The organism is candidate division WOR-3 bacterium, from assembly GCA_016926475.1.
Taxonomy (GTDB): Bacteria; SDB-A; SDB-A; order SDB-A; family SDB-A; genus JAFGIG01.
Genome location: JAFGON010000023.1, coordinates 1 through 57,671, shown reverse-complemented (window position 1 = coordinate 57,671; position 57,671 = coordinate 1). Strand labels below are relative to the sequence as shown.

Annotated in this window: 50 protein-coding genes (1 of these 50 running past the window's edge); 39 read left to right on the top strand and 11 right to left on the bottom strand. The window is 44.7% G+C overall.

The window, feature by feature from the left end:
- The 4 genes from JXA84_02375 to JXA84_02360 all read left to right on the top strand — a co-directional run.
- Positions 1–1,164 carry the 3' portion of an ABC transporter ATP-binding protein gene (locus JXA84_02375; GenBank protein ID MBN1150048.1) on the top strand. 630 nt of this gene lie to the left of the window's left edge, so the window shows 1,164 of its 1,794 coding nt (coding positions 631–1,794); the start codon falls outside the window, past its left edge; it ends in the stop codon at positions 1,162–1,164.
- 22 nt (positions 1,165–1,186) lie between these two features.
- Entirely contained in the window at positions 1,187–2,383 is a 1,197-nt protein-coding gene (locus tag JXA84_02370) for a nucleotidyltransferase family protein (GenBank protein MBN1150047.1), read from the top strand.
- A gap of 69 nt (positions 2,384–2,452) precedes the next feature.
- Positions 2,453–2,893 (top strand): translesion error-prone DNA polymerase V autoproteolytic subunit, encoded by a 441-nt coding sequence (gene umuD, locus JXA84_02365; protein ID MBN1150046.1) that lies wholly within the window; start codon positions 2,453–2,455, stop codon positions 2,891–2,893.
- Positions 2,894–4,174: a Y-family DNA polymerase gene (locus tag JXA84_02360; protein MBN1150045.1), complete on the top strand. Its 1,281-nt coding sequence runs from the start codon at positions 2,894–2,896 to the stop codon at positions 4,172–4,174. It abuts the gene before it with no gap.
- 13 nt (positions 4,175–4,187) lie between these two features.
- Here the strand turns inward: JXA84_02360 and JXA84_02355 are convergent, their stop codons facing one another.
- Positions 4,188–5,528 carry an 8-oxoguanine deaminase gene (locus tag JXA84_02355; protein ID MBN1150044.1) on the bottom strand — a complete coding sequence of 447 codons (1,341 nt, stop codon included), beginning with the start codon at positions 5,526–5,528 and terminating at the stop codon, positions 4,188–4,190.
- A 447-nt stretch (positions 5,529–5,975) separates the two neighbouring features.
- Between JXA84_02355 and JXA84_02350 the strand changes: the two genes are divergently transcribed.
- Positions 5,976–6,593 (top strand): TetR/AcrR family transcriptional regulator, encoded by a 618-nt coding sequence (locus JXA84_02350; GenBank protein ID MBN1150043.1) that lies wholly within the window; start codon positions 5,976–5,978, stop codon positions 6,591–6,593.
- 65 nt (positions 6,594–6,658) lie between these two features.
- Complete coding sequence (locus JXA84_02345; protein ID MBN1150042.1) at positions 6,659–7,408, top strand: hypothetical protein; 750 nt, start codon at positions 6,659–6,661, stop codon at positions 7,406–7,408.
- 8 nt (positions 7,409–7,416) lie between these two features.
- On the opposite strand, the gene JXA84_02340 is transcribed toward JXA84_02345, so the two are convergent.
- Positions 7,417–8,808 (bottom strand): DEAD/DEAH box helicase, encoded by a 1,392-nt coding sequence (locus tag JXA84_02340; GenBank protein MBN1150041.1) that lies wholly within the window; start codon positions 8,806–8,808, stop codon positions 7,417–7,419.
- Positions 8,809–8,884: 76 nt separating this feature from the next.
- Between JXA84_02340 and JXA84_02335 the strand changes: the two genes are divergently transcribed.
- Positions 8,885–9,127, top strand: a complete 243-nt coding sequence (locus JXA84_02335; protein ID MBN1150040.1) for a hypothetical protein — start codon at positions 8,885–8,887, stop codon at positions 9,125–9,127.
- Between the two features lie 35 nt (positions 9,128–9,162).
- Entirely contained in the window at positions 9,163–12,285 is a 3,123-nt protein-coding gene (locus JXA84_02330; protein ID MBN1150039.1) for a PAS domain S-box protein, read from the top strand.
- A gap of 71 nt (positions 12,286–12,356) precedes the next feature.
- Here the strand turns inward: JXA84_02330 and JXA84_02325 are convergent, their stop codons facing one another.
- Positions 12,357–14,867, bottom strand: a complete 2,511-nt coding sequence (locus JXA84_02325) for a hypothetical protein (GenBank protein ID MBN1150038.1) — start codon at positions 14,865–14,867, stop codon at positions 12,357–12,359.
- 163 nt (positions 14,868–15,030) lie between these two features.
- Positions 15,031–15,495 (bottom strand): hypothetical protein, encoded by a 465-nt coding sequence (locus tag JXA84_02320; protein MBN1150037.1) that lies wholly within the window; start codon positions 15,493–15,495, stop codon positions 15,031–15,033.
- A gap of 116 nt (positions 15,496–15,611) precedes the next feature.
- Between JXA84_02320 and JXA84_02315 the strand changes: the two genes are divergently transcribed.
- On the top strand, positions 15,612–16,730 hold the full coding sequence (locus JXA84_02315; protein ID MBN1150036.1) for an ROK family protein: 1,119 nt from the start codon (positions 15,612–15,614) through the stop codon (positions 16,728–16,730).
- On the opposite strand, the gene JXA84_02310 is transcribed toward JXA84_02315, so the two are convergent.
- The 3 genes from JXA84_02310 to JXA84_02300 form a co-directional block, all read right to left on the bottom strand.
- The gene (locus JXA84_02310) at positions 16,686–17,051 is read right to left on the bottom strand and encodes an iron-sulfur cluster assembly scaffold protein (GenBank protein ID MBN1150035.1); all 366 of its coding nucleotides are present in this window, start codon (positions 17,049–17,051) and stop codon (positions 16,686–16,688) included. The genes JXA84_02315 and JXA84_02310 overlap by 45 nt on opposite strands.
- A gap of 73 nt (positions 17,052–17,124) precedes the next feature.
- A complete protein-coding gene (locus tag JXA84_02305) occupies positions 17,125–18,279 on the bottom strand; it encodes a cysteine desulfurase (protein MBN1150034.1) in 1,155 nt (384 codons plus the stop codon).
- 48 nt (positions 18,280–18,327) lie between these two features.
- Entirely contained in the window at positions 18,328–18,975 is a 648-nt protein-coding gene (locus JXA84_02300; GenBank protein MBN1150033.1) for a class I SAM-dependent methyltransferase, read from the bottom strand.
- Between the two features lie 126 nt (positions 18,976–19,101).
- Between JXA84_02300 and JXA84_02295 the strand changes: the two genes are divergently transcribed.
- The 23 genes from JXA84_02295 (at position 19,102) to JXA84_02185 (ending at position 46,232) form a co-directional block, all read left to right on the top strand.
- Positions 19,102–19,704, top strand: coding sequence for a TetR/AcrR family transcriptional regulator (locus JXA84_02295; protein ID MBN1150032.1), 603 nt, complete (start codon positions 19,102–19,104; stop codon positions 19,702–19,704).
- Between the two features lie 10 nt (positions 19,705–19,714).
- The gene (locus JXA84_02290; GenBank protein MBN1150031.1) at positions 19,715–21,004 is read left to right on the top strand and encodes a TolC family protein; all 1,290 of its coding nucleotides are present in this window, start codon (positions 19,715–19,717) and stop codon (positions 21,002–21,004) included.
- On the top strand, positions 20,994–22,061 hold the full coding sequence (locus JXA84_02285; GenBank protein MBN1150030.1) for an efflux RND transporter periplasmic adaptor subunit: 1,068 nt from the start codon (positions 20,994–20,996) through the stop codon (positions 22,059–22,061). Before JXA84_02290 ends, JXA84_02285 begins: the two co-directional genes overlap by 11 nt.
- A complete protein-coding gene (locus tag JXA84_02280) occupies positions 22,058–25,105 on the top strand; it encodes an efflux RND transporter permease subunit (GenBank protein ID MBN1150029.1) in 3,048 nt (1,015 codons plus the stop codon). The genes JXA84_02285 and JXA84_02280 overlap by 4 nt, the downstream gene beginning before the upstream one ends.
- Positions 25,106–25,337: 232 nt before the next feature.
- Positions 25,338–25,799, top strand: coding sequence for a prepilin-type N-terminal cleavage/methylation domain-containing protein (locus JXA84_02275; protein ID MBN1150028.1), 462 nt, complete (start codon positions 25,338–25,340; stop codon positions 25,797–25,799).
- Between the two features lie 11 nt (positions 25,800–25,810).
- Positions 25,811–26,161, top strand: coding sequence for a prepilin-type N-terminal cleavage/methylation domain-containing protein (locus tag JXA84_02270; protein ID MBN1150027.1), 351 nt, complete (start codon positions 25,811–25,813; stop codon positions 26,159–26,161).
- A gap of 5 nt (positions 26,162–26,166) precedes the next feature.
- A complete protein-coding gene (locus JXA84_02265; protein ID MBN1150026.1) occupies positions 26,167–26,772 on the top strand; it encodes a hypothetical protein in 606 nt (201 codons plus the stop codon).
- Between the two features lie 9 nt (positions 26,773–26,781).
- On the top strand, positions 26,782–27,225 hold the full coding sequence (locus JXA84_02260; protein MBN1150025.1) for a hypothetical protein: 444 nt from the start codon (positions 26,782–26,784) through the stop codon (positions 27,223–27,225).
- Between the two features lie 11 nt (positions 27,226–27,236).
- The gene (locus JXA84_02255; GenBank protein MBN1150024.1) at positions 27,237–27,767 is read left to right on the top strand and encodes a hypothetical protein; all 531 of its coding nucleotides are present in this window, start codon (positions 27,237–27,239) and stop codon (positions 27,765–27,767) included.
- Positions 27,768–27,776: 9 nt separating this feature from the next.
- Positions 27,777–30,533 carry a hypothetical protein gene (locus JXA84_02250; protein MBN1150023.1) on the top strand — a complete coding sequence of 919 codons (2,757 nt, stop codon included), beginning with the start codon at positions 27,777–27,779 and terminating at the stop codon, positions 30,531–30,533.
- 11 nt (positions 30,534–30,544) lie between these two features.
- The gene (locus JXA84_02245; protein ID MBN1150022.1) at positions 30,545–35,587 is read left to right on the top strand and encodes a hypothetical protein; all 5,043 of its coding nucleotides are present in this window, start codon (positions 30,545–30,547) and stop codon (positions 35,585–35,587) included.
- 485 nt (positions 35,588–36,072) lie between these two features.
- Positions 36,073–36,807 carry an SUMF1/EgtB/PvdO family nonheme iron enzyme gene (locus JXA84_02240; GenBank protein ID MBN1150021.1) on the top strand — a complete coding sequence of 245 codons (735 nt, stop codon included), beginning with the start codon at positions 36,073–36,075 and terminating at the stop codon, positions 36,805–36,807.
- Between the two features lie 143 nt (positions 36,808–36,950).
- Positions 36,951–38,267: a GTPase gene (locus JXA84_02235; protein ID MBN1150020.1), complete on the top strand. Its 1,317-nt coding sequence runs from the start codon at positions 36,951–36,953 to the stop codon at positions 38,265–38,267.
- Entirely contained in the window at positions 38,264–39,208 is a 945-nt protein-coding gene (locus JXA84_02230) for a carbamate kinase (GenBank protein MBN1150019.1), read from the top strand. The genes JXA84_02235 and JXA84_02230 overlap by 4 nt, the downstream gene beginning before the upstream one ends.
- On the top strand, positions 39,205–39,684 hold the full coding sequence (locus JXA84_02225; protein MBN1150018.1) for a DUF177 domain-containing protein: 480 nt from the start codon (positions 39,205–39,207) through the stop codon (positions 39,682–39,684). Before JXA84_02230 ends, JXA84_02225 begins: the two co-directional genes overlap by 4 nt.
- 40 nt (positions 39,685–39,724) lie before the next feature.
- Positions 39,725–39,916, top strand: coding sequence for a 50S ribosomal protein L32 (gene rpmF, locus JXA84_02220; protein MBN1150017.1), 192 nt, complete (start codon positions 39,725–39,727; stop codon positions 39,914–39,916).
- Positions 39,913–40,863 carry a phosphate acyltransferase PlsX gene (gene plsX, locus JXA84_02215; protein ID MBN1150016.1) on the top strand — a complete coding sequence of 317 codons (951 nt, stop codon included), beginning with the start codon at positions 39,913–39,915 and terminating at the stop codon, positions 40,861–40,863. The genes rpmF and plsX overlap by 4 nt, the downstream gene beginning before the upstream one ends.
- Entirely contained in the window at positions 40,860–41,789 is a 930-nt protein-coding gene (fabD, locus tag JXA84_02210; GenBank protein MBN1150015.1) for an ACP S-malonyltransferase, read from the top strand. The genes plsX and fabD overlap by 4 nt, the downstream gene beginning before the upstream one ends.
- 1 nt (position 41,790) lies before the next feature.
- Positions 41,791–42,531 (top strand): 3-oxoacyl-[acyl-carrier-protein] reductase, encoded by a 741-nt coding sequence (gene fabG, locus JXA84_02205; protein MBN1150014.1) that lies wholly within the window; start codon positions 41,791–41,793, stop codon positions 42,529–42,531.
- Positions 42,532–42,551: 20 nt separating this feature from the next.
- The gene (gene acpP, locus JXA84_02200) at positions 42,552–42,842 is read left to right on the top strand and encodes an acyl carrier protein (GenBank protein MBN1150013.1); all 291 of its coding nucleotides are present in this window, start codon (positions 42,552–42,554) and stop codon (positions 42,840–42,842) included.
- Between the two features lie 30 nt (positions 42,843–42,872).
- Complete coding sequence (gene fabF / locus JXA84_02195) at positions 42,873–44,114, top strand: beta-ketoacyl-ACP synthase II (GenBank protein ID MBN1150012.1); 1,242 nt, start codon at positions 42,873–42,875, stop codon at positions 44,112–44,114.
- A 121-nt stretch (positions 44,115–44,235) separates the two neighbouring features.
- Positions 44,236–45,021 (top strand): electron transfer flavoprotein subunit beta/FixA family protein, encoded by a 786-nt coding sequence (locus JXA84_02190; GenBank protein ID MBN1150011.1) that lies wholly within the window; start codon positions 44,236–44,238, stop codon positions 45,019–45,021.
- Positions 45,022–45,032: 11 nt separating this feature from the next.
- Positions 45,033–46,232, top strand: a complete 1,200-nt coding sequence (locus tag JXA84_02185; protein MBN1150010.1) for an FAD-binding protein — start codon at positions 45,033–45,035, stop codon at positions 46,230–46,232.
- Here JXA84_02185 and JXA84_02180 read toward each other — a convergent pair.
- Positions 46,229–46,876 (bottom strand): DUF459 domain-containing protein, encoded by a 648-nt coding sequence (locus JXA84_02180; GenBank protein ID MBN1150009.1) that lies wholly within the window; start codon positions 46,874–46,876, stop codon positions 46,229–46,231. The two genes, JXA84_02185 and JXA84_02180, sit on opposite strands and share 4 nt — an antisense overlap.
- Before the next feature lie 35 nt (positions 46,877–46,911).
- Positions 46,912–47,319 carry a hypothetical protein gene (locus JXA84_02175; GenBank protein MBN1150008.1) on the bottom strand — a complete coding sequence of 136 codons (408 nt, stop codon included), beginning with the start codon at positions 47,317–47,319 and terminating at the stop codon, positions 46,912–46,914.
- A 135-nt stretch (positions 47,320–47,454) separates the two neighbouring features.
- On the opposite strand from JXA84_02175, the gene JXA84_02170 reads away from it, so the two are divergent.
- Positions 47,455–48,033: an SIS domain-containing protein gene (locus JXA84_02170; GenBank protein ID MBN1150007.1), complete on the top strand. Its 579-nt coding sequence runs from the start codon at positions 47,455–47,457 to the stop codon at positions 48,031–48,033.
- A 237-nt stretch (positions 48,034–48,270) separates the two neighbouring features.
- Positions 48,271–49,776 (top strand): B12-binding domain-containing radical SAM protein, encoded by a 1,506-nt coding sequence (locus JXA84_02165; protein MBN1150006.1) that lies wholly within the window; start codon positions 48,271–48,273, stop codon positions 49,774–49,776.
- Positions 49,777–49,831: 55 nt separating this feature from the next.
- On the opposite strand, the gene JXA84_02160 is transcribed toward JXA84_02165, so the two are convergent.
- Positions 49,832–51,091, bottom strand: a complete 1,260-nt coding sequence (locus JXA84_02160; GenBank protein MBN1150005.1) for a T9SS type A sorting domain-containing protein — start codon at positions 51,089–51,091, stop codon at positions 49,832–49,834.
- Positions 51,092–51,198: 107 nt separating this feature from the next.
- On the opposite strand from JXA84_02160, the gene JXA84_02155 reads away from it, so the two are divergent.
- From JXA84_02155 to JXA84_02135, 5 genes are all read left to right on the top strand, one after another.
- Positions 51,199–52,950 (top strand): M6 family metalloprotease domain-containing protein, encoded by a 1,752-nt coding sequence (locus JXA84_02155; GenBank protein MBN1150004.1) that lies wholly within the window; start codon positions 51,199–51,201, stop codon positions 52,948–52,950.
- Between the two features lies 1 nt (position 52,951).
- Complete coding sequence (locus JXA84_02150) at positions 52,952–53,899, top strand: PorV/PorQ family protein (protein MBN1150003.1); 948 nt, start codon at positions 52,952–52,954, stop codon at positions 53,897–53,899.
- Between the two features lie 61 nt (positions 53,900–53,960).
- Positions 53,961–54,173: a hypothetical protein gene (locus tag JXA84_02145; protein ID MBN1150002.1), complete on the top strand. Its 213-nt coding sequence runs from the start codon at positions 53,961–53,963 to the stop codon at positions 54,171–54,173.
- Positions 54,174–54,175: 2 nt separating this feature from the next.
- Entirely contained in the window at positions 54,176–55,222 is a 1,047-nt protein-coding gene (locus JXA84_02140) for a hypothetical protein (protein ID MBN1150001.1), read from the top strand.
- A 26-nt stretch (positions 55,223–55,248) separates the two neighbouring features.
- The gene (locus JXA84_02135) at positions 55,249–56,331 is read left to right on the top strand and encodes a VCBS repeat-containing protein (protein ID MBN1150000.1); all 1,083 of its coding nucleotides are present in this window, start codon (positions 55,249–55,251) and stop codon (positions 56,329–56,331) included.
- A gap of 19 nt (positions 56,332–56,350) precedes the next feature.
- On the opposite strand, the gene JXA84_02130 is transcribed toward JXA84_02135, so the two are convergent.
- Positions 56,351–57,319, bottom strand: a complete 969-nt coding sequence (locus JXA84_02130) for an aldo/keto reductase (GenBank protein MBN1149999.1) — start codon at positions 57,317–57,319, stop codon at positions 56,351–56,353.
- Positions 57,320–57,671: the final 352 nt, after the last annotated feature.

Genomic DNA, 57,671 nt, shown 5'->3' with positions numbered 1-57,671 from the left:
TATCTTTTGACTTCGGAAAGTTCCTCGAAAGAAGTGAAGATTTTCAGCACATTCCAGTTGTTCAGAGATAGATTTCAAAGCATTAGAAACACTATCAGAAGAAAACTAATATCAATTAAGATAAAAAAATCCGCCGCGGATTTTTCTTCACAAGTATTTTCGTCTTCCATCCTAGCTTTGCTCATGGTTTTTATGACTTTTAAAACCTATAGAGGGGAGATCTCTCTCGGAAACCTGGTCATGTTTTTACAGGCTTTCCAAAGAGGGCAAGGGAGTCTCAAGGGGTTGCTTGGAGGGTTTGTCGGACTTTATGAAAACAGCCTTTTCCTGTCTTATTTCGCTGAATTTTTGGGTTTAAAAACAAAAATTATTACGTCGCCCCCTGGTGTTGAATCGAAATTTGAAAATGTTGAAAAGATCTCTCTAAGAAAAGTAGTGTTTTCCTATCCCGGTTCGAAACTGAAAGCTCTCGATGACCTGAACTTGACGCTTGAAAAGGGCAGATTTACGGCTATTGTCGGGAGCAACGGATCCGGAAAATCGACAATCGCGAAAATATTGTGCCGTCTATACGACCCGGACGGGGGCAGCGTATTTGTCGACAGTATTGATTTGAAGAGAATTGAACCCATGAAGTGGTACGATTCGGTCTCTTTGGTGTTTCAAGACTTCCAGAAATACCAGCTCACCCTTGCTGAAAACGTAAGCATAGGAGACGTTGAAAGGTTAATGGAAAACGAGTCTGTGGTAGAGTCTCTAAGAGACGCGGGAGCTGTTAATATTTTGGATAAGTTGACCGAAGGCATAAACACAAAGCTGGGGAAATGGTTCAAGGGAGGAGAAGAGCTGAGTTTTGGCGAATGGCAGAAGCTGGCTTTGGCCAGGTGCCTTTTTAAAAGGGCGCCTGTCTATATTTTTGACGAGCCGACTTCCCATCTCGACCCGGAGACGGAACGTCTGTTTTTACAAAAGGTCAAAGCCCTATCAAAAAAAGCTGTAGTCGCGCTGATCAGCCATAAGTTTTCAAACGTCAAGCATGCCGACATCATATACGTTCTCGACAAAGGCACTGTTGTTGAGATGGATTCTCATGAAAACCTTATAAAAAGAGAAGGGTTTTACGCCGAGCTTTACGCAAAAAGTCTGCAAGAACAGGCAAAATAAAAGAAAGACAATAGACCTGTTTTTGGATATCCTTTCACTTGCAAAGGAAAAAAAATTTCCGTCTGGTATTGATGAAAAGGGGTGGAAAAGAGTTGCCAAAGAGGCACAATACCACTCTCTTTCGGGGTACCTTTCGGAAGTTTTAAAATCAGAAAAAGCGGATGTCCCCCCCCAAATCTTTGAATCGCTTTCCTCTGGCTACGCACCTGCGTGGAGGGATTCGCTGGCTTATTTGGCGATTTTGGAAAAGGTTGAAAAACTTTTTTCCGTAGATGGAATAGACCTCATTGTTTTGAAAGGCCCGCATGTTGCCCAGGAGATATACCGCTCTTTCAAACAGAGGCCCATGTCAGATTTGGACATATTGGTCAAAAAAGCCCATGTTGAAAAGGCTCATAAAAGCATGAAGAAAATCTCGGTTCCAGAAAATTGGAACATTACCTGGATTGAAAAGTACCATTATCACTATGGATATACTGTATCAGAAAAGATCTACAGCGGCGTGAAACCATTGAAAATCGAAGTTCATTGGAACCTTTTGCCTCCTGATAATCCATTTTTGCTGGATATGGAAGAGGTCTGGGCAGACGCAACAAATGTTCAAATCGGAAACGTAAAATGCAAGGTTTTGTCGAAAGAACATTTACTGCTGTATTTGTGTCTTCATATTGCTTTCCTTCATGTTTTCCAAGTCAAGCTTCTGCATTTTTTGGATATTGGTCTTTTTTTAAAAAAAGAAGAAATCCAGTGGCAAAAGTTTTCAGAAATAGCGCATGAAACAAAAGCCATAAAGGCAGTTGGACTTGTTGCAAAAGCTGTCAATGCGTTATTTGGAGTCGAACTTCCCGAAGAGTTATCAGAAATTGTACAAAAGGCGTCTATTGATGAAAATACTCTCGAAGACGCGTTGATTTTTTCTCTTAAAAAACAGCAGACGGTACACACATCTTTCAGCAGATTCAAAAAAAAATCCGGTTTCTTGAGAAACCTTGTCTCTCTTTATTTTAGTCTGTTTCCAACCCCAAAGCACATAATCGAGATGGAGAAAATTGAAGCCCCTTTTCCTGACGTTTTTATTGCCTATGTCTCCAGGGTGATTTCCTTATTTAAAAGAAGAATTTATCCTTTTGCCGAAATTTACAAAAACAGAGAAGAGTTTTCAAAATTTATGGCATTTGAAGAAATAAAAGAAAAAATAATCGACAAAATCACAATGTAGAGGGGGTTAAGACAAAAGATTTTCAACCTTCAATTGCTTTTAGACCCTCAAACAAATAGAATTAATCCAATGAGAAAAGAGATCAAAGTCACAGAAATGTTTTCATTCGAAAAAAAAGCAGAAATAAAAATTCCATGTTTCGAAGTCAAAATATCCGCTGGATTTCCTTCTCCGGCTGAAGATTACGCCGAAAACAAACTCGACCTAAACGAATTTCTGATAAAACACCCATCGGCGACTTTTTTTATCAAAGTCTCGGGCGATTCCATGGTAGGCGCGGGTATCAATTCAGGGGACATCCTCATCGTCGACAGGGCTGAAAAACCAGGCAACAACAGGGTTGTAATCGCTGTAATCGACGGGGAATTTACAGTCAAGAGGATACACAAAAAGAAAGAAAAAATATATCTTGTCCCTGAAAACGCTGAATACAAGCCCATTGAAGTAAAACCTGAAATGAATTTTGAGGTCTGGGGCGTTGTGACTTACGTGATTCATCCATTGGCTTGAATGAAAAGCCCTTTGTATCATCCTCCCATAGCCCTCGTGGACTGCAATAATTTTTACGTCTCCTGCGAGAGGGTTTTCGCTCCATCTTTGAAAGGCGTGCCAGTTGTCGTCCTCTCAAACAACGACGGCTGTGTGGTCTCAAGGTCTGAAGAGGCAAAAGCGCTGGGAATCAAAATGGGAGTTCCGGTTTTCAAGATAAAAAACTTCATAGAACAGAACTCAGTGAAAGTGTTTTCATCCAACTACGAACTTTACCAAGACATGTCTATAAGGGTAATGCAGACCCTGAGGCAATTTTCATCTGATGTTGAAGTATATTCGATAGATGAGGCCTTTGTCCTCCTTGAAGGATTTGAAGAAAAAAGGCTTTTAGACCTGGGATTAAAAATAAAGAAGACTGTTTTGAAATGGACAGGAATACCTGTTTCAGTTGGAATAGCCGAGACAAAGACGTTGTCGAAAATAGCTACAAAAGAAGCAAAAAAAAACGGTTCTGGTGCTGTCGACATATATAAATTTGAGAAAATCGACAAAATTCTCCAAAACCTTGGAACCGAAGATGTCTGGGGAATCGGAGCAAAGCAATCTTTAAAGCTGGCTTCAAAAGGTGTTTTTACAGCTTTGGATTTAAAAAATGCTGACAGAGAATGGATTTTGAAAAATTTAACGGTAGTTGGATTGAAAACCTTACTCGAACTGAACGGAGAGCCATGCATTGACATTGAAAACATGCCATCGGACAAAAAGGGCATGGCCTGTTCAAGATCTTTCGGCAGAACTGTAGAGAAAATTGAAGAGTTGAAAAACGCCCTTTCACAATACGTTACTTTGGCTGCTGTCAAGCTGAGAAGCCAAAACGCGGTCCCGTTGTCGATGACTGTTTACATAACTACCGACAGGTTCAACGAGGACGAAGAACAATACGCGAACTGGTCAGATGTAAGGATTAAAAACCCGACGAACTATACCCCCTCACTAATAAAACATTCTCATAAAGCTTTGGAGAACATATTCAGGAGTGGGTACAAATATAAAAAAGCAGGGGTTGTTTTTACCGGAATCATCAAAAAGGATGAGATCAGCAAGTCGATTTTCGAAGAAGAAGACCAATCCAAAAATAAAATAATAAAAACCATAGACGAAATAAACCGAAAAATGGGAAGAGAAACCGTGGGCTTCGCCTCTTCAGGATTTGATAATTCCTGGAAAATGAAAAGAAAAAAATTGTCAAAGAGGTACACGACGAATTGGAATGAACTGCCTGTAGTGTACTGCGATTGAGATTTTGCTAATGCTATTTTTCGATGAGTTTTTTTGAAAGAGAGTTAACCTTTTCCGATATCTGTCTTTCGTCTATTGATACGAGTTGACCGTTTCTCACGACGATTTTACCGTCAATAATTGTGTATGCGGTTTTATGTGAAAAACCGGTAAAGATAATAGAGGCGACAGGATCAGACAGAGATCCAGCCCTGTCTATGCCGCCGAGATCAAAGACTGCGATATCGGCAGCTTTACCTTCTTCTAAAGTACCGGAGTTTTCAAAACCGAGCATCTGCGCGCCGCCCTTTGCGGCAAAACGTAAAACTTCTCTTGCCGTCAGAGCATCCGGTCCTCCAAATACTCGGGCGAGAAGCAAAGCGTTTCGAGCTTCCGCGAGCATGTCAGAGGTATCGTTTGAAGAAGAACCGTCGACACCGAGTGAAATTCTGACTCCTAGATCTTTCATCTTTTGGATTTTCGCAGCTCCAGAGCCTAAGCGCATATTTGAAGTCGGACAGTGGGAGACTCCTGTGTTTGTTTCTGCGAGCAAATCCAATTCATCTTCTGTGAAGTATATTCCATGGGCGAAATAAACATCCTTGCCAAGCCATCCAAGATCCGACATAAGACCGAGAGGTCTTTTACCGTAGATTTCCATGCAGTATTCTTCCTCGTCTTTTGTTTCAGCCAAATGAGTGTGCATTATGACTTCTTTGGTCCTGGCGAGAGAGGCGGTTTCTTTCATGAGGTTTTCTTCGACGGTAAATGGACTGCACGGCGCCAATATCACCCTGCTCATCGAGAAAGGAGAAGGATCATGAAACTTTGAGATTGAATCGTCCATGTCCTTCAAAACAACATCCCATTTTTGGACTATTTTATCGGGGGGGAGCCCGCCGTCGCTTTTTCCTCTTGTCATCGCTCCCCGGGAAGGGGAAAACCTGATCCCCGCTTTTTTTGCCGCCTCAAACTGAACCCCGAGTATACTCTTTGAAATTTGCGGCGGGTACAAGTACATGTGGTCTGAAGAAGCCGAACATCCGGTAAGCATCAGTTCGGAGCAGCATAAAAGAGTGGAATAATAGACACAGTCCTCGTCAATGTTAACCCATTTGTCGTATAGGAATTTCAGCCAATCGAACAACTTGGCGTTTTGTACCTGTTTTAAATTCCTTGTGAGGGATTGGAACATGTGGTGGTGGGTGTTTGTAAAGCCTGGCAGGACGAGGTGGCTGCTGCAGTCGAGGATCTCTCCATCAAAATCTTGACTTATTGAAGGGGATTTGGAGATTTTTTTAATCTTGTTGCCTTCAACTATTATATCATGGTTTGACAGCTCTCTTTCTTCGCCGTCGAAAGTCGCTATTGACATGCAATTTTTCAACGCTAACAAAAATTCTCCAATTTTGAAAAAAAACCGGCGAATTATTATATAAATTCGCCGGCGAAAAATAAATACGCTTTTTTAGATTCTTTGAATATAAAAATCTTCAAACACTTTTATCTTCGATTCGTCAAAAGAAACGACGGACTTTACCACCGAAGACAAAGAACCGAGTTTTCTCTCATCCATTTTTTCACCACAAAAACAAAGGGTTCCACGACAGGTAAAACCTTTCTGTCATTGGTTTTTGTCCTTTGATTTTCTTTTTCAGGATTTTTTTGCCGTTAATTTTCTTTTTCTTTAAAACTTTCATTTTCTTCCTCCTTTTAAACGACGGTTGTAATTAAAACAACAATTAAATATTAAACATTGTTTGATTATTTGTCAAGGGTTTTTTTTCTTTACCAAAAAGATTTTTTTTTATAATATATATACATGGAGTCAAAAAGGGAGATCAGAAAAAAGAGAACATTAGGTTACTTTGTAGATGCCGCTTGTCAGGTAATAGAAAAAGAAGGCATTCAGTATTTAAGCGTCAGAAAAGTAGCTGATATTGCAGGATACCATTACGCGACATTGTATTCGTATTTCAAAGACATACACGAATTAAAATACTACGTTGCCCTTAAGTTCATGGATGATATTTTCGAATATATAGCAAGATTTACAAAAGATGTAGTATTTGAAACCCCGCTTGATCGGTTTCAACAGATTAGGAAGGCGATCGCTTATTACGCTTTCGAACACAAAGACGCTTTCAGGCTCATAAATTTTACATATTTCGGAAAAAACACCCCTAATGTCATTTCCAAGCTGATGGAATCGAAAACAACTCGATTGGAAAGCCAGGCTTTTCAAAAGGCGGCAGAATTTTGCGGGATTCCCAAAAAGAGGGCAGATCTTCTGAACGTTGTTATAAGGTCGATTTTTCACAGCTACTTCATTGGATTTTCCGAGAACAGGTTCAAGAAGGATAAAGATGAAGTTGTAAAAATTTACATGTCGGATATAAAAGAACTTTTCGACATTTTCAAAGAAACACCTGACAAATAACTCTTGAATAATATCTAATTTATAATAAAATTGTAGATAGTCATGCCATTGAAAGGAGAAAAAAGATGAGAAGGTCCCTGGTCCTGATTTTGACTGCTCTTATGGCCGTCGCTATGTTTTTTGCCGACTGCAGCAAGAAACCCGAAGAACCGACAACAGACACCACAAAAACCGACACAACTGTCGCGGTACAAGAAGAAGCTTTTGTCAAGCTCGACAAAGAAGTGTATTCACCCGAGGAAATAATTGTTGTCCAATACCTTGCACTTGAAGAATTTGACGACAACGCATGGATTGGATTGATCCCTTCGGAAGTCGCTCACGGAGACGAAGAGGAAAACGACGAATATGACGTCCAGTATCATCTTATTGGAACAGAGCTCGAAGGCGAAGTGACTTTTGATGCTCCTGTAGAACCGGGAGAATACGACATAAGGATGTTTGACAGCGATTTCGAAGGCGAAGAAGTCACCTACGCCTCTTTCACCGTATCAGGGGAAAGGCAAGATGTCACCGCCACGATAGAACTCGAAAAAGACGTTTTTGAACCGGGAGAAGAAATCGAAGTCAAATTCACCGTTTCCCAAAGGCTTGAGTCTTCCGCTTGGATAGGATTGATCCCTTCAGATGTAGCCCACGGCGATGAAGAAGAAGCTGACCAATACGATTTAGACTGGAATTATCTCGACGGAGAACTCGAGGGTACCCTCACGTATTACGCTCCGGATGAACCCGGCTCTTATGATCTAAGACTATTCAGCAGCGACAGTGAAGGCGAAGAAATTACGAGCATTACTTTTACAGTTTCGGAATAAACAAAACTTCAGGCCCGTAAAAACTCGATACTTACGGGCCTGTTTACGTTCGAAAGCGATGTTTTGTAAAAAAGTTCCCTTTTTTTATACTGTTTTTCAAAGTATTCAACTCTGTCGTCCCTGAAATCGTAAATTACCTTTTTGCTGTCACCCCGGAGAATTCTGCCCACGTATTGCAAGAGTTTCCCTTCAAAGGAAACTGGAAAAGCAAGGAAAAGGCAATCCAGAGAAATAAAATCCGTGCCTTCACCGAAATATTGGCCGGTGGCCATAATTAGCTGGTAATCTCCGGTATTAATTTTATCTCTTTTATAAGCTCTTTCTTTTTTGGAGTCATCTCCTGTCATTGTGACGAAGTCTGAATTTCCTGAAAAAAAGTATTTTAATGCCTCTATGTGTTCTTTGCGCTCGGTTAGAAGAACCGTTTTTCTGTTTTTAGATATTTCCCCCATTACCATTTCAGTTATAATTCTGTTTCTGTGGGTGTCGAAAATCAGCATTTTGTTTAAAATTTCAATTTCACCCGTTTTGATGTTGAAAGGTACAAAAAAGCCCGTCCCGACGATTTTTATGCAGATATCTCCACCTGTATTTGTGATTGTTTTTTGAGTCAAATCGTGAAGTTTATCTCCGATAAAAATGAAAATCGCCTTTTCATCTCGGTTTTTTCTGACTGGAGTAGCTGTCAGTCCATAGATATATCTTGGATTGAGTTTTACGATTGCCTTTCGAAACATTTTTGCAGGAATGTGGTGGCATTCATCGACAATTACGGTGCCAAAAAGATCTGTGATATCAACGGAATGCATTTTTGAAAGAGTTTGAAGCGTTGCGAGAGTAATTTTTTCGCCTTTTTTTATTTTTTTTGTAGAAAGCGAACCTATTTCCCTTTTTGGGATCTTTAAAAAAGATTCTATTCTGTCCGCCCACTGGTCCATGAGCTGTCTTCTATGAACCAAAACAAGAGAAGGCAAAGATTTTTGTTCAATTATTTTTAAAGCGACAACCGTTTTTCCAGACCCAGGAGGGGCTACTAAAATCCCGCCGTCTTTCTTTAATACATCGCGAAGAGCTGTTTTCTGTGATTCAAAAAGCTCTATGCCAGGCGAAAAGATGACCTTTTGATGTCTGCTTCTTTTATCTTCGATTTTATATTCAATGCTGTGCTCTTCAAAAAATAAAAGGAGTCTGTCCAAAAAACCGCGAGGGACGACAATTTTGTCTTTTTTGATTTTATAAAACGTGAAACTGCTTTTCAAACCCCATACGCTCTTTCCCATTTTCTTTCGGAGAAAATATTCGAAATTTGGCAGGGTCAAACTCTTTTTTACGAAAGAAGCAAGACTTTGATTCCCGTTGAATTCTTCTATCTGGATTAGGTTTGAAATTATAATTATCACGGTTGATTATAATTTAATAAAGAATACAATTCAAATCAAAGAGGTGGTATTATGTAAGAGAATTTATTTTGTCAATATGGTTGATAAAAAAGATAAAGGCTTTCCAGGAATTATCCATCAGAAAAGAATTAAATTTGGACGCTGCCCGAAAACGTCTTGGCAAAGAGCCAGGAAAAATCAGGTTAAACCGGCCATGTCAAGAAAAGCTTTGGAAGTGTTGATAAAGGAGAAAATAACACCAAATTGTCAAATATCTGAAGCGGGAAAAATCGTTTCATACATAATAAAAAGATTGTATATACCGGGACAAAAGTTTTAGGCAGAGTGATACAATAAATCTGGAGAATTTAATAGATGGAAAAATGCTTTGAAGTTTTATTCAATAGCCTGAAAAATCCGGTCGTGTTTTTTGACGGAGATTGTAAGGTCAAAGCTTTCAACGTATCTTTTCGGGAATTTACGAACAGGGCTGAAAGTGAAATTCAAAATCACGACTTGAAAGATTTGATCCCTGGTTTTTGCCAGAAAGAGATATTAAATCAATGCTCCAAATCTATTGAAAACAAAAGAGAGTACAGAGGTGAAATTGTTTTCAACGACAGAAACGTTTTGTTTTCGGTCCAAAAAGCACGGAAATTGTATTTTCTTGTCATTGAAGACTGGACGGAAAAGAAAAGAGCGGAAAGAGAACTCCAAAGAGAGAGAGACGCGTACCATTACCTCGTTGAATCCTCGACCAAAGCTTCGGATATAAAGGAGTTGTGCGAAGATTTTTTGAAACATTTCATAGATATTTTCGACCTCGACAAAGGATCTGTGAGGCTTTTAGACAAGAGCGGAAAAAAGCTTGATCTCTTCGCGGCTATTGGCTTTTCAGAAGAAGAAAAAAAAGATCAGGAAAAACCTCGTTTTTTAAGAGAAAAAAAGCACATAACTACATACGTCGCGGCGACCAAAAAACCGATTTTCGCACCAGACACTGAAAATCACTTCCTGAAAGAAATATTCAGCAGAAGGATAAAAAAGATAAAGTCTTTATTTTCCTGGCCCCTGATTGACGATTTAGGCGAGGTCTATGGAGTCTTTCACCTGATTGGCAACCATAAAAAAGGATTTTCCGAAAAGGACAGAATTTTTTTTGAAAACACCGCAATAATATTTTCAGAAATTCTAAAAAGAAAATTTTCACAGGAAAAATTGGCGGAAAGCGAAAAAAACCTAAGGTCAATTCAGGAGAATATTCCAATAGGGATTTTCAGAACAGACGTAAATGGAAAAATAATTTCAGCGAATCCGGCTTTTGTCAATATTTTCGGATACAAGAGTATTGAGGAGATAAAAATGGTCTCCGTTGTCGATTTATACGTCAAAGAGAGGGACAGGTTAAAACTTCTCCGGTTGCACGAAAAACAGGAAGAAGTCAGGAGCTACGAAATAGAGATGAAAAAAAAGAACGGCGACAAGATTGTATGCCTTTGCAACGAGAAGCATGAGCTTTCCAAAACAGGAGAGGTGGCATTTATCGACGGTTCAATAGAAGACATCACCCTGCGGAAAAAAGCCCAAAAAGACTTAGAGGAGACAAAAGAAAGATACAGGCTGTTGTACGAAAGTGCCGACGACGCCATTTTTTTGATGAAGGACTATCTTTTTATAGATTGCAATCATAAAGCGAGTGAAATGTTTTGTCTGGAAAAAAATTTGCTTTTGGGAAAAAAACCTTTTGAGACTTCGCCTGAATTTCAGCCCGACGGTATTTCCTCCGCCGTAAAAGCAATAGACCGCATGAACAACGCTATGTCGGGAAAATCCCAACGTTTCGACTGGGTGCATAAAAGGGGAGACGGAAGTCTTTTCAACGCAGAAGTCTCTCTGAACAGATTCACAGCAGGAGGAAAAGTCTACCTGCAGGCAATCGTGAGGGATTTCACAGAAAAAACAAAGTATATAAACGCCTTAAAGGATGCCGAAGCGAGATTTAGAAGCTTCATGGAACTCGCCCCGGACATACTTTTCAGAGTCCAGATAAAAGAAAATAAATGCGAATTGCTCTCTCCATCCGTTGAAAAGATACTCGGTTATAAGGTCGAGGAAATCGAAAATAATCCGATAAATTTTTTCTCCTCAATAATTCACCAAGAAGATAAAGAAAAAATCAACGAGATATTCTCCCAAAAACAGACGCACAGCGAAAAGGAAGATTCTGTCGAATTCCGTTTTAGGGCTGAAAAAAAAGACGGAGACACAATATGGATGAGAGCCACGGTGAGAATGGAATTCGAAAACGGAGAAGTCATTAGGGCAAACAGCGTCATAAGCGATATCACCAACCAGATAAAGATGGAAGAAGAACTGGGCAAGATTGAAAAGCTGAAATCCGTCGGAGTTTTGGCAGGAGGAATCGCACACGATTTCAACAACATTCTCATGGGGATACTCGGCAATATATCTCTTTCAAAAGAATTTTTAAATGGCAAAAGTGAAGTTTATAAACTGTTGGAAGAAGCCGAAAAAGCCTCTATAAGAGCGAAAAATTTGACAAAGCAGCTGCTGACTTTTTCAAAAGGCGGACAACCCGTGAAAAAAGCAATGAGGATCAACGAATTGCTTTCCGAAGCATGTGTATTTTCAACAAGAGGTTCAAAATGCAAAATAGACTTTGACTTTCAAAAGGAACTATTTTTTGTGGAAGTAGACGAAGATCAAATAGCTCAAGTTTTCAATAACATAATAATTAACGCGGTTCAGTCGATGCCACGGGGAGGCATAATAAAAATAAAGGCGCATAACACTCACGTCGGCACACTTTCTTCACCTCCTTTGAAAAGCGGCGATTATGTCTTGGTTTCGATTACGGACCAGGGTTATGGCATAGATGAGGAGAAATTGGCAAAAAAATTCGACCCTTTTTTCACCACAAAAGATTCAGGGAGCGGGCTTGGTCTTACAACGGCCTATTCGATAGTCAAAAATCACGGAGGAACAATCTTGGTAGAATCTGAAAAATACAGAGGATCAACTTTTCAGATATACCTTCCCTCTACTTCCAAACCTGTTGAAAAAATTGATAAAAATCCAAAAGTGGAAAAAGGAAAAGGGAGAGTTTTAATCATGGACGACGAGAGGTCTGTCGTCGGTGTTTTGTCCCAAATGCTCAGCTACCTTGGGTATGAATCGGAATCTGCGTCAAACGGCGAGGACGCTCTTTTAAAATTCGAGGCTTCCGTTCGTGAAAAAAAACCCTATTCTGCCGTCATAATGGACTTGACAATACAAGGCGGAGGCATGGGCGGAAAAGAGACTGTTCCGAAAATCCTCGAAATAGACCCTTTCGCAGTTGTTTTCGTCTCCAGCGGGTACTCTGACGATCCGGTGATAACCAACTACAAAACGCACGGCTTTTCTGGATACTTGACAAAACCCTACGACATTTCAGAACTCAGCGAACTTTTGGCAAAATATTCCGGCGGAAAATAAAATAGCAGACTCAGCACCGCAAAACATTTACTAAACCTGAAAAAAAAAAATTTAAATCTGTTTCTTTGACATCAATGCAAGATTGAAAATTTTGCTGAAAACAATCCTGAATCTGTCAAAATAACCGCAAAATAAGACCCAGCCCTAACTCTCTGCCCTTTGAAATCTCTGAAATTCCAGAAAATTCTTTGATCTGAAGCCGACCCGGGGTTTACTGTGATGATGTTTCTTCCCAAGACGTCGAAGATTTTTACAGTTATATTTCCTTCGAACTCTTTAGGTAAATTGAAGTAAATCCTATCCGCTTCCTGGGTCATAAAAAACTCGAAATCTTCAGAACTGGGTTTTTCTTCTTCGACTTCGACCGTCAAATCCATGTAGTCGATGATTCTTGCGAGCAAGGTATCTCTGTGAGCGTATCCAGGGACATTTGACACGACGCCCTCAAAACCAAAACCGGCAAAGACGATTTTTCCGGCGCCTTCTTTCCTTATCATGGAGGCTCCCTGCGGGGTGGTCTGATAACTGAAGCTTACGGATGAATTACCGGTTGAAGTCAGCATGTCCTGCGATGTCTGGTTTGAAGTGGCGATTGAGAGGCTGTCGCCAATAGGGTCGTTTGACGTTCCTGTCTGAAAATGAACGGAAGTGTTTCCCTGCCAGGAGACCTCCAGAAAAGAGGACAAAAAAGCTGAACCGTTGAGTTCTTCGGCTATTCCCTGGCCGTAAAGAAACAACTTTCCTGAAAGGTTAAAATAGTCAATTACGTCGTTCTGGTCCTGTGCGGTCAAAGTACCCGTTGATGAAGAACCCGTCAGCCAGATTACCATGCTGTACGAGTTAATAATATCCGTCAAAGAGGGGTAATTTTCGCGCTCAATTATCTCGAAACCCCGTCCTAAAGAATTCAAGCTCTGGGTGAGCGCTTCTTCGCTAGTCATTCCTCCATCGTCATCGATCACGAGAATAGGTTGTCTTCCAATGAAAATTTGAGACGTTTCCGCCGTCACCCTACCTGAAAAACCGTCGTTCATGTAGAGGACAATATCTGCATTATGGGGCGTAAATGAAGCCGCCCCTTCGACGGAGAAGGAAAAGGCGTTTTCGATTGTGTCGCCTGGGTTGATGACAGGACAAGAGGAAGATGAAGCTGTGACGGTAAGGAAAGAGTCAAGAGAAACAAGCGCTGCCTGTATGTTTGTCGCGTTTTGGGAGAATAAATGGTTGTAGACAGAAAAGCTCAGAACCGCTTCTTCTCCCTGGTCGATTCGGCCGTCTCCGTTTCCCGATGAATCGTTTGCCGAGATCAACGCGATTTTCAAAAAAGGACCCGCCGGTTTCAGTTTTAGAGTCGGGTCTCCTATCAAAGTCATGCCGTAGTGCCATGATTTTTCTTCTATTGTGAATCCGTTTGTGGCGATAAATTGAAACCATGAAAGAAAAGCTTCTCCGGTTGTCTGCCCTAAGCCGAGAGGTGAATAAAAATGGTAAAAATTCAGCATGCTGCCGGTCTTTGTGGTCCCAATTGAACCAAGCCCTGAAGGGGTTTTGAGAATATACATGCCACCCATAAAATTGTGTTCAATATACCTTGCGTTTGAGCAGGCGAAAAGGTTGTAAAAAAGACCGTAAGGTTTCAGAACAGGTATTTCTGACGCGTACATATCAGACCATGAAGTTCCCCCTGAAACTTTGAAAGAATGCAGGCTCGGTGAGGAATGGCAGAATATTCCGACCCATTCATATGTCGAAGAAAGGTGTTCTTTGTAGTTTACAGGATTGGTCGTGTCAATTTGCGACACGGAAGTGACGTCTGAATAAGCTTCCTGCATGTTCGCCTTGTACTCCTGCGCCCAGTAAGCCCAGTCGTCGTCAACATAGCTCAAACCTCTGCTGACGGATTGAAAAGAATCCGTCCTGTAGAGATGGGATCTTCGCAAGTAAATCTTACCAAGCGAATCTTCATCGCCCAAAGAGGAAAGGAAAAGGCGTCCGACCCAGATTTCGGGAGAGGTGTTTCCTTCGTGAACATCAAAAATTCCGTCCTGACCGGGAGACAAATAGTTGTTGGGGGATGTCCATGTGGAATCGTCTTCCCAAGTCCCGTCCAGATCCATGTAGAACAAATCGCACGGGAACTCTTCGTATCCTTCTGGACCCGAGCCCCAGTCGTCGATCATCTGATACCATGAGATAGGGACGTCTCCGATGAAGTAAGCTCCGACAAGGTCCTGAGATATTTTTGAAATAAGGAAATTTCTTAGTGTGAAACAGGCGTTGATTGACTGAACGCCCTGAACTGTGTCGACAGAAACGGAAAATCCTTCCGCGGCTATATCGGCCGATAGCAATGAAATTTCCGAGGCTATGAAAGGATAAAGCCCGGACTCGACGATAATTTCAACGAGGTCAGCTCCCGGGGAAAGCCGACGATCTATGTTTGCGGGTGAAACTTGATTTTCGGTCTGAAAAGACGAAGACCATTCGGCATAAGAAGTTGGGTTTCCAGGTCCCACCCAACGTGTTACCGGAATACCTGAGGGATTTCCCAACAGAACCATTAAGAACGGCATAAAAGGCATTATTAAACCTCCGTTAGATTTGCTTGTTTATTTCTGCCGGTTGTTCAAAAACCGGATGAATTGGTAAAAAGAGGCTGAATTCCAAAAACCGTTTCTTACAACACTGCCTTCAGGCCAGATTAAACAGGCAATATGCGCCTTTGCTTCTGTTTATTTCAAACCTTCAGAAGAAATATCTGAAACCTACGCCGCCGTCAAGATCGACGTCTGTCTCGGGGACAATGTTTATTACGGGGGCGATTTCTCCGTAAATCTCAATTGGGACCTGATCGAACATGTAGGCAAGACCCATTGGAATTCTAAATCCGATTTTTGTGTCATCGTGCTTGGGGAAATAAAATCTTCCTCCGACTCCAATAAACACAGGGGCTTTTCCAGTCTGGACTCTGAACAGGTCATAATAATAGAATACGTGGTCAATATGAAGGTAGAGAGCTTCAAACGAATTGTCATCGAAAACCGACCATGCGACCGCGCCGTTAAGAGAATTCACCGGAGATAGCCAATACTTCGCAGTGAAACCCGTGGGTTCTCCTACCACGATACCAAGGCCGAATCTTTTTGTCTGGCTGAAAACAGAGACGGGCAAAATTACCGCTGTTAAAATGATAAGCGCGATTTTTTTCAATTCGAGCTCCTTTTTTTGCGTTAAAAAAACATTCTATACGATATCAGCTTGCCGGACAAGAATGATTTAAAAAAGTGCATTTGCCGATTTAGCCCCAAAACTATATAATTTTAGCTGTGAACTTTCTCGATGTCGATAAATATAAAGAAGACAAAAGAGTTGTCATAACTCTCGACGCCGGAGGCACGAATTTTTCTTTCTCCGCTGTCAAAAAAGGTGGTTTCGCAGTCTCTACTTCTGTCATGCCTTCTAAAGGACACGATCTGTCGCTTTGTCTTGGGACGATTAAAAACGGAATCGAAAAGATCGGTTCAGAACTGGAGCAGAAGCCATCTGCGATCAGCCTGGGTTTTCCGGGACCGGCGGATTATAAGGAAGGAGTCGTGTTTGAACTCGTCAACTTGCCGGCTTTCAAAGACCCTTTTCCTCTAAAAGCTTTTTTGGAAGAAAATTTTAAAGTTCCGGTTTTCATGAACAACGACGCAGACCTCTTCACTCTTGGAGAATTCGTCTACGGGTTGACAAAAAACGTTAATTTGGAATTTGAGAAGAGAGGCGTGAAAAAAAGGACTCAAAACCTTTTAGGGGTAACCCTCGGGACAGGATTTGGAGGGGGGGCGATAACGCAGGGAAACCTATTCCTTGGAGACAATTGCGCTCAGGGGGAAATAAACAGGTTGAGAAATAAATATTTCGCTAATTCCTGCGCAGAAGACTCTGTGTCGTCGAGAGGTATAAGAAAATACTTTGCCGAAGAAGCGGAAATTGATTTTGAAAAGTCGCCGGCAGTGGAGGAAATTGCTTTTTTTGCACAGAACAAAAACGGAAGGTATCATCTCAGTGCCAAAAAAGCTTTCGAGAAGTTCGCGCTTGCTCTGGCTGACTCCCTTGCAGACGCCGTGAGCCTTTTTGACGGACTCGTCGTAATTGGAGGAGGAATTTCCGGCTCTCATGATGTTTTTTTGAAAAAACTCGTACGGGAAATGAACAAGCCGTACGAAAGCGTTCACGGAGGAAAAATTCCGAGAACCGAAACGCGAGTATTCAACCTCGAAGACCCGGATGAATTTGAAGAATATTTCACGAGTGAAACCATCAAACTTCAAATCCCGGGATCAAAAAAGTTTTTAAACTATGAATACATAAGAAGCAATGGAGTAGGAATATCAAAACTTGGGACCGAAAAGGCTTCAGCCCTCGGAGCTTATATCTTCGCCGTTGCCGCCATGGGTTGATTGAATCTTTGACTTGTAATCTTCTATTGCCGCTTTTATAGCCTGTTCAGCTAAAACCGAGCAGTGTACTTTCACCGGAGGAAGCCCTTCGAGTTCCGACACGACAGATTTGTTGGTAAGTTTCAAAGCTTCTTCTATCGTTTTATTTTTTATCAGTTCTGTCGCCATGGATGAAGATGCAATCGCCGCTACGCATCCGAAAGTTTCAAACCGGCAATCGGTAATTATCCCATTTTTGATTTTTAAGTAAATGGTCATCATGTCTCCGCAGACGGGGTTGCCGACTTTTCCTACACCGTCAGCGTCGGGGATAGAGCCCATGTTTCTAGGGTTTCTGAAATGGTCTATAACCTTTTCACTGTACTGCGACAAAAAAAGTCTCCTTTTTTACCGGTCAATCCTTCTTTAATGGAGAGATCAGCCTGAGTTTTGAGACAGCCGCTTTAAGGGATTGAACGGTGGGGTCAATTTCATCAAAAGAATTGTATCTTCCAAAGCTGAACCGGACGCTGCCATGAGCGTCGACATGACTCAAGCCCATCGCGAGAAGAACGCGGGAAGGTTCGAGAGAAGACGAAGAGCAAGCAGAGCCCGTTGAAACTTCAATCCCGTCGAGCTGCAGCAAAGTCGATAGGCTCTCGCCTTCGATGAATTTGAAGGATACGTTCAAGGTGTTGTAAATTGAATTTCCAACAGCAGTGTTGATTTTTATGTCCGGGATTTCCTCTTTTATCCTAAAGAACAAGGCGTCTCGCATGGCGCGGATTCTTTCTTCTGCATCTTCGCTTTTTAGCAGTTCCACCGCTTTTGCTATGCCGATAATTCCGGGGACATTTTCGGTTCCTGCTCTCATCTTGTTTTCGTGAGGTCCTCCGTGCAGAAGAGGGTCTATCGTGACGTTTTTTCTTTTATACAAAACACCTATTCCTTTCGGAGCGTATATCTTGTGCCCGGAAAATGACAGAAGAGAAATGGGGGTTTTTTTTAGGTCAAAGAAAACTTTACCGAAAGCCTGAACTGCATCAGTGTGGAAAATCACGCCTTTTTTCCTGGCGATTAAGGCCAATTCTTCAATGGGTTGAATCGCGCCCGTTTCATTGTTCGCCGCCATAATGGATGCTATGACGGTGTCTTGTCTCAGCGACTTTTCGAAGTCTTCTGCTGATACGACGCAATTCGCGTCGACCGGCAGGTATGTGACCTCAAAGCCGAAATTTTCAAGGTATTTGCAAGTGTTAAAAACGGCGCTGTGCTCTATGGAGGATGTCAATATATGTCCTCCTTTGAGTCCGAAACGCGACGCCGTTCCAATAATAGAATGGTTGATGGACTCGGTTCCGCCAGAAGTGAAAAATATCTCGTCTGGTTCGCAACCCATGAAATCAGCGATTTTTTGTCTTGATACCGCGATACTTTCCCTTATTTTGTATGCAGATTCGTAAGCCGAGGAAGGATTCTGATAAAGTTCTTCAAGATACGGTAACATTTCCGACAAGACGAGGGGGTCTGTTTTCGTCGTCGCGCTGTTGTCCAGGTATATTGTCCTCAAAACTTATGCCTTTCTTCAGTGTATGAAATCTACCGGATTCTGTAAAGATTATATTTTTTTCGCCAAAACTTTTTTCATGCCGCTTTTTGTCTCTTCAATGTCTACCAGAGCAAAGCCTTCTTTGAAGAAAGCCTCGATTTTTTTGCTGTCCCTCAAATATAAAACTTTTCCCTCGTCAGGACCCTCATGAAGTATAAAAGTTCCGTCGCTTTTGAATTCGAACTTGAATTTTGTCGGGATTGGCTCTTCAGGAAGAAAGTTTATAAACAAAAAGCCGTTTTTGATCAACAATCTGTTCAACTCTTTTATTATCGCCGTCACTTCAGAGTCGTTGAAATAGTTGATGGAGTCTATCATTGTGGCTCCATTGAAGACATTCTTGGGAAGGCTGACCTCAAAAGATTCTGAGATTTGAGCGAACTCAAGCGATATTTCGTTCTGTTTTGCCCTTAAAGTCGTAATTTGAATGGCTTCTGGACATGTCTCTGTGACAATGACCCGGTTGTTTATCTGAGCTAAAAAAACCGAGTACATTCCGGTTCCGCATAAAAAATCGAGAATCCTCCGCTCTTTGAATATTTCCATCTCGTTTATGAAAAGGGCGAGAAATTCGCTTTTCGGCTGGTTTTGAAGTTCGTATTTAAGGGCTTCTTTGTCCTGGATCAGACGCCTGAAAGATTCGTCTCTGAAATTCATAGATGTAAGATAAAACAGGAGTCAAAAATAGTCAAACGATTTTTATCTAATTTTCTTGACAAAGGCACGATGTTTATTTATTCTTCTTTTCAATTTGACTGAACGGTCAGTCAGAAAGAGGGATTAATGGACAAAAAAACGAGAATTATCAGAGCTGTATTAAAAGTCATTTCAAAAAAATACTTTGGAGAAGTCACCCTCGACGAAATCGCCGAAGAAGCAGAACTTGCCAAGGGAACCCTTTATCTTTATTTCAAAGACAAAGAAGAACTTTTCCTTCAGAGCGTGTTGTTTGTCATAGACTGCATGAAGGGCAGTGTTGAAAAAAACTACGATGAAAAGGACGGTTTTTTTACTTCATGCGAAAAAATCATCAAATCTTCAGTCTGGCTTTTCAAGAAAAACCCAGAATACGCGGGGATTATTTTCATACTTCACAATCCAAACATAGTCAAGAACAGGCAGAGATTTTTCGAAGAAATCCATTTGAAGAAGACGGAATTGTATGAGTTTCTCGTCGATTTGGTCGAAAAAGGTAAAAAATCAACAGAAGTACGAAAGGATTTAAAAACGGAAGAAATAGCGTTCTTTTTTATGAGTTTGTTTTTCGATTTGATTTTCAGATCTATTTCTCCGGGGCTTAAACGGGAGAAAAAAATTTCTAGTCAAGGATCAGTTTATAACGCAATGAATATTTTTAAAAACGGAGTTTTACTTAGAAAAGAATAAAGGAGGCGGAGTGTTATATATTGCGCTGCTACTAGCGATAGCCTCTCAGTCGGGCCTGACTTTGAGCCTTGATGAGGCGATGTCAATAGCTCTTGAAAACAATGTAAGCATAAGAGAAGCCGACGAGGAAATTTTTCAAGCCAAAGCAGGTTACAGGAAGTCGCTTTCTTATTTCCTGCCGACGGTGTCGTTTTCTTCTTCGTACACAAGGTATCCGGATGAAATAACCCAGCCGGGAATAGACGGAAATCCTGTAGTGATAAGAGCAAAGGGAACCCATCAGACCGGATTTTCTCTTTCGTTGCCTCTTTTCACGGGAGGGTCTAGACTGGCAAACGTCGCCCTGAATTCGTCTGTTGTCAGAATAGCCCAGGAGGGCAGAGAAATTGCTCAAAACCAAATAGCGCTGGGGATCCTGACTTCATATTTGGGCCTTATTCAGGCTTCTAAATCCTTGAAAATTTCAAGAGAATCCCTTCAGATGGCTAACGACAACCTAAACTTGACCCAGGAAATGCTGAGGGTGGGTATGGCGACCAACCTTGACGTCGCCAGGTCGGAGGTCCAGGTAGCTCAAGAAGAGGCGAATCTTATAAAAGCCGAGAACGATTTGGAAAACGCGGTCAATTCCCTTTGCGATATTCTGCAAATAGAAAAGACCAGCATAAATGTCGTGGAACCTGTTTTTATGGATGTCCAACTTCCAGAACTCGACAGCTGCTTAAAAATAGCTCTAGCCTCACCCAGCATGGAAATCGCGTATGCGTCGCTTTCTTCAGCAAAGGCGGGAAAAACGAATGTGATGTCTTCGTTCTCTCCGACTTTAAGCGCGTTTGCAGGTTACAATTGGTCCGGAAACAATTGGGAGTTCGGCGAACCAAATTACTACGGAGGAGTTCAGCTGAGCTGGACTCTCTTTCAGGGGACGGCGAGAATACAGGATTACTCAAGCGCTTCCTCCCAAGTCAGGGGGGCGGAATTGGCTCTTCTCGACACTCATGCGCAGACCCTGAGTTCCACGGAACAGAGCTACAGAGAAGTCAAAGGGGCAATGCTTCAATACGAAAGCGCGTTGAAAACAGTCCGGGCGTCACAGGAAGCTTACGAACTGACAGACAAAATGTACAAAAATGGACTGGCGACTTCTCTTGAGCTGTTCGAAGCCATGAATACGCTTGAAAGCGCGAAACTCGCAGAAATAGCATCTTATTACGGCATATATATTTCTTACGCAAAACTACTCTCTTCTATGGGAGTATTGACGAGTTTTATCTCCGAGGGAGGACTATATGAGAAGTAATACTTCTAAAGCCCTTGTGTTGGTTTCAATAACGGTTCTTGTTCTTTTAATGAGCTGCTCGAAAAAGCCGAAAAACAACAGAAATCCGTTCAGTTCGACAGTGAGAACAATACAGATAGAGAAAGGTTTGTTTGTTGACAAAATACGGTCCTCAGGAAGAATCGAAGGACAGATGGAAGTTGATCTATCGTTTAAATCGGGGGGAAGAGTGCTCTCCGTCTCGGTCGAAATTGGCGACTATGTGAAGAAAAACGACGTTATTGCGTCACTCGAAGGGACGGACTTTTACGCGAACTATATACAAGCCCAGGCTTCTTTTCAAAAAGCTCAGGACGACTTCAGTCGGACAGAAGAACTTTTCAATTCAGGGCTTGTGTCTCAGTCTCAATTTCAAGCAGCGCAGACTGCTTTTCAGAGCGCCCAGTCCGGCCTCATGCTCGCCCAGTCCGCGATGTCGGGGTCAGTGATAAAAGCTCCTTTTGACGGCACCATAACATCGAGGGGAATTGACCCTCAGGAGATGGCAAGTCCTGGCATGCCGTATTTCGGAATAGCCGACATGGACACTGTAAAAATCAAACTGAGCGTCAGCTCTGAAAATGTCACTAAAATCCAAGAAGGGTCTCCAGTGGAAATATGCGTGGACGCCTTCCCGGACAGGATATTTGGTGGGACAGTGAACAGAATTTATCCGGCTGCGGACAGGCAGACAGGCAAGTTTACTGTCGAAGTGATATGTTCAAATCTAGATAAAACGCTACTTCCAGGCATGATCGGCATTGCTCAGATAGAAATAGGAAGATTCGAAGAAGCGATTATAGTCCCTCTGAAGTCGGTCTTGATGCAGGAAGGAGAGACTGTTGTATTCAAGGCTTCCGGGGGAATAGCTCTTAGAACCGTGATATCCATCGAACAGATAAACGATTCTTTCGGTATCGTTCTCGAAGGACTAAGTGTCAGCGACACTGTCATAGTGGCGGGACAGGACTACATAGAAGACGGTTCGCCTATAAACTGCCTGATGTGTCCCGAATATATGCCCGGAGTTGAAAAATGAAGATATCCCAGCTGGCAATTTCTTCGAGTTTGACTGTTTTTATCGTCGCGATAGCAGCTGCTCTCTTCGGTGTTTACGCTTATTTTTCAATACCTGTTGAACTCGTCCCCGATGTCAACATCCCTTGGATTTCGGTGACGATTCCCTACCCTGGAGCCGCCCCGGAAGAGGTTGAAAAGCAGATTTCAAAAATCGTAGAAGAGGACTCCAGAGGAATTGAAGACCTCAAACATGTCTATTCATACTCTTCAAATAGCGGAGCTCAGATCTGGTATGAATTTGACATAGGAGTCGATAACGACGATGCAAAGAGAGACATAGAAGAGATAATCAACAGAGTAAAGCACGAGTTTCCTGAAGACGCAATGGATCCTATAATTCGGGATATAAAACTCAGCGAAATGCCCGTGATTTTCCTGACTCTCAAAAGCGAGAATGGGGATAAGACCTCATATGAAAACCTGAAAAGATACGCGGACGACATCGCCCCCATTTTCGAAGGCATCAGCGGTGTTTCGAGGGTCGACGTATTCGGCGGAAGAGAAAGGCAGTTCATGGTCCTGCTCAGAGAGGACAAGCTCAGGGAATACGGGCTGACGATTCCACTCATCATAGGAAGGATAAACAGTTCGAACATAGATCTTCCGGCAGGCAGCATCAATCTCGGAGAGAAAGACTACACCCTCAGAGTCCTCGGCGCCTATCGTTCCAAGGAGGATATTGAAAACACCGTGATAACGGTTACTGCTAACGGTCCGGTCTATTTGTCCGATATTTCTACGGTTCTCGACACACTAGAGAAGGCGACGTCATATTCACGTTTCAACAGCCACCCTTCGGTGACGCTCGCCATATACAAGAAAACAAACGGCAACACAATCGGAATTTCCAAAAGAATCAGGGAAGAGCTCGAGATAATCCGGGAAAATCTTCCCCTGGGAATCTCCTTCGACATAACCTTTGACCAGTCAGATTACATAAACGAAAACCTTAACCAGCTCAAGCAAAACGCGATATTCGGATCCATTCTTGTAATTTTGATATTGGTTTTAGGTGTAGGGTGGAGAAACGCCGTGCTCGTGATGATCTCCATTCCGCTGATAATAAGCACATCTTTTGCAGCTTTGTTTTTGCTGGGTTACTCATTGAACAACATGTCTCTCTTCTCGATGATACTTCTGGTCGGCATGATAGTGGACGGGGCCATTATTGTCATAGAGAGCACATACAGGTATCTGGAATACGGATACGATAAAATGACCGCCGCCAGAAAAGGCATTGACGAAACGGGAGGCGCAATTCTCGCGTCTGCCCTTACAACGATGGCCGCATTTTTCCCAATGTTCATGATAAGGGGAGTGACCGGCGAATTCATGAAATTGATCCCGATAACGGTGATTATAGCCCTGTCCTCGTCTATTCTCGTCGACCATTTAGTTATTCCTGCAGTGGCTTCAAAATTCCTCATATATCACAGTAAAGCAGCCAAGAGAAGAGACAGGTGGGTGAACTCCAGAGTAATGAGAACCTACAGGAAAATACTCGACTGGGCGCTCGACCACAGGGTGAAAACGCTTATATTCGCCGGGACCGCTTTTATCCTGTCTCTTGCTCTTCTTCCGGTTGTTGGTTTCGAGCTTTGGCCTTCAAGCGGTTTTGATCAGTTCACGGTCAACGTCTCTGTTCCAACCGGCACGCCCACCGAGGACATCGACGAAATTTCAAAGAAGATTGAAGCCCTGATCGCTCAGATACCCGAGGTCGAAAAGTACACTTCAAACGTCAGCGGGAATACCGCTCAGATAGAAGTCCGATTGTTTGAGAACTCCGGCAAAAAAGACATAGAAGTCAGAGAAATTTTGCTTGCAAAAATCGATTCGATAAAGCACGAAATTGCGGAGGCAAGAGTCGAAATGAGAGGCGAATCCATGGGGCCGCCTTCAGGTGCGCCGATCACGGTTGAAATCAAAGGTGACAACATAGACGTTTTGATGGACATAGCCTACAAAATAAAGCAGTTTCTCCGTCAGCAGGAAGGAACTCGCAACGTGAAAGACGATTTCGGATCGGGCTCTCCAGAGGTCGAAGTCATAATCAAAAGAAGAGAAGCCGCTTATTACGGGGTCACCCCTGCGGACATTGTTCAGCCCGTTTCTGTTTCCTTCAACGGAACAGACGCTACGGAAATGAACATCGGAGACGACAAGGTCAAAGTCAGGGTAGAACTTGAGGAAAGCGACAAAACGCTTGATGTCCTAAGGTCTTTTCCAGTGCCCACGGCGTCGGGTTCAACAGTTCCGCTCGAGCAAGTCGCCGACATAAACGTGACGTCGGGGTTTTCTCAGATAAACAGGGTCGATGGAATGAGGCAGGTCACGGTGAGTTCGGATGTATACGGCGTTCTCGCGTTCGATGTAATAAAAAAACTCGAACCTTTCATCGATTCTCTGCAGACGCCAGGTTACACGATAAACATAACCGGTGACAAACAGCAGATGGAGGAAGACTTCGGCGGTCTTGGAATTGCTCTTTTAATCGGTGTGGCGCTGATTTATCTAATCATGGTCATCCAGTTTCAATCTCTTTCACATCCATTTGTAATTATGTTCACGGTTCCATTTTCCATAATCGGGGTTCTTCTCAGTCTTTTGATAACGAGAAACCACTTCGGAGTGATGCCTTTCATTGGGACTATCGCGCTGGTAGGAATAGTTGTAAACGACGCTATTGTGTTTGTCACATACACAAACAAGCTGAGGAAAGACGGCATGCCGATATACCAAGCTCTAAGAAAAGCAGGCCCTGTCAGATTAAGGCCAATTCTAATGACTTCCGTGACGACGATGGGAGGAATGCTTCCGCTCGCCCTCGGAATTGGTATGAAATATAAATTCTGGGGACCGATGGTATGGCCGATAATTTTCGGTCTTCTCTTTGCAACCCTTTTGACCCTGTTAGTAATTCCGGTTGTCTATTCTTTTATCAACAAGGCAGGTAAAATGCCCCATGATTTGGAACCGGTAGACATAACAGAAAGCGATTGAGTAAAGCAATTTAGGAAATTTTTAGAGAGTCCTACTATACAGCAGGACTCTCCTTTGTTTTTTTTCTGCAATGTGAAAATATTTTCACAACTTGAAAATATTTTCACAATATTTATACACAAAAAAAAACCTTTTTATGATATGCCACATTATTTTGTGGTTTATAAAAATCAAGTTTTATGGCAAAGGTTTTGCTATACCTATAAATGTTTACAGATAATGGGAGGGATAAATGTCTAAAAAGGGTTTTTCGATAATAGAATTGATGGTCGTGGTCGTGCTGATGGGGCTGATAGTCTCAATATCGATTCCTTTTGTCAGAGTTTTAAACGACAAAGTCGACAGGGCGACAAGGCAGGTCGTCGGGGCCGTCAAGGAGGCGAGAGAGCTCGCTATAACAAAAGCAGATACGACTCTCGTAAGATTCAACACGACTGCGGGGCGTTATGAAGTCTGCAAATGGCAGGGAGGTGTCGGAGGATCGGCGACGAGTCTCGACATCAAAGGGGATATTCCGAGCAACGTCACTCTCAATTCCGGCCAGTATTCGGAGATTTTTTTTCTTCCAACCGGATCTCTTTCTCTTTCTCTCGGTTCGTCTCCGAGAGATTCTGTCATGATTGAGAGCGGCACGAGAAGGCTTTCCATAAAAGTAATTCCCGCTACCGGCATTGCCAGAATCATCAAATACTGAGGGAGATTTTTATGAAAAAAGGATTTTCATATCTCGAAGTTCTTGTGGTCGTCGTCCTCTTTGCAATTGGTATTGTCGCCCTCGGAGCGGCGAGGGTCAGGACCATGGAGGCTGAATTGAGCGTCCGAATCGAGAAACAAGCGATAAACGACTTAGAGGATTTTCTTGAATGGATAAAGAGCATCGACTACGAGACGATAGCGAGTGGCGACTCCATTTTCGGGACGACACATATTACATGGACTGTCTATCCCGACACGTCAGGCCTGAGGGCAAAGAGCATGACTGTCGAATACTCTTGGAGGAGCAGGCAAGGTCAGCAGATCATCGATACAATTCACACCTATGTGGCGGAGAGGTGAGAATTATGAAAAAAGGATTTTCTTTGGTCGAACTTTTGGGCGCCCTGACCATGGGTTTGGCTCTCGTGGGCGTCCTCGTGTATTATTACACTCAGGAGAGAAACCACCAATCTATTATCGAAGGCAGGTCCGAAGCGATACAGTCTGCAGAAGCTATTTTGAGGATAGCTTCGAGAGAGATGAGGGCAATACCCGGAAACACAAGGGAATTTCAGGACACGACCATTTTCAAGATTTTTAAACTCCACTACAATGCTTCAGGAAACGATTCGTTTTGCTATTTCGCAGACGTTTACCCTGAAGCCACTTTTGGCAACGGATCGCTCGACACAGTCTATGAAACCTTCGGAATCGTCTACGACGCAGCTTCAAAGAACGTTTACAACGTCCGATACAGCGCGGGTGCTCTGGTCTATAACCTTTTGATTCCCGGCGTTGAGAGTTTTGACATAATACCGTACGACGTCACCGGAGCTGTGACGGCGAACAACCTCGCGGTCACCCACGTAGAACTGAGGGTGACGACCTACAACCAGAGAGCCGTGAAAAATCCGACTTCGGCGGACACGATAACTTTCAGCCGGGTCGTAACAATAAGAAGCAGGATGTAAGGGGGGCAGATGAAAAGAAAAGGAATAGCGCTCATCTTGGCTTTGAGCATACTTGTCGCGGGAGCTATTCTTGTCGGCGCAGCTTTTATGCTCGCGACGTCTGATCTCAGAATCACAGACGTCATAAAGCATAAAACGCAGGCCTTCAGAGGCACTGAAGCCGGAGCCGAAAGAGTGACGGCGACACTGGGAACTGTTTACCAACCCGACCATGGAGACACTTTCACGATAGGAAACGTCAAATGCGACGTAGACACAATGACCAAGACAACAAAAATTTTACCGGGTTACACTTCTTCCTGGACGGCAAACGAAAGAGCTCTTGTCGCTCTGAATTATTCATACAAGATAACCGGCGAAGAGCAGATAACGTCCCCGAGAAAAGGACGTTCTCAAATCCTCGTCGGAACAACAGCGGCGCCGGTCCCCGGCGGGACTACGGGCTATCCGTAGAAGGAGGTCAGATGGTCAAAATATCGATATTTATTATGCTGACGTTTTTTCTTTCCCAAAACGTTTCAGCTTTTGAACAAGACATGGATTTAAACCCTCCTCAGGAGAGAGAGGCTGTCAAATGGTTCGCTTTGAGGTCTGATCTATCCGTCTCTTCTACCGCCCTTGAAACAGACGATATAAAGAAAGAAATCCTTGAAGACTACGAGCTGAAAGACGACCCCTCTCTCCCGACCGGTTTTTTTGTCTACGACCCAGTGGTAATTTTTTACCACGGCTCGGACGAATACGGCTTTGATATAGAAAGGCTCAAGGGTTACGACCCAGGGTTTCCCATAAGATCGCCCGAAGGAGTCAAAGTAATATTTATGGGTAAGATTTTGTCGAGAGAAGCGTGGCATTACGCTGTCGAAATCGACGGTGAAATTTTCACGAACCAAGGAATTTTCTACACGGTGATGGAGATACAACTCGGTTCTGGAAGAGCTTGTCTTCCAGTAGCCGTCGTCGTGGATCCGTCCGGAATTCAAGGGACAAGGTAAGGGGGAAACATGAAGTGGAAAAATTTATTTATCTTGCTTGTCTTTCCCGCTTTGCTGCTCGCCAACGATGAAGTCCTGTTCCGCGTCGCGGCTGAACCTGCGGCCATGATTTTTCTCGACAGGTCGGGCAGCATGGCCGGATCGAGAATAACCCAGGCTCTGCAGGTCATAAAAAGCCTTCTCGACGCAGACAAAGACGGAGTGGTGGAAGACTCCGACAGGGATATTCTCGGCGTCGATCTGGCAACTGGATTTTTTTATAACACCCCTTCGGGAACGTACAACCCCGGTCCGTATATCTATCTGCCCGGGGAGGCGACGGGTTCTTTGAGAGCGGACACTTTCGGGACGCCCTATTCGACGATATGGTCCCACATCAACTACACCACAAATGGAGGTTGGACTCCTAACGGCCCTGCGATTTACTTTTCTTCAAAATGGATACACGAATACGACTCAACCCATCCAGACCTCGACTGCAGGAGTTATTACCTGATACATATAACTGACGGGGAATCAAACGGCTATGGAACAAACGCGTCTTACACCCAGATAACCGAATCAAACGACTGGCTCGGAAGCTGGTCGCTTGTCCGAGAAGCCTCGGTGAGCAACCAAGACAGAGATATTCCGGCTTTCATGGTCGGTTTCGGCACAGGAATAACACAAAAAGGAAGAAACGAACTGAACTGGGCGGCATACTGGGGAGGGACCGACAATCTCGATAAATACAACTATTCAGACATGATGTACAACCCCCCCCACACACACGTTCACAATCCGTGGACATGGCCACAACCCATTGGAAGCGGTTGGGGGTCATCAAACGGATGGTACAACCCAAAATCCGCCTACTCGACGGGCTATCAAGCCCTGCCTCCTTCTTTTCATTACTGCGAGGGTTACGCCTATATAGCTCAGACCGCCGATGAGCTCGCTCAATCCCTGCATGATATTTTCCAGTCGATTCTCGAGAACAACTTTTCGTTCTCACCGGCGAGTGTCCCTGTTGTCAGGACTATGATAAGCGACACGGCGATAGTTTACGCGACTTTCCGTCCTCAGGGAGGAGGGTTTTGGGATGGTCAGCTCAGAGCTGTCGTTTTCACGGGCGACACATTTTTGGGTTCTGAAATCTGGACCGCGGGAGAATCTCTTCAGCAGACCCCTTCCGCGAGCAGAAAAATTTTCTACACGAATCAGCTTGGACTCAAATCCGACTTCAGTTTTCTGAATGTCCTGCCCTCGGAAGTCAACGTCGGCACCGCCTGGGAAAAAGACCTCATCGTCCAGAGGACGAGAGAGGGTTACAGCAACGCGTCTCCTGGATGGAAGATGGGAGACATATTTCACAGCGCTCCTCTGATGATAGGCGCCCCGAGCCCATTTTACACAGGCGACCCGTCATACGTGGTTTACAGAAAAAACCACGCTTACAGAGACAGCAGAAAAAGGGTGTACGTCGGTACAAACACGGGTACGCTTCACTGTATAGACGCCTCTACCGGGCATGAAGTCTGGGCTTGGGTGCCGAAATTCGCGATGAACAAACTCAGGGTTTGGGCGCTCGACAACCAGCACACCTATATTTTAGACGGACCGGTCACCGCCGCCGATTTGTGGGCCGACTTGGACGGAGACGGTGTGAAAGACCCGACCGACTGGCGAACAATTTTGATTGTGGGGCAGAGAGAAGGCGGCAACAACTACATAATTCTCGATATAACCGAGGTGCCGGCGCCGACAGACACTTCTTCTTATCCCAAGTTGATCACCGAAATATCCGGAACTCTCATCGGAGGCCTTTATAAAAGGTTTGGAGACACCTGGTCCCAGCCCACAGCGGGTCAGTTCAAAGTGGATGTGGACCCCGTCAGCAACGACACGGCAATTCCCATGTGGGGATTTTTCATGGGTGGGGGATACGTCCCCGACACTTCAGGATCTTTCGTAGCGGACACGGGAGATTTCTTCGCTTTTTACGCTTTGACCGGAAACACCGCATGGGCAAAAGGATGGGAAAACCCCAACGGAAACGGAGTGCCGGCTTCTCTGGCGATGACGGATATGAACGTAAACGGCTTCGTCGACATGGTGGTTGCTCCGGATCTGGGCGGAAACCTCCTGATAATGGACACAGAATCAGATACAAATCCTTCAAATTGGTCGGTTTATACAGCTTTCAGCGGGAGCGCGGGAGTCCCGGCCGACGCCGACATGACTTGCTTTTTCCCCGTCGCTGTAGCTCAAGATTTCAGCGGAGAACACTGGTATTGCTGGGGTTCCGGAAACAGGGACAACCCAATGGACACAACGAAAGTCGGTTACTTCCTAATGCTCAAATCGCCTCCGGCATCCGGCGCGGCGGCGACAATATCCGACATGGCCGAGTTGACGACAGCAGCGACCCCTCCTGGTGATTACGGGTATTACTACAGGCACACCCACCCCGGAGAGAAAGTCACGTCTCTTCCTCTCATTTACAGCAACAACGTATATTGGACGACATTCGCCCCCGACACAGCAGAAGCAGGCCCCTGCGACATTGGAGCGGGTTACGCGAGAATGTATGTCGCGTCGCTGCTCGAAGGCAGACTCTTGGAGGCTATAGACCTCGGACACATTGGAGTCCCTTCCTCTCCGCAGGTCACTGTCGGTCCTGACGGACCTGTGGTCATTGTGATGACCAGTTCCGGACCTATAATCAGAGAGATAACAGGTCCAGGATTTAAAAAGAAATACGTCTACTGGAACGAAGTTTACTGATGGAGGGGAAGATGAAAAAAATAGTAATTTTTTTGAGTTTGCTGATTACAGCTTACACTCTGTCGGCTTATCATTTCTGGGATTTTGAGACAGATCCCTGGGCCGACGGATGGAACTCCGCCAAGAGAATACAGGGTCAAAACTGGCCCCGCAGGTGGCAGTGGAGGGTTTACGACCAGGAAGCCATAAGGCCTCTTGACCCATTGACGATGAGCATGTGGATATGCAGCAACAGAGCCGGCAACTATGTCCTCAGGGACACTCTCTATTCGCCCAAGATTTCGGACTCTCTTTTCTACACTCAATGGCTGAAGTATTCCATAGGTTACAATTACAGGGCTGGCAGAGACCGCGACACCGCTTCAATTCTTATACGGAGCTGTGCCGCGGGTGCTTGGACGAACTGGCAGCAGTTGAAATATTATTACGGCACAGATCTTTCGATATGGGATTCCGTCGACATCTCATCTTACGCAATGGGTTATGACACCATTCAGTTAGGTTTTGCCTACAGGGGAGGGGGAGGTTCCCCTCTCAGGCCCGACTTTTACCTGGGTCTGGACAACATCTCAATAATGACGTTTCAGGGGGGAAACATCCCGGGTCCAACGACGGCACCTTTAGGGACTGACAGCGGACTCGTAGAGACAAATTACGTCTATACTTCGGAAGTCGTACCAGGAGATTACGAATACCAGTTCTCGTGGGGGGACGGTGGCTATTCGGCGTGGGATATTTCAACCTCGTCTTCCCGCTCCTGGACCACCCCCGGAACGTATTTCGTCCAGACCAGGATCCGTGACGCCAACGACAGTTCGCTGGTTTCAAACTGGTCCCCACCTCTTCTCGCCGTCATGGTGACTCCGAAAACCGCTTATTATTGGGGTTTTGAAGTCGACGACGGAGGTTTCGTCGGCCTGCACCAGCTCGGGGACTGGCAGTGGGGTATTCCGCTTTCAGGTCCGTTTAGAGCCCGAAGCGGGGGAAATGTTTGGGCGACCAGGTTAAACGAAAATTACTACACGAACGCGAGCTGGCTGAACACGCCCGAGGTAAACCTTTCAATGTGCGATTCGGTCATCCTCGATTTCTGGATGTGGTATGACTCCCGCCAGGATTACGACGGAGTCAACCTCTGGGTAGGAAGCGCTTCCTTCACGTGGGGGCTGAACAACGCGGGTTATTACTGGGACACCGTGCCGAGCGCGAGCATAGTCCCCGCATACACAGGCAGCTACAACGTCACGTGGACAAGCACGACCATGCCCGGCTGGACAGGTTCGAATCCTATTTGGACGCTCTACCAGGTGGACCTGACCCCGTACAAATACGCCACGGATTTAAGACTTCTTTGGAGGCTCGGGGACAACGACGGAACAACCGGAAACAGAGCAGGTTTTTACATAGACGATATAAGACTCGACACAGTTATGCTGATACCGGGACCCACTACCGCGCCGACAGGTCCGGATACCTGTATAACTTATAATTCATACAACTTCACTTCTGAAGTTGTCGCTGGAGCGGTCGAATACCAATTCGACTGGGGAGACGGGACCTATTCCGGATGGAATATCTACCCCTTAGCACAGAAAACTTACGACGAGGTAGGGACGTATTTCGTCAGATCGAGGGTCAGAGATTCCGGCGACACTACAAGGCTTTCCGGGTGGTCTCCTGAACATTTGACCGTCGCCCTTCACGCCAGGACTGTTTATTACAGCGGGTTTGAGTTCGAGATGGACACCGCCGGATACTATTTTTCCGGTGACTGGCAGAGGGGAATACCCGTAGTTGGCCCCTTGTCGGCCAGGTCGGGCGTGAACGTCACCGCGACAGACCTCGACGGAATATACGATCAAAATGCGAGTTGGTTCAGAACTCCGGATATCAACACGTCTTTTGCCGATTCAGCGGTTCTTTTCTTCTGGATGTGGTACGAAAGCGCTTACAACGAAGACGGCGTTGATTTGTTTTACGGCTCCGCTTCAATGCCGAGCGGATGGAACAGCAACGGAAGAAATTGGGACACGATCCCGAGCGAAAATGTAAATCCGATTTACACGGGAACATTCAACGTATCTTGGATGGGAGCGACTTTGCCCGGCTGGACGGGGTCTTCGTCCAACTGGACCCTCTACAGCGTCAATTTGACCGGTATAAAAAACTACACGGATCTGCAGATTCTCTGGAGGCTCTCCGATAACAACGGGACGACAGGAAACGGACCAGGATTCTACATTGACGATATAAGGGTGGACACTTTTATGCGTCCGTTGATAGGACCTCTACACCCTCCCTTCGGACCAACGTGGGGATACGTGTCGACAAACTACGCTTTCCTCTCCGATTCTGCTATTACAGGAATGGGGACTCTCGAATACCAGTTCAGCTGGGGCGACAGCGCTTATTCCAGTTGGAGCACCGACAGAAACGCCATACACCAATGGTCAGCCGAAGGTCTTTACGGGATAAGGACGAGAGCTAGAATCCAGTCAGACACAACGCTCATAGGCCAATGGTCTCCACCGCACTATATCGAGGTAGGCGCTTCCGGTTATTTCGACCCTCCTTGGACGTTCGAACCCGGCAACCAAGGGTGGAAGATATCCTCGAATTGGGAGAGAAAATCCTCCTCATGGTACTCTGGATGGGAGATGACGAGTGGGGACAATTGGAGCATGTGGGCTATAGGAACCGGGAAAAACTACGTATGCGACACGACATTTTCACCCTCAGCCCCCGTGTCTGTGGATTATCAGTATCTATGCTGGACAGGCTGCCTCAGAAAGAGCACAAGCGTTCAAGGCGATACCGCCATAGTCATGTTGAGGACTTTCAGAAACACGGTCTGGGGAGACTGGGAGGCGGTTTATTTCTACACCACAAACACAAACCCCAACTGGTTTTACCAGGAGATACTCCAGCTTTTTGGCGCGGACAGCGTCCAGGTCGGTGTGATATACACACACAGGGAAGGTCCCTCTTACGATAGGTTCTTCGGCATAGACAATGTCTGGCTTCTAAACAGACCATACCTCGAGGAAGTTGTCTGGAACTTCGAGGATCAGGCGAAATGGGACTGGACGCACACAGTAAGCGTAAACTGGCCCAACGGCTGGAACATAAGAGACGAAGGGACAGTGAGTTCTCTCGAACTCGACAACGCCGGAAACTACAGCGCTTGGATAGGCAATACTTCATCCCACAGCACTCCTCTGGTGGACACGATAAAATCGCCTGCGGAATGGAACCCTGTAGACCTTCAGTATTTTGTCTGGGGGATAGGCTTCAACAACGCCTACGACTCGATAAAAGTCTTGATGTGCGGATTGAAAGAAGGCTCCTGGACCGCTTGGCAGGAGATAAAGACATACTACAGGGCGACGACTCCGAGCTTCAGGGCGCTTGACTCAGCCGACGTAAGCGATTCGTTCGCGAACGCTTCTAAAATTGAAGTGGCTTTTGCCTACTATGCCACCCAGAACTACGGCGCGTGCGTAATAGACAACATCTACCTGAGCTCCTCGGTGGACAAAGACGCTTTTGTCGGAGGGGGAGACCCGAACATACAGGGTGTCTTCCAACCCGCGGGGTCTAGCAGTATAAGAGAAGTTGTCAAAAACAACGGGACTCAGACGGCGAACTTCTCTGTAAGAGCCGTCGTGACCGACATAAACAGCGGATCAGTCCTGATGAATGAAACCCGCGACGTCACGGGGCTTTCTTATCTGGACAGCGTCATAGTCGATTTTGGAGACGTGGACCTTGTCGAAGACCACCACTACATAAAGAAAATAATAATCGAATACCCCGGAGACGCGAATCCCCATAACGACACCTCAATTTACTCTGTAAGATGCGTCACGCCGTCATGGGAGCCGATAGCCGACATGCCTATAGCCGTCGCCGGTCCTGTTTCTTGGATAGACGACGCGGGGGATGTCAATGTATTCGGAGACACGCTTCACATGAAATACGACGCCACTGGCAACGTCTGGTCGGTTGTTTCTTCCATTCCTTACAAAATAACCGACGCTCAGGGAGTCAGCGCCACGGACAAAGTTTATATGCTGAGTTCCGACTCTTCTCTCGCCGGAAAACTAATTATCTTTGACAAGTTAACTGGAAGCTTCCAGACCCAGGACTTACCCAACACCGTCAACTCGCCGGTGCTGGCGTTTTTTGAAGGCATCGGAGGCGATTACATCTACGTGATCGAGAGCAATTTGACAGAAAAGCCTTCATGTTATTTCTTTGACGAAAATTCAGAAGAGTTCATGTTGGCTTCTCCTCTTCCCGGAGGTTTTGAAGGAGGTCTTTCCGTAAGTTCAAGGGAAGGCATTGCGCTGGCCGGAGGGGATATCTACGGGGGCAACGTCTATTTCGGAAGGGTGAGCGCGGCCTCTCCCGTCGTGATAAACTGGAGCACGGACTACAGAACACCTCTTAGAAACACCGGTAAAATTTCCGCGGGTTCATCTGGTTCATACATGGTCTTTGCGGGAGGTCAGAGTTCGGGTGTGTTTTCGGCAAATTCGTACCTCTATGAAAACGGTTATGGTTGGTATCAAATAGACAATCTTCCTTCTCCCCTTTCAAGCGCCTCGATAACCGCAAGGGAAGCGGAAGGTTCTTCAGACACCGTGGAAGTACGGGATTTCTTCCTTGTCGGGGGCAGAAACTCCTCTGGCGCTTTGTCGGATGCTTACAGGCTCGTGCTTAAGACCAAAAAAACGATGGGCATGGAGTCTTCTTCAGAAGCAATCGGACCCAGCGAAGTATTTTCGGTCAGACTTGCCTCTTCCAACGTGTTTATGGACGAGGTATCTATCAGGCTGTCTCTCCCCGGGAATTCCTCGGTTAGATGGCTGGTCTATGACATTTCAGGAAGACAGGTCAGAGAAATCGAGACTTTCCTGCCGGCAGGCACTCACATTGTCAGTTGGGACGGAAAAGACGACAGAGGGACAAGCCTTTCAGCTGGAACGTATTTCTGGATGCTCAGGACTGATTTTGGCTCAGAAAACGGGAAATTCCTGCACGTCAGGTAAAAAGTAAAAAGGGGGGTTTCCACCCCCCTTTTTTTACATTATAATATTTTCAAAAGACAAGCATCGGAGGAAAGATGCGTAAGATACTGTTTTTGCTGCCAATCCTTGTTTTGTCATGCACAAAAAAATCAGGTACCGAACCCGAACCGCAACCGGAAAAAAGAATTACCGTCACTCATCCTGATGCAGGTGATTTTTTATCACCTGACAGTTCGTATACCATATCTTGGTTTAAAGAGGGAGACATACAGAGCGTTGACCTGTTTTACAGGGTCTCAGACGATTCTCCGTGGATTGTAATCGACACGGCAGTCGAAGGACTGTCAGCTCTTTGGACTGTCCCAAAGGTCAGGACGGCAAAAGCCAAGATAAAAATTTCAGCGTCGGATGACAGTTCGGTTTTCGACACAAACCAGGGATATTTCATCATTGATTCGGTGCTCCACCCCGACCTGGTTTTGCTTATCTGCGACAGCAGTTTTCTCATGGGCAGCGACTCTACCGAACCGGGTCATTGCCAGGACGAGGAACCTGTCCACAGCGTGAGCCTTTCGACGTTTTACATATCGAAAAAAGAAGTCAGGAACGTCGAATACAGACAATTCTGCGACTTGAACTCGTACCAGTACCCCTACGATCCGGGGTTTTCCGGCATGGCCAACTATTTTGACAGTTTCCCCGACTACCCGGTTTTGATGATATCCTGGTATGACGCGGCGAGGTACTGCAACTGGCTTTCTTCGGTTGAAGGTTTTGACCCTCAATACGACACGGTGACATGGGAATGCAGGTTCACAGGAGGGTACAGACTTCCTACGGAAGCCGAATGGGAATACTCCGCAAGGGGAGGTTTGGCACGGAATTATTATCCATGGGGAGACGAACAGCCTCAAAGCATGTGCAATTGGTCGGGTGATGCTTTATACCCATACACTTCTCCTGTTGTGTCTTTTGAACCGAACGGCTATGGCCTCTACAACATGTCGGGAAACGTCTGGGAATGGTGCAACGATTATTACGGTAGCGAGTACTATTCAAATTCTCCCTCCCAGGACCCAAAAGGACCAGGAAGCGGATCCTACAAAGTGATAAGAGGAGGGTCGTGGGAAGACGACGAGGAAAACATAAGGTGCGCGAAAAGAGGACCTTCGGATCCGTCTTTCTCCGATGTTCTGATCAAGACCAACACTCTCGGTTTCAGAATAGTTCTCGGCATTTAGACTTTAAAAAAAACTTGACAAAGAATGTTGTTTTATGGAGAATATGGACTTCTTTTGGCATCTCATATGATTTTCGGGTTTTGAAGCTTTCTGAAAAAGCTCCCCGTTTTGCGTTTTTCAATTTGAATGTTAAGCAGGAGGAAATCGTGGAAGCGAAAAATGTTTTACTTCTTGGAGCGGCGGGAAGAGATTTTCACAACTTCAACATGTTCTTCAGAGGCAACAAAGATTACAAAGTTCAATGTTTCACCGCGACTCAAATTCCAGATATCGATGACAGAAAATATCCCAAAGAACTCGCTGGCGAACTTTATCCACAAGGCATTCCAATCGAATCTGAAAACCGGCTCGAAGACCTGATAAAAGAAAAGAACATAGACGTGTGCGTCTTTTCGTATTCCGACGTATCCCACGAATACGTTATGCACATAGCCAGCAGGGTCAACGCGAGCGGAGCTTCTTTCTGGCTTTTGAGCCCAAAAAAGACAATGCTCAAAAGCACGAAACCTGTGGTCGCCGTTTGTGCGGTGAGGACCGGTTGCGGAAAGAGCCAGACGACGAGAAAAGTAGCTTCTGAACTTTTAAAAGCCGGAAAAAAGGTAGTGGCCGTCAGACACCCCATGCCTTACGGAGATTTGGTAAAGCAGGCTGTACAGCGCTTTGCCACGAAAGATGATTTAAAAAAATACAACTGTACCATAGAGGAAATGGAAGAATACGAGCCTCATATTGAAAACGGTGTAACTGTCTTTGCCGGAGTTGATTACGAGAGAATACTGAGAGAGGCGGAAAAGGAAGCCGATGTCATACTCTGGGACGGAGGCAACAACGATTTGCCTTTTTTCAAGCCGGATGTGCACATAGTCGTTGTCGATCCTCTGAGGCCTGGACACGAAATCAAATATCACCCAGGAGAAACCAACCTCAGGATGGCTGACGTCGTTGTCATCAACAAAATTGGTGACGCTGTCCCCTCTGACGTCGAAGAGGTCAGAAAGAACATCGAATCCTTCAACCCAGACGCTACGATAATCGACGCGGCATCGCCAATAACGGTGGCAGACAGTTCGAAAATCAAAGGGAAAAAGGCGCTTGTTATCGAAGACGGACCAACACTCACCCATGGATCTATGACCTACGGCGCGGGTGTTGTCGCCGCTAAAAAATTCGGTGCGAAAGAAATAGTAGACCCCAGAAAATGGGCGGTGGGGACTATAAGGGATACTTTCGAAAAGTACCCGGGAACCGGATCGATACTTCCGGCTATGGGTTACGGAGAAAAACAGATTTCCGACCTGGAAAAGACCATAAATTCGATGGACGTAGAAATTGTCGTGATTGCCACGCCTATAGACCTTTCAAGGGTCTGCAAAATAAACATACCCTGGGTCAGGGTCAAGTATGACCTCCAAGAAATCGGAAAACCAGATATTTCCGAAGTTCTCGAGAAGGTGAAATGACGGATAAACCGATAGCGATAGTCGCCCTCGGCGGAAACGCTCTGATAAGGGAAGGGCAAAAAGGCACGATTTATGAGCAATTCGCGAACACTAGAGCAAGCCTTTCCGGAATAATTCATTTGATTGAAAACGGATACAGCCCAGTGATCACCCACGGAAACGGTCCTCAAGCGGGGCATGAGCTTTTGAGAAACGAAAGGTGCGCCGATGAAATACCCCCTCAGCCTCTGGGTGTCATCGACGCTTCGACGCAGGGATGGATAGGATACATGATAGCGCAGTCTCTCTACAACAGGCTGCTGAAAGAAAACATAAAAAAGACCGTGACTCCCATTGTCACGCAAATCATTGTCTCGCCGGACGACCCTTCCATAAAAAACCCGACAAAACCGGTAGGTGTTTTTTACCGGAAAGAAGATGTTCCATCTCTTGAAGCGAGAGGATGGGTTGTGAAAGAAGACTCCGGCAGGGGATACAGAAGAGTTGTCCCTTCACCCAAGCCGCTCTCGGTTGTTGAGAAGGACGCCATATTGTCGATAATAAACAAGGGAGGAATAGTCATCGCAGCCGGCGGCGGAGGGATACCCGTCTATTATCTTGAAAACGGAGCCCTTGAAGGGATGGACGCGGTTATCGACAAAGACAGGGCTTCAGCTGTTCTCGGCGCGGAAATTGGAGCTGAACTTCTCGTCATTTTAACAGGTGTCGAAAAGGTCGCAATAAATTTCAGGAAACAGGGAGAAAAATTCCTCGACAGGCTGGATATTGGGACAGCGAAAAAATACCTCTTTGAAGGGCAGTTCCCTCCGGGAAGCATGGGTCCAAAAATTGAAGCCGCCATAGATTTCCTTGAAAAAGGAGGGAAGAAAGTTATAATAACCGATCTGGACAAAGCGAGGGAAGCTTTCAACGGAAAAACAGGGACAATACTGGAAAAATGAAAAAAAGCAAAGATGAATCCAAAGAAAGGATTCTCAGGTTTAAAATAGATTTAACCGACGACAAACCTTTCGAAAGAGAGGGCGACTTACCGGTTGCGGATTTTTCGATAGAAGGCTTGAAAAAAGCCTTGTTCTACGTGAAAATTTTACCCGGCAGAAACAGCGCCCAGGTCACTCTCAAGGTTTCTTACGAAAGAGAGATGACTTGTGCAAGATGCCTGGATCGGTTCTTAAAAAAGACCGAGTTGGCTGAGAAAGCAGAAGCTGTTGTTTCGGATAGTGAAAGGTTCGTAGAAGACGAAGGCGTGATACCGATAAAAGATAAAATTATAGACTTGACCAACGTGATAAGAGATATGATTATTCTGGACGAGGGGATGAGATACCTTTGCAGCGAAGACTGCAAAGGGCTCTGTCCGGTGTGTGGTGAAAATTTAAACAGAGGACCCTGCTCTTGCGAGGTCAACGCAAAGTAAATCTAAACCTAAGCGCTGAAAAGTTTGATTGGAGGAAAAAATGGCTCTCCCTAAAAAAAGGCAGTCTTCGACAAGAGGGAAAAAGAGAAGAACACACTGGAAGGCTCAGTTGCCTGCTTTGACAAAATGCAGGAAATGCGGTAGTTTAAATCTCCCGCACAGTGTTTGTAGAAATTGCGGATATTACGACAACAAAGAAATCATAAAAATAAAAGAGGAAAACAAGGGATGATAATTGCCATAGACGCAATGGGAGGAGACGAAGGATTCGCTCCTATCGTCGAAGGCGTTAAATTGTTTGTTGATTCAACTCAAGACGACCAAGTAATTCTAGTCGGCGAGAAAGAAGTTCTGGACGCGAATTCTTGGATACTTAAAGATAAAAGGCTTCAATTCATCGAGTCAAAGGATTCCGTCGACATGAACATCATTCCTTCCGAAGCCCTGAAAACTAAAACAAACTCGTCCATAAGCGTCGGTTTAAACCTTCATAAAAAAGGAAAAGCGGACGCTTTCTTCTCCGTGGGAAACACAGGAGTGGTGATGGCTTTTGCACTTGTCAACCTAGGCCGGATAAAACACATCTTGAGACCGGCTCTGGCATGTTTTTTCCCTACCATGTCAAAGCCCACCCTGATTATCGACAGCGGGGCGAATGTCGACTGCAAACCCCCTTTGTTGAGGCAGTTTGGACAGATGGGGTCTGTCTATTATTCAAAACTCTACGATGTCAAGACCCCCAAAGTGGCACTTTTGTCAATAGGGGAAGAGCCTTCCAAAGGAAACGAACAGACTCTTCAAGCGTACAAGCTTTTCGAAAAAAGCGATTTGAATTTCATCGGAAACATCGAAGGAGGGGATATTTTTAAGGGCAAAGCCGATGTAGTCGTCGTCGACGGTTTTGTCGGAAACATTATTCTGAAATTCGCAGAGAGCATGATAGAGTTTTTAAACTCTTTTTTCGGCAAGACTGTCCAGATTCCGTCTGAAATGGCAAGAAAGCTGACTTCCGAGGAATACGGTGCGGCTCCTCTGATAGGCGTCAACGGGATTGTTTTTATAGGCCACGGCAAGACCTCGCCGCTGGGAGTCAAAAACGGACTTGAAACAGTGAAAAAAACCTATTCTCAAAAGATAAAAGAAGTTTTGGAAAGCAAGTTTAGAAAAGAAGGACAATGAGCAATACCGCTTTGATATTTGTCGGACAAGGCGCACAACAAGTCGGAATGGGAAAAGACCTGTTCGCAGATTTTCAGAAAGCCCGTGAACTTTTCGAACTTTCGAACGAAATACTCGGTTTCGACCTTTCGAAAATTATGTTTGAGGGTCCCCCAGACTTATTAACCGAATCTAAAAACACTCAACCCGCTCTATTCCTACATTCATTTTGCCTTTACAGCCTCGTCAAAGATTTTATGAAAGAATATGAGTTTCTGGCAGGTCACAGCCTCGGAGAATACACTGCTTACGCCGCTTCAGGAGCAATAAGTTTCGACACTGCACTTAAAATAGTCAGAAAGCGCGGCGAATTGATGAGTGAAGCCGGGGGCAGACGCCCCGGAAAGATGGCGGCGATTGTCGGGCTCAGTGATAAGGAAATCGAAGACATCTGCGCAGAAATCCAGGGAATTGTCGTGCCAGCGAACTACAACAGCCTTTCTCAGGTGGTGATAAGCGGGGAGAGCGATGCTGTCGAAAAAGCTGTCGGTAAATGCAAGGAAAAAGGCGCCAAAAGATGCGTTTTCCTCGAGGTCTCAGCGGCTTTTCATTCTCCTTTGATGGAAGATGCGGCAAAAGTGTTTTCGGACGTCGTTTCGGAAGCACAAATTGAAAAAGCAGAAAAACCTGTAATCGCAAACATCAGCGCAAAACCGATTTCTTCACCGCAAGAAATTCGAGAAGCGATGAAAGGGCAAATGACCGGACCTGTCAAATGGATGCAGACCGTTAAATTTTTCAAAGAGAAGGATGTTACGGAGACTTTGGAATTTTCGACAAAACCCGTTTTGTCGTCTCTTGTTAAAAAAACAGAAAAAGACATCCAAACAATTTGCATTTCAGACACTAACAGCGTAAAAGAATTTATAAAAGAATTTGGGGGCTGAAATGGATGAAAAAAAATTAGTGGCGGTAGTCACAGGCGGAGCGAGAGGGATAGGAAAAGAGATAGTAAAAAATCTTTGTCTGAAAGGACATAAAGTATATATATGGGATGTTTTGGAGGAGGAAGGCAAAAAAACCGCGGAAGACATGAAAGCCTTGCCGGCGATGTGCGATTTCACAAAAGTCGATATAACGGATGAAAAGTCCTGTGAAGAAGCCGTGAAAATCATTGGCGACAGAGGGGAAAACGTCGCAATTCTCGTCAACAACGCCGGTATAACCAGGGACAATCTCATCATGAAAATGTCGGCGGATGATTTCAAAAAAGTATTGGAAGTAAATCTGTTGGGCGCTTTCGTGTGCACCAAGGCGGTCATCAGGCAGATGATAAGAAATAAATACGGCAGAATAGTCAATATTTCTTCTGTGATAGGGCTTTTTGGCAATGCCGGACAGGCGAACTACGCCTCTTCAAAAGCAGGGCTTATAGGCTTGACAAAATCGACAGCAAAGGAGGTAGCTTCAAAAGGTATAACTGTAAACGCAGTCTGCCCGGGTTTCATAGAGTCAGAAATGACGATGAAGCTTCCAGAAGAAGTAAAAAAAACATATATGGAAAATATACCGGCGCGAAAATTCGGCGCGCCTAAAGATGTCGCCGACGTCGTCTCTTTTCTCGTGAGTGATGAATCTTCATATGTGACTGGAGAGACGATAAGAATAGACGGCGGCCTGGCGATGTAAATTATTTAGAGGAGGTTATTATGGCACTCGACAGAACAAGCTTAGAGAAAGAAGTGAAAAAAATAATAGTCGAAAGACTCGGTGTAGACGACGCCCAGGTGACGTTGGATTCTAAGTATGTAAAGGATCTCGGAGCGGATTCACTTGACCTGGTGGAGCTAATTATGGCTTTTGAAGAAAAATTTGACATTGATATTCCCGATGAAGACGCGGAAAAACTTGAAACAGTAGGCGATTCGATTGATTATCTCGAAAAGGCTCTCGCTGAAAAAGGAGACAAACCTGCAAAAGACGGAGAAGAAGAAGAGTAATATTTCATATTTGAAAAAAAGGCAGTATAGATGAAACGAGTTGTAATAACAGGTTTGGGAACGGTCAATCCTCTGGCGAACGATTTCAAAACCACTTGGCAAAAGCTTCTCGAAGGAACCTCAGGAGTTACGGCCATACAGAAATTTGACACAAGCGGTTTGTCTGTGAAAATTGCCGGAGAAGTAAAAGACTTTGACCCTTCCTCGGTTCTTGACAAGAAAGATGTCCGAAGAATGGATCCGTATATTCAATTCGCGATATATGCTGCAAACGAAGCAATAACCGATTCGGGCATAGACCTTTCCAGCGTCGACAGTTTCATGGTTGGATCGATTATATCATCCGGCATAGGGGGGAATAAAACGTGGGAAGAACAGCATAAAAACCTTTTAAACAAAGGACCTGACAAGGTCTCCCCGTTTTTTATTCCGATGATGATAATCAATATGGCGTCGGGAATGGTGGCGATAAGGTTTGGCCTCAAAGGGCCAAATTACTCTGTTTCAAGCGCCTGCGCTTCTTCCGGCCACGCTTTGGTCTCAGCTTACAGAATAGTGCAGAGAGGTGAAGCGGAAATAATGGTAACAGGTGGATCCGAGAGCTCCGTAACACCACTTTCGGTCGCGGGTTTTTCAATAATGAAAGCTCTTTCTACGAGAAACGACGATCCGCAAACAGCAAGCAGGCCATTCGACAAAGAACGAGACGGATTCATTATGTCAGAAGGCTCGACGCTTCTCGTACTCGAGGAATACGAGAGAGCTAAAGCGAGAGGCGCGAATATCTACTGCGAAATTGTTGGGGCGGGTCAAACAGACGACGCATTTCACATGACAGCTCCAGATGAGACAGGAGAAGGACCCGCTATGGCGATGAAATTCGCTTTGAAAGACGCAGGAATAAAACCAGAACAAATAGACCATGTAAACGCCCACGGCACTAGCACTCCTTACAACGACAAAATAGAGACAAAAGCCATAAAAATTGCCCTTGGCAAAAGATCTCAGGAAATCCCGATTATCTCGACAAAATCTATGACCGGACACCTCCTCGGAGCGGCATCTGCCATGGAAGCGGCTGTCGTAGCGCAATCCATAAAAGAAGGGATAATTCACAGAACGTTAAATCTCACGAATCCAGACCCTGAATGTGACCTCGACTACGCTCCGGAAGGAAACAGAAAAATTGATTTAAACTATGTCCTTTCAAATTCATTCGGTTTTGGGGGGCATAATGTCTCTATTCTTTTCAAAAAATATGAAGGAAAGTAAAAGGTTTAAGTCTATTTAAACAGACAATAAGCCATCAAGAATTATAAGTTCGGGATAGAGACAGGGATATCCGAAGTGATGAGAGAGTTTACTTCATGATCTTGGTTGGAATGGAGGTTCTTTGAAAATTGTTGTCTGCGTCAAGCAAGTTCCGGACATATCTCAATCAAAAGTAGACCCGGAGACCTACACAATAGTGAGGACCGGTGTGGACGCCGTTGTAAACCCTTTTGACCTTTACGCTGTCGAAGCGGCGTTGAAAATTAAAGACAAAATAGAAGCTTCGGTGACAGCAATATCGATGGGTCCCCCTCAAGCAGAAGATGCTTTGAGAGAAGTTATTTCCATGGGTGTCGACAACGCTGTTTTGCTCAGTTCCAAAGATTTTGCCGGCTCTGACACTCTGGCGACGTCTTACGCTCTTTCAAAGGGAATCAAGCAGGTTGGAAATGTCGACCTGATAATAACTGGAAGACAGGCTATAGACGGAGACACCGCGCAGGTGGGACCAGGCATAGCACAGCATCTTGAGTATCCGGTTATAACGGATGTCAACGGCTTTGACGGAATTGACGAAAATGGCTTGAAAGTCAGAGCTATGACCGAGGAGGGATACATAGAATTGTCCGTACATTTTCCCGCGGTCATTTCGGTTGGCAAAGGCATAGGCGAACCGAGAATGCCTTCACTGAGGAATAAAATGAGGGCTAGAAAAGAGATAATCCCCGTTTGGTCTCCCGAAGATGTCGACGCCGACACAAGCATGCTCGGACTGAAGGGGAGTCCCACTCAAGTCGTAAAAATATTCACTCCCGAAGTCGGCGGAGAAGTGCTGTTTATCGAAGGCGAACCAGAATCCCAAGCTGAAAGAATCGTCGAAATTTTGTCTGAACGGCACATAATTTAAATGGAGATGCCATGAGCCTTAAAATAATCGAAAAAAGATGCGTTTCCTGTTCAGTGTGTGTAAATGTCTGTCCTGTTAAAGCAATAAAGATGAACGAAGACAACCTTCCGGAAATTGATTTTGAATTGTGCACCCTATGCGGGATTTGCGTCGAAAAATGCCCGACTGGAGCCATTGTCAGGGTTCACAAAACCAGCACAACTCAGAAAGATTTCGATCAATACAGGGGAGTAATGGTAGTTACCGAAGAGGAAGAAGATAAAATCGCCCAAGTTTCATACGAGCTTGTCAGCAAAGGCAGTGAGTTGGCCGGGGTCCTGAAGGTTCCTGTCACAGCGGTAGTTTTCGGTGGAGCCCCTGACAAAGACATTGAAGCTCTCGCTTCTTACGGAGCAGATAAAATCGTGATAATTAAAGGAGAGATTCTCCGTAAGCCGGTGATAGGGCCGAGAGCCCGGAGCCTTTATGATCTTATTGAGAACGAAAAGCCTGAAGTCGTCCTCGCGGGGTCGACCTCGCAGGGAAGACCTCTTTTATCCAGAGTAGCCGTAAGGCTTCAGACTGGACTCACCGCGGATTGCACGCATCTTGAAGTCGAAATGCCTGACAGGCACCTCTTGCAGACAAGACCAGCTTGGGGAGGCTCGATAATGGCGACGATAATGACGCCGAACACCCGCCCTCAAATGGCGACTGTCAGGCCCAGGGTGATGAGAAAGAAAACCCCAGATACAACGAAAAAGCCGAACGTGGTCGAGTTTGATGTTTCCGCTCAAATCTTAAACGACCCTGTCCAGTTTTTAGGAATCATAAAAGAGGAAACCTCTTTGTTGAGGCTGGACAATGCCGATATAATCGTTTCAGGCGGAAGAGGAATAAAAGCACCCGAAAACTTTTCTCTAATTGAGAAACTTGCAAACAACCTCGGGGGAGCCGTAGGTTCTTCAAGACCTCCTGTTGATGAAGGATGGATTGCGCATTCACATCAAGTCGGGCAGACTGGAAGAACTGTCGCTCCGAAGCTTTACGTCGCCGTCGGAATATCCGGCGCTATTCAGCATCTCGTCGGAATGCAGTCATCGGACTGCATAGTGGCTATAAACAAGGACAAAGACGCTCCGATAATGAAAATCGCTGATTACGCCATAATTGGCGATCTTTTTGAAATTGTGCCTGAAATTGTTAAAACCCTTGAGAAAAGAAAGGGTTAATTTATAGTCTCCATAATCTTTTCCACGAGCAACCTTGCGCCTTCGCTCGTGAGATGGCATCCGTCTTCTGTTCTCAACTCCGAAAAACTTTGGTTTTTACCTTCAAGCAGATCATAGGAAGAGATATATATTACACGCGGTCTTTTTTTCGCTTCTTGTTCGTAGATCTCGTTTAGTTCTTTTGTGCCGGCATCGAATTCTGAGCTCGCCATTCGCGGCAACCCTATCCAGTAAACTTTTTCGGCTTTTCGTAGAAGAGCGTCCATCATAGACCCGACTCGAGAGTGATATTCCCTGAACCACTCTTCGGTGTGGTATCCAATCCATCCTGAACCGTATCTGTGAAGGGGCTGATTGTCATTGGCTCCGAGAAAGACAAAAGCGTAGTCGAAGTCATACATCGCGTTAAGCTCAGAAAGCCTTTCATCCCAATTGTAAAAATCAGGTCTTGAGAGTCCGCTCGAAACATGGTAATCGACGATGACGTCACTCGCTCCCTCGGATTTAAGATCTCCGGACAGAAAAAAACCGACTGCTCCGCCTATCATGGAATCGCCTATGAGAAGAAAAACACTGTCTTTGATTTTCGATTTTGTCAGAGATAATGCGTCTTGCCATGTTATATCAGGCTGAATGAAGTTCACCTTTGAAAACAGGAGGAAAGTCAAAAAAAGTAAATTCATATTTCTTCGAGAATCTTCATGGTCATGTCGAATTTGTCTGGTATTACAGACATGCAGACAAAGCTGTTTTCCGGGCAATCACTCCAATTAATCGACAGAAGGTTTATTTCGTTGGAAGCGAGAAGCTGAAGTACATAGTTCATGTCTACCGGGGATTTTTTGTCTATTCTGAGCACGATAACAGGTACGGACATGGGGAAAACGTTCATGGTTTTGAATATCGCGTTCACGCGGTCGGTGTCCTTTTCGATGACTATTTTTAAAAGGCCTCCGTCAACAGACCCGCTGCCGGAAAGAGCCATAATCTGTATGCCTTCGGATTTAAGTTTACTGACAATTTTCTCCATAGCGCCGGCTTTGTGTTCCAGAAAAATCGTGTATTGTATCGCTGTCTTTGAATTCATTTCACATCCTTTGAAATTGACTATTTTATTTCTTGGTAAATCCCGTGTCAACCAATGAATAAAAAGACAAGATACTGAATAATTCACGAAACACTTGTGATATGATAAAATAGATATTCAAAACAGGAGCAGGTAATGGATCTAAAAAAATCTTTTGAAGAGGCTGTAAGCGCGATAAGCGAATTTTCCGAAAATCATGAGAATATCGCCGGTACCGAGACTGTTTCGAAAGTTATCGCAGAGTGTTTTGAGAAAGGCGGTAAAATTTTGATCTGCGGAAACGGAGGCAGTGCCTGTGACGCAATGCATTTTGCCGAGGAATTTACCGGAAAATACAGAAAAAACCGTGAAGCATTGCCAGTCATATCCCTGACTGACGCGTCTCATATCACCTGCGTCGGAAACGATTACGGTTTTGACGAGATTTTCTCACGCGGTGTGCAGGCATACGGAAGGGCAGGAGATGTCTTTGTAGGGCTTTCTACGAGCGGAAACTCTCCAAACGTGATCAGGGGTTTCGAAGAAGCTGAAAAAAAGGGCATGAAAACGGTTCTTCTTCTCGGCAAAGGAGGAGGCGAGCTTGCAGGTAGGGCTCATCATGAATTCGTTGTCGAGGCGAACACATCAGACCGGGTTCAAGAAGTGCATATGACAATACTGCACATAATTATCGAAGGCGTTGAAAGAATTTTGTTCCCTGAGAACTACATCTGACTTACAGGTGATGATCTGTCAAAAAGGAGAAAATTCATCTGGTTTTGCAGGCAAATTTTTTGTGAAGATTTGCCTGTTTTATTTGGTTTAAATGGATGTATAATAATTATATGAGGAAATATTTTAATCAGTCTGGTTTTTTCTCTTTTGTTCCCTTTATTCATTTTCTGGTTTGATTTCTGCCTATTCAGGTTTTTTAACAACGTTTCCTCAGAGAACAATTTTTAGGAGTAAATTATGAATGTCCTGCTTGTCTATCCCGAAATTCCGGATACTTTTTGGAGTTTTAAACACGCCGTAAAATTTATCCACAAAAAAGCTATGATGCCTCCACTTGGACTTTTAACTGTCGCCGCAATTCTTCCCGAGGAATGGGAAAAGAAACTCGTCGACATGAATATCGAAAAACTTACAGTAAAAAATCTCGAATGGGCAGACATGGTTTTAATAAGCGGCATGTCTATTCAGAAAAAATCCGCTGCCGAAGTGATAGATCAGTGCAGAATAGCCGGTAAAAAAGTGGTTGTCGGTGGACCTTTGTTCACCCTCGAAAGAGAATTGTTCGATAAAGTTGATCATTTTGTTCTAAACGAGGGTGAAATCACACTTCCGGAATTTCTTGACGATTTAAAGAAGGGCTCTGAAAAGAAAATTTATGAGACAAAAAAGCACGCAGACCTAGATTTGACACCTGTGCCGCTCTGGTCTTTGGTAAAAATGGGGAAGTATGCGATGATGCCTATTCAGTACTCAAGGGGATGTCCTTTTAACTGCGAGTTCTGCAATATAACTTCTCTGTTCGGCAGAATTCCAAGGCTAAAAAAAGCCGATAAGATAACCGAAGAGCTCGATCAGCTATATTCAAGGGGATGGAGAGGTGGAGTTTTTTTTGTCGACGACAATTTTATCGGCAACAAGAAAAAACTAAAAGAGGATCTCTTGCCTTCAATTTCAAAATGGAGAAAAGGGAAGAAAGGGATACAATTGGTCACGGAAGTCTCTATAAACGTTTCTGATGACGATGAACTTTTGCGGATGATGCTTGAAGCCGGTTTTGACACGCTTTTTATAGGTATAGAATCTCCAAACAGCGCAAGTCTTCTCGAGTGTAACAAAGTTCAGAACCTCAACAGGAATATCATATCAAACATAAAAAAACTGCAGAAAATGGGTTTTACTGTTCAGGGAGGATTTATTGTCGGTTTTGACAGCGACACCGCGATGATATTCCAGCAGATAATAGATTTTATTCAGAAAAGCGGCATTACAACCGCGATGGTCGGTTTGCTTCAGGCTCCGCCAGGAACACGCTTGTATGAAAGGATGAAAAAGGCGAACAGAATAAAGACAAAATTTTCAGGGGACAACACTGATTGTTCGACGAATATAGTTCCAGTTATGAAAATGAAGAATTTAAGAGAAGGATATGAAAGAGTTATAAGGAAAATTTACTCATCGAAATTTTACTACAGGAGAATAAACACTTTTCTCGATGAATACCATAGACCAGATACAGGAGTGAGATTCGATTTCAAAAATAAAATCATATACGTTTCGGCATTCTTGAGGTCTATTATCCTCCTCGGCGTTTTCGGTTCGGAAAAGCTTTATTTCTGGAAACTTTTATTGAAAACTTTTTTCAAAGATATTAAAAATATGCCTATTGCTGTAACTCTTGCGATATACGGAAGACATTTCAGGAAAGTGACAAACAACCACCTTGCGCTTGACAGAAAAGCGTGATGACAACACTGCACATAATTATCTAAGGCGTTGAAAGAATCTTGTTCCCGGATAACTACATCTTGATGTAAAAAAATTTTTCCGCGCGTATGAATCCCCGGGTTTTCAGAGCGATGTAATAAACACCGGAAGAAAGGCTTGATGCGTCAATCGTTTTTTCTGATGCTCCTTGAGTCGCGAGTACGGCGTCATGCAGAACTTTTCTGCCCGTGAAGTCGAAAACGCTCAAAGAGAGGAAAATTTCGTCTATGGAGCGGATTTCCAGGAGTATACAGTTCCCTTGCTGTACTGCGTTAAAATCTAAAAATTCTAAAACGAGGGCCGTATCCTGTTCAACTGAGTTAGGAGTATAGATGAACTTTTCAAAATATATATCGTTGTCAGTGTTGTAGTCTATCGCGTGCGTCCACATCCTGTATATAGTGTCGTTTTCGACGAATAAACATGGTTGAGTGTTGAATGTCATGTCGTTTGTTATTTGAACTTCGGGTTCCCAGTTGACCCCGTCAGAAGAAATTCGGGAATGGATGTTGTAGACGCCGGAGACATTTTTGGCGTAGTCCACCATAAAAGATCCGTCAGGTGTTATGGAGCAGAAGGGATCGTGGGAATTTTGATTTGTTGTCAACTGTGTTTCCTGGGACCAGTTTAACCTGTCGCTTGAAGTTCTGACAAACACGTCGTACTGGTAGGTCGTTCCGGTGCGTCTATGGTATGAGGCCATATACGTCCCTGCTGCGCTTTTACACACCCGAACCCTGTAAGCTCCTGTTTGGAGCAGAATTTTGTCGTGGTCCCATTGCCCTCCTGAAGGTCTATGCGCGATGTAAGCGCCAAACCCCATTGATATATATGTCATGGTCAGAGATCCATCGTTTTCTCTTTCCACCGATGGATCGTAAACATTCTGGGATGAGGACCACCCCAAATCGACCTGACCTGAATTCGACCAGGTCGTGCCGTTTAGAGAAAACGCGCTGTATATCCTGTAAACGCCGGATTCATCGGAGGCGTAAAAGAGCAGAATTGTGTCTGAATTTCCTTTAGTGAGAGAAAACGTGGACTGGTTGCCGGCGCTGACTATGACTGGAGAAAGCGAACCCCATGTCAGTCCGTTGTCCGTAGATAATGACGAATAAAAATCGCCCGAATTCCAATCTGGATTTCTCTCTATTACAGCCAAAAGAGTGCCGTTGTCTATCCTCAGAAATCTTCCGATTATGTCGTTTTGGTTTCCACCCGACACGACAATGGGTGTCGGGAAAGTTGACGACGCCGAAAAAAGAACTATCGAGCTGATTAAAATAGTTCTCACGAGTCCTCCTGCAACGTTTTATTTGAAAGACTAACAAATAATAAATGAACTGACAACAGCATAAAACCGGGTTTGACAGTTTAAGATTTTGAAATTAAGATACATGTATGCTCTGTCTCATTTTATATATATGCGTGTCGGTTTTCGATTTAATGCCTCCTCTTCCGGGGCTCTGCGACGAAAACGGCACAGTGGTGCACACAGGCATCTCTTTCCCCGGGAAGAAATTCGGGATAGAAAATCCGGAAAGTAGAATATTCAGCACTGACTATGGAGTGAAAACTCCGCCTTCCCTATCGACGGCGGTGGTCTTATTCGACTTTTCAGATCAGACGCACAATCCCTCGCACACGGCGTCAAGTTATGATGAACTGCTTTTTTCACCCTCAAATCCGGGAAGTATGTATTCTTATTACAGAGAAGTAAGCTACGGTCAGTTTTCGGTAAACGGCGTCATTGTCGACTGGGTGCGCAGTTATTATCCGAAGATGGCATACGCGATTCACTACTACGGAATAGAGTGGATATTTGACCCCTATACGCAAAACACGAGCATAGGCGTCTACATGGCTGTAAGAGACGCTGTTTACAGAGCCGAGGCTACAGGTTTTGACTTGAACTCTCTCGACCCGGACGGAGACAGGGTGGCGCATGGACTTTTTGTGGTTCATGCCGGTCCAGGAGCGGAGCAGACAGGAGACACTATGGACATTTGGTCTCATAAAGCGGATGCTCGAGAGCTTTGCCAGCTTATAAGAGACAACTACGACCCCTCCTGTCCTTACATAATTTCGAGCGGATGCACTCTCGGTGTATATTCCATGGAACCCGAAGAAAATGAAGACGGATCGCTTGTCACGGTTGGTGTTTTCTGCCACGAATTCTGCCATGTCCTCGGAGCTCCTGACCTCTACAATACAGACGAAGGAAATTCTGTAGTGGGAAGATTTGAGCTCATGGACGCAGGAAGCTGGAACAAACTTTCGGGGGAACAGCCTGGTACAAGACCCGCGCATCCCTCCCTTTGGATTAAAATGCTCTTGGGCTGGGTCAATCCCGACTCTATAGAAAGGGACGTTCCGGGAGTTCCCGACCTTGTAAAAGGGGCGGTTTTGGACGCCGCCGGAGGACCTACGATGCCCAAGGATTGGAGAGTCCTTCAAAATCCTTACGGTGTAGATTGGACGGACTACCATCCCGGAACCGGTGAATACTTTATAATGGAGAACAGATTTAAGACGGGTTTTTTTGAAATCGCCCTTCCTGACGAAGGAATTGCCGTGTGGCACATAGATGAATCCAGACCAGACAACAACGACGGAGAGAGAAGACTCGTGTCTTTGGTCAAGGCGAGCGGGGATCCCTCTACTTCGACTCTTGGCGAGGAAGGCGACCTTTTCAGCAGTTCGACCTATGAATTGGGTTCCAGAGAAGTACCCTCACCCTATCTTTGGGACGGAACGCCGAGCGGAGTGAAAATGAAAAACATGTCCTCTTGCGCGCAAGTGATGTTCGCCGATATAGAAGCTGGTCCCGTTTTGCTGGGAAAAGTATTTTCTTATCCGAATCCTTTCGAAAAGCATTCATACTCTGATTTCTGCACTATAAAATACCAGCCGATAGGAGAAAGAGCGGAGGGTATGTTCCCTCTTTTCAGGGTGATAATATTCAACATCGCGGGTGAGGTAGTTAGAATTTTAGACGACCCATCCGAGATAACACCCGTATCGAGAGAAGCGATATGGGACGGAAGAAACGAAGACAGCGATGAAGTTTCAAGCGGTATGTATTTGTATATAATTGAACTGACGCCGTTTTCCGAAGAAAGAAATTTCGGCAGAATAACTTTTATACATTGAAATGATAATTCGACTGTTTTCAGCTCTGTTTTTTACGGCATCGGTTCTTTTCTCTTTCAGCTCCGGCGTCACCGGCAGTACGTTTCTTAAAATCGGAATCGGCGCAAGACCAGTCGCTCTCGGCTCAGCCTACACGGCTGTGGCAGATGACGCGAATTGCGTTTTCTGGAATCCCGCTGGACTTGGACAGACCTATGCTCTCGGAGGAACATTTTCTTTCTTGAACCTTTTCGAAAACATAAACTACGGAGCAGGAGCTTTCATCGTCAGGTTGAAGTCTTTAGGCGTTCTGGGCTTAGGCGGAGCTTTTTTGAGCGCGAGCGACACAAGAAGAGACGAAAACGGAAACGAAAACGGAAGCTTCAGCAATTACGACGCCATGTTCTTAGTCTCTTTCGGCAGGGAAATCTACGGTGATAATTTGTTCGCTGGAGCTTCGGTCAGGGGAATACAGAGCAAGCTGGGGGACAGAACGGCGAGAACAGCGACTTTAGACGGAGGGATTCTTTTTGTGCCCCACCCTTTTTTCAGGTTCGGAGTGGCTTTGAAAAATGTAGGACCAGGCATCGTCTTTATAGACGAAAGGGACCTCCCGCCCACAGAACTTAGAACAGGGACGGCAATAGTGCTTCCTCTCGATCTCGAATCCTTTGTTTTAAAGACGACTTTGAGCGCCGATCTCGGTTTTTCGGAATTTTCGAAAATTTCTTCAGGCTTCGGAGGGGAATTGACCCTTTTGCCTACCAATCTCGATTTTGCCTTCAACGGCTTTTCGATTCGCGGGGGTTACCAGCCGATAGAAAAGACGGGAGATTGGAGCGGATGGTCTTTCGGTTTAGGGGTCATGATGCCGCTCGGAAAAGACAATTATTTTTCAATAGACGCGGTTCATTATTCATACGGTTATCTCGGAGGTGCGGATAGGGTTTCTTTCACCCTTGACATCTGAATTTTTGAAAAATATCGATTCCGTTTTATTTAAGGGATAATTGAAGAAGAGGAGGTGAAAAGTGGAGCAGTGGCCTAAATGCCTTAAGTGTCAAACCGGAGTGTTGCTGCCTTTGTCTGATTACGGAAGAGAAGGCGCGACAATCCAGTACAAAGCATGGGTATGCAACAATCCTGATTGCGGCTTTCACGTCAGGATTGACAACGGAGAGATATCAATGGGCGACAATGAAGCGATTCACGACGCCAGAATGAATCTCAAGAAGAGGATATGAAAATGAAAATTATGATAAAATTCGGGTTATTTTCAGTGTTTACTCTTGCAGCGGTATTGTCGTGCAGTAAAAACGATCAGGAGTCTTTTGAGATAAGACATTACGAACCAAAAGAACCCATGTATGTAGTTCCCGAGACCCTTTATGTCATGACCGACTCTTTTGTTCAGCTTAGTTTCGGCTCGACTGATTTTTATGGAGATTTCATGGCTGTACTCGACATTTCCCTCTGTCAGTGTTTTGTGTACGAAAACTATGAGTTGAAGACTGTATTCGGCGGCAAAGGAGAAGGCCCCGGAGAATTCAACTTTATGCAGTCGGGATTTGTCAAGTTCACAAAAGAAGGAGAAATAGCGATTTTCGACCCAATGAACTCAAGGCTTCAGATTTTTAACCTCGAAGGAGTACTGCTGAATTCCGTGCAGATAGGAGTTATAAGCATTACTTTCGACATTATTGATACTTTGGCGGTGTTCGCACCTCTTATGGGAAAGAGCTTGATGGAATTCTGCGATATAAGCACGGGAGAACTCGTGAAAAAATTCGAGGGCGAAACGGAAGTAGATCTCATGGAAGCTAAACTCCCTCCGCCCATGAAAGTTTTGGCGGCAGGAAAAGGAGACACGATTTGGTGGGGATTTACCGAAGAATACACGATATACAAATACACAATGGAAGACTCCGCGATTGGCGGTTTTTCAGTCAGTTATGAACCCCTGCCTTTCCCGCAGGAGGCTATAGACCTAATATTCGAGAGGGCAGGACAATACAAGGAATACCTGGAAGATAAAATCAGGGAGACCCAACCTCCTTTCTACTTTGTTTCATACGACAGGGAAAAAGAAAGGCTGCTGGTGCTTGCTGCTTCGGATGAGTACGCCTACAGCACAATAGACGTTTTTGACGATCAAGGCAATTATCTGAAAAGGGTTAAACTGGGTTTCGGGGAGAATTCTCAATTGCTCGGCATAAACGGGGGCATAGCGACCGTTTTCGACATGGACAGCTTGAAATTGACCCTCTTCGATGTTTCCAAAATGTATGAATAATCAATAACGAAGAAAATTTTCTTATCTTGTCGAAATACAAATCAACAATATTTTTCGTCGTTTTTATACTTTTATCTACATCCGCTTATCCTGAATGGAGAAGAAATGAAATTAGAGGAGGAGTTTTTCCTTTCGGAATATGCTCCGGAGACTTCAACAATGACGGTTTCACGGATCTCGCTGTGGCCGGAGTCCAACTCCTCGGTGAAAACGTCTATTTAATTTTCAACAGGGAAGGCTCTTTTGACCCTCCGCTGGCTTTTTTAGCCGGAGACGGATCTTTTGATATAACTTCTGCAGATTTTGACAGAGACGGTTTTTTGGATATAGCCGTCGCTGAAAAGATATCCCATGTTTCGGTTTTTTTAGGAACGTGTTTTGATTCGTTTTACCAATGCAGTAGATACTATTCAGGACAGGACCCTAAAGCTTTATGCGCCGCCGATTTTGACGGAGACGGTTATGCGGACATGGCAGTCGCGAATTATTACTCGGGGACAGTAAGAATTTTTACCAACCTCGGGGATGGATATTTCGGCGAGGGAGTCCCTTACGGAGCGCAGAAAAGCCCTTCGGCGATTTGCCCCGCCGACGTAAACGGCGACGGAAGTTTTGATCTTTTGGTATGTGACGCCTGGAAAAATAAAATTATGATCTTGGTCAACGACGGCGGCGTTTTTCGCGAACCTGTCAAAATATCCTGCGGAGACTGGCCGAAGGCAGTAGACCTCTCGGACATTGACAAAGACGGAGATGATGACTTTGCCGTCGCATGCGCGGCGGACGATGAAGTCCAGGTGTTTTCAAACGACGGCGGCGGGAATTTTGTCAGAACAGCCGTTTATGAAGGGGGAGACAGACCCGAAGATTTGGTGTTCGCCGATTTCGACGGCGACAAAGATTCAGATTTTGCGGTCATAAGCAGCCAGGACGAAAAAATTAGGATTTATACGAATACAGGAGAAGGTCTTTTTGTCATCGGGTATGAAGGAGAATCCGGAGAGGAACCGAGGGCGATTTGCGCAGCAGATTTCGACAACGACGGCGATACAGACATCGCCGTCACGAATTACTCTGAAAACAGAATATCAATTTTTTTAAACGAATAATTGTCAAATAAGCCTGATATCAGAACTCTCTTCCTGTAATCCTGTTTACTTCTTCGTAATCTTCTTTTTTCATGGCTCCGAAAGAAAGAGTGAGGGAATTTTCGATTATCTGTTTTTCGTTTTTAAATCCCGGTATGGGAAGCGTTGTCGGGCTTCTCGCCAATATCCACGAAAGCATGCCCTGGACGAGTGATTTTCCTTCTTTAGTCATTATTCCTCGTATTTTCTCAATGAGTTTGACTCTTTCCGCGAGGTGTCCTTCCTTAAAATTCAGTCCGAACCGCCTGCGCATATCGTTTTCTGGGAATTCGGTGTTTTCGTCGAATTTACCCGTGAGGACTCCCATCGCGAGAGGGCCTCTGTTTATCGCAGTCATCGAATTCTTCTCGCAGAAATCAACCATTAATGGATCTTCTCTTAATGCGTTCAAACCAAACTGAAAAGAAACACAGTTTTTACCCTCTGAAAATATTTTAGCTCTTTCTGGATCAGCCGTACTCCAGCCGTATTTCCTTACCATGCCTATGGAGACCAATTCTTCAAGAAAATCCCTGACCTCTCCGGCTTTTTCCATGTCGTAATCGTGTATGTGGAACTGGTACAGATCAATATAATCAGTTTTGAGCCTTTTAAGAGAAGATTCGCAGGCTTTCTTGATATAGGCCGGAGAAGCATTTTCTCCGATTATTTTTGCCTCGTTTTCAGCAGAGACGTAGCCGAATTTGGTCGCAATAACGACTTCATTTCTTTTTTTCGATAACACCTCTCCGATTATTTTTTCGCTTCTGCCGCAACCGTATGCATCGGAAGTATCGAAAAAATTCACCCCGAGTTCCAATGCCTTCCTTAGAGATTTTATGGATTCTTCATCGTCTACGTCTCCGTATCCCACCCAGCCGTCGTGCCAGAAAGGTCCGCCTATAGCCCAGCATCCTGCGCCTATTGCGCTGACCTCAATATCGCTGTTTCCTAATTTTCTTTTGATCATTTTTCCTCCGTTTCGCATGAGAGGATTCATGTAATATCACTGTATGGACAATAACAATCATGACGTTTAAAAAAATCCTCTAAAAATTTTACAGTTTTTCTCAATTTATGGCTATGTTGTTCAGAAAGAAGTCAATAACAAAGCTCTGGTTGCAAGTTTGATATGTTTGGAGCGATTTTTCTTTGAAGATAGTCCGCTGAAATTTTTACATCTCTGATTATCTTTAATAAAAATCATAATCCCTTAGCATTAAAAAGTGTGTATAAAAACACTTTTTCTATAGAGGATAGTCCCCTTTTCATTAAAAAGTGTATCCTAAAACACTTTTTCTATAGAGGATAGACCCCTGTTA

Coding starts and splice junctions, on each gene's coding strand:
- umuD (MBN1150046.1), top strand. CDS start 2,453: ATGAGAAAAGAGATCAAAGTCACAGAAATGTTTTCATTCGAAAAAAAA.
- JXA84_02360 (MBN1150045.1), top strand. CDS start 2,894: ATGAAAAGCCCTTTGTATCATCCTCCCATAGCCCTCGTGGACTGCAAT.
- JXA84_02355 (MBN1150044.1), bottom strand. CDS start 5,528: ATGTCAATAGCGACTTTCGACGGCGAAGAAAGAGAGCTGTCAAACCAT.
- JXA84_02350 (MBN1150043.1), top strand. CDS start 5,976: ATGGAGTCAAAAAGGGAGATCAGAAAAAAGAGAACATTAGGTTACTTT.
- JXA84_02345 (MBN1150042.1), top strand. CDS start 6,659: ATGAGAAGGTCCCTGGTCCTGATTTTGACTGCTCTTATGGCCGTCGCT.
- JXA84_02335 (MBN1150040.1), top strand. CDS start 8,885: ATGGTTGATAAAAAAGATAAAGGCTTTCCAGGAATTATCCATCAGAAA.
- JXA84_02330 (MBN1150039.1), top strand. CDS start 9,163: ATGGAAAAATGCTTTGAAGTTTTATTCAATAGCCTGAAAAATCCGGTC.
- JXA84_02325 (MBN1150038.1), bottom strand. CDS start 14,867: ATGCCTTTTATGCCGTTCTTAATGGTTCTGTTGGGAAATCCCTCAGGT.
- JXA84_02310 (MBN1150035.1), bottom strand. CDS start 17,051: ATGGGCTCTATCCCCGACGCTGACGGTGTAGGAAAAGTCGGCAACCCC.
- JXA84_02300 (MBN1150033.1), bottom strand. CDS start 18,975: ATGAATTTCAGAGACGAATCTTTCAGGCGTCTGATCCAGGACAAAGAA.
- JXA84_02295 (MBN1150032.1), top strand. CDS start 19,102: ATGGACAAAAAAACGAGAATTATCAGAGCTGTATTAAAAGTCATTTCA.
- JXA84_02285 (MBN1150030.1), top strand. CDS start 20,994: ATGAGAAGTAATACTTCTAAAGCCCTTGTGTTGGTTTCAATAACGGTT.
- JXA84_02280 (MBN1150029.1), top strand. CDS start 22,058: ATGAAGATATCCCAGCTGGCAATTTCTTCGAGTTTGACTGTTTTTATC.
- JXA84_02275 (MBN1150028.1), top strand. CDS start 25,338: ATGTCTAAAAAGGGTTTTTCGATAATAGAATTGATGGTCGTGGTCGTG.
- JXA84_02270 (MBN1150027.1), top strand. CDS start 25,811: ATGAAAAAAGGATTTTCATATCTCGAAGTTCTTGTGGTCGTCGTCCTC.
- JXA84_02265 (MBN1150026.1), top strand. CDS start 26,167: ATGAAAAAAGGATTTTCTTTGGTCGAACTTTTGGGCGCCCTGACCATG.
- JXA84_02260 (MBN1150025.1), top strand. CDS start 26,782: ATGAAAAGAAAAGGAATAGCGCTCATCTTGGCTTTGAGCATACTTGTC.
- JXA84_02255 (MBN1150024.1), top strand. CDS start 27,237: ATGGTCAAAATATCGATATTTATTATGCTGACGTTTTTTCTTTCCCAA.
- JXA84_02250 (MBN1150023.1), top strand. CDS start 27,777: ATGAAGTGGAAAAATTTATTTATCTTGCTTGTCTTTCCCGCTTTGCTG.
- JXA84_02245 (MBN1150022.1), top strand. CDS start 30,545: ATGAAAAAAATAGTAATTTTTTTGAGTTTGCTGATTACAGCTTACACT.
- JXA84_02240 (MBN1150021.1), top strand. CDS start 36,073: ATGGGCAGCGACTCTACCGAACCGGGTCATTGCCAGGACGAGGAACCT.
- JXA84_02230 (MBN1150019.1), top strand. CDS start 38,264: ATGACGGATAAACCGATAGCGATAGTCGCCCTCGGCGGAAACGCTCTG.
- JXA84_02225 (MBN1150018.1), top strand. CDS start 39,205: ATGAAAAAAAGCAAAGATGAATCCAAAGAAAGGATTCTCAGGTTTAAA.
- rpmF (MBN1150017.1), top strand. CDS start 39,725: ATGGCTCTCCCTAAAAAAAGGCAGTCTTCGACAAGAGGGAAAAAGAGA.
- plsX (MBN1150016.1), top strand. CDS start 39,913: ATGATAATTGCCATAGACGCAATGGGAGGAGACGAAGGATTCGCTCCT.
- fabD (MBN1150015.1), top strand. CDS start 40,860: ATGAGCAATACCGCTTTGATATTTGTCGGACAAGGCGCACAACAAGTC.
- fabG (MBN1150014.1), top strand. CDS start 41,791: ATGGATGAAAAAAAATTAGTGGCGGTAGTCACAGGCGGAGCGAGAGGG.
- acpP (MBN1150013.1), top strand. CDS start 42,552: ATGGCACTCGACAGAACAAGCTTAGAGAAAGAAGTGAAAAAAATAATA.
- fabF (MBN1150012.1), top strand. CDS start 42,873: ATGAAACGAGTTGTAATAACAGGTTTGGGAACGGTCAATCCTCTGGCG.
- JXA84_02185 (MBN1150010.1), top strand. CDS start 45,033: ATGAGCCTTAAAATAATCGAAAAAAGATGCGTTTCCTGTTCAGTGTGT.
- JXA84_02175 (MBN1150008.1), bottom strand. CDS start 47,319: ATGAATTCAAAGACAGCGATACAATACACGATTTTTCTGGAACACAAA.
- JXA84_02170 (MBN1150007.1), top strand. CDS start 47,455: ATGGATCTAAAAAAATCTTTTGAAGAGGCTGTAAGCGCGATAAGCGAA.
- JXA84_02165 (MBN1150006.1), top strand. CDS start 48,271: ATGAATGTCCTGCTTGTCTATCCCGAAATTCCGGATACTTTTTGGAGT.
- JXA84_02155 (MBN1150004.1), top strand. CDS start 51,199: ATGCTCTGTCTCATTTTATATATATGCGTGTCGGTTTTCGATTTAATG.
- JXA84_02150 (MBN1150003.1), top strand. CDS start 52,952: ATGATAATTCGACTGTTTTCAGCTCTGTTTTTTACGGCATCGGTTCTT.
- JXA84_02140 (MBN1150001.1), top strand. CDS start 54,176: ATGAAAATTATGATAAAATTCGGGTTATTTTCAGTGTTTACTCTTGCA.
- JXA84_02130 (MBN1149999.1), bottom strand. CDS start 57,319: ATGATCAAAAGAAAATTAGGAAACAGCGATATTGAGGTCAGCGCAATA.